Origin of the sequence: Salinicola sp. RZ23, from assembly GCF_003206675.1 — a bacterium.
In the GTDB taxonomy this organism is placed as follows: domain Bacteria; phylum Pseudomonadota; class Gammaproteobacteria; order Pseudomonadales; family Halomonadaceae; genus Salinicola; species Salinicola endophyticus.
The window spans coordinates 1-45517 of record NZ_PZJK01000021.1 but is presented as its reverse complement, the minus strand read 5'-3'; the positions used below and the strand labels follow the sequence as shown (position 1 = coordinate 45517).

Sequence of the window (45517 nt, the reverse complement as noted above, 5' to 3'; positions counted from 1 at the left end):
CTTTTTTTGCGCTGCTGTTCCCAATACTGCCCCGAATTCAGCGCTCTTCATGGGAACGGCTATCGGCCATTGACCGGGGCCATTCGCTCCGCCCTGTGCCAGAGACGCAAACGCCCCGACGGCATGGCCGTCGGGGCGCTCTGACTGCAGGATGGCGATCAGCGCGAAGCGTGACGCGACGTCATCGCCAGCAGCACGATGGCGAGCACACAGGCGCCGATCAGCAGCGCGAATCCCCCATCCCAGCCATAGGCATCCACGGTGTAGCCTACCAGCGCACTCGCGGCGACCGAGCCACCCAGATAGCCGAACAGGCCAGTAAACCCCGCCGCAGTGCCGGCCGCCTTCTTGGGCACCAGCTCGAGCGCATGGAGACCGATCAGCATCACCGGGCCGTAGATCAAGAAACCGATGGCGATCAGGCTGAACATGTCGAGCATGGCGTGTCCGGGTGGTGTCAGCCAGTAGAGCGCGGTGAACAGGGTCACCAGCACCATGAAGGTGATTCCGGTTGCCGCCCGATTGCCCTTGAACAGCCGATCGGAGAGCCAGCCGCACAGTAGCGTGCCCGGAATACCCGCCCACTCATAGAGGAAGTAAGCCCAGGAGGATTTATCGACGGTGAAGCCCTTCACCTCCTGCAGATAGGTGGGCGCCCAGTCGAGCACACCGTAGCGCAGCAGGTAGACGAAAACGTTGGCCAGCGCGATATACCACAGCAGACGGTTCTTGAGTACGTGCTCGACCAATATCTCGCGGGTGGAGAACTCCTTTTCATGAGAGTCATCGTAACCCTCGGGATAATCGTTCTTGTACGCCTCGATCGGTGGCAGCCCGCAGGTCTGGGGCGTATCGCGCATGGTCAGGAGAGCGAACACCGCCACCCCCACCGCCACCGCAGCGGGCACGTAGAACGCTGAGTGCCAATCGTTGTACCAGGCCATGCCCAGAATGAAGAGCGGCCCGATCAACCCACCGCCGACGTTATGGGCGATGTTCCAGGTCGACACGATGCGCCCGCGCTCTTTCTGCGACCACCAGTGCACCATGGTTCGACCACAGGGCGGCCAACCCATGCCCTGCACCCAGCCATTGAGGAACAGCAACACGAACATGATCGCCACACTGGATGTGGCCCAGTCGGTAAAGCCGAACAGGAACATGATCAGCGCTGAGAGCAAAAGCCCGGTCGGCAGAAAGAGGCGCGGATTGGAGCGGTCGGAGACCGCGCCCATCAGAAACTTCGAGATGCCGTAGGCCACCGAGACCCCGGCCAGCGCCACGCCGAGATCCCCACGCGAGTAGCCCTGCTCCACCAGATGCGGGATCGCCAGGGTGAAGTTCTTGCGCACCAGGTAGTAGCCCGCATAGCCAAAGAATATCCCGGCGAAGATCTGCCAGCGCAGCCGCCGATAGACCGGATCGATACGCGCCTCGGGCAGCCGCGCCGCCGCGCCGCCCGCCTTGAAGATGCCTAGCATGATTACCTCGTGAACACGGAATGAGTGCCGATACCCCACCAACCGACTCGCCGACCTTGCTGGCGAGCACGATGTTCACTTTCGAAAGCGAACGGACGCGAAAACTGTCATATTTCTGTCATATAAGCTGCTAGGCTTTAGTCTAATGGCGCGCGCGAGACCAGCCGGAAGGCACGAAAGGTCTAGCGTGCAGGGGGATGCGCTACACGAATGGAAGACGCGACGCTTCTGCCGCCGACGGACAGGCGCGAGGTCTGGTTTGAGGATACATTCTCGATCAGTGTGCAGAAATGAACATGGCGCAATGAGCCGGCAGAGTGTCGGAAAACGTCGCCACCAGTATGACCATCCCGGATGATCAGCACCGCCACTGGGGCCTGACTCGCGTGAGCGATAACCCGTTTTCGGATGCGATCAAGGAGGCGGGAATTCAGCTCCCCAAGGGGCAGCGAATGCACGTGTTACGCCACACCTTTGCCAGCCATTTCATGATGAATGGCGGCGACGTATTAACGCTGCAAAAGATACTGGGACATCAGACGATTACGATGACGATGCGCTACGCACACCTGTCCCCCGACCACCTCGCGGACGCGATCAAATTGTGGGTTAGCAGGAGATATGGCACCGGAGGGGGAAAGTGGGACTAGCTGCTCCAAAGTGGGATAACCCGAGCAGCCATGGGGCCTACAGCGTGATGCGATATCTAATGCAGTGCCAAAGCGATGCGAACATAAAAAAGGGCCGGTCCGGCATGGATCGGCCCTTTTTGCGTTCTGATTGGCACTGGTTCACAGCCAGCCGGCCGACCAGACGGCGCGGCCGATGATCTCCAGTTCGTGCAGCCGGTCACGCGGCACGATCACCTTATCGTAGATCGGATTCGCGCTGATGATGGCGACGCCATCGAACTGGCGCTGGAGCCGCTTGGCGTAGAGGTGGCCGTCGAGGCGCAGAACGTAGATGCCCTCTCCCTCAATCGTTGTACGCGTGTGGTCGATCAGCACCGTGTCGCCGCTGTGCAGCAGCGGTTCCATGGAATCCCCATCCACACGAATCGCCGACAGGTGCTCCGGCGTCAGGCCCTGATTACGCAGCGAGTACCGCGTGAAAGAAATATGTGTCAGCACCTGGCAGCCTTCGTTCCAGGCGCCGTCGCCAGCGCTGCACTGGGCATCGTAGAGCGGTACCAGCGCGTACTCGTCCAGCTCGGGCGGCGGAGTTCTTTTTTCCGCACCGAATGCAAGCCATTGAGCATCGACGCCCAGCGCCTGGGCTAGTAACGCAAGCCTGTCGAGCCCAGGAAAGGTGTCCCCGCTCAAATAGCTGCGAACAGCTCCTTCTGAAATGCCGCTGCGCTTAGCGAAGGCGCGCGGTTTTTCGCTTCCCATCGCCTCCTGAAGGCGCTCCCGGAAGCGTTCGATTCCCTCATCGGGAAAAGAACGTACATCGGCAGGCTTGTCACTTCCATTCTTTTCCGCGTAAGCCATTGATTTCAAAGGAGCGGTTTATTATTCCGCACCACCTCGCGCTAAAAACAGAAAGAAACGCTCGGAATAACGCTTGATGAGTGCGGAATTCCGAGATATGTTTACTCACAACGCAGGGTTAGACAGCCAGAAAAAACGCCACGGAGTGACGCTGTGAAACTGGACATCCCCACCAACCCCTCGGCCCGCTGGGAGTGGATCAAGTATCAGATCCGCTCGCGTGGATTGAGCTTCGCAGAGCTCTCACGGCGCCTGGGCGTCGAGCTTGGCACGCTGACCTCGGTCAAGCGGCAGCCCTATCCACGGATGGAGCGGGCTCTCGCCAGCACCATAGGCATCCCGCCGGAGGTCATCTGGCCGGAGCGGTGGAACACCGATGGAACACCGCACCGCCAGCGGCCCAATCGTGCCGAGTCGCGGAAAGCCGCGCGTGGGTCATGTGTTGCCAAGTGTTGCGCGGATTCTAACGCGCCATCTAACGCCGTGCATCGGCAAGTTGTTACGGGGGCGTGAACATGCGGCGTGTTCGAGATACTCAGACGCTAGACATCTTCGAAGTACCCACGCCGGTGGTGCCTTCGCCTGGCAGTGGCAACTACGGCGCCCAAGTCAGCGAGCTGGTCGGCGCGGTGCTGAAAGACTGCCCCATTGATCGGTATGAAGTGGCCTCGCAGATGAGCCGCCTCTCGGGGGATGACGTCAGCAAGAACATGCTCGACGCCTGGAGCTCACCGGCTCGTACCGATCACAACATTCCTTTTTATCGCGTGCCGCTGATCGAAGAGGTGTGCAGCAGTCACGCCTTTACCGATTGGCTTGTCCACCAGCGCGGCGGTCGAGTTGCCTATGGCCGCGAAGCGCTAGCCGCGGAATACGGACGCCGCCAGCAAATGATGGATCAGCTCAAGGCGGACATGCGCAAGCTGAAGCACCTGATGGGAGAAGAGACATGAGCCATCAGAACTCTCCCCTCACACGCGGCTGGTTCACCGCTAACGAGTTGGCCGGCCTACCTGGTGTTCCTGGCACACCGCAGAACGTGCGTGCATACGCAAAACGCCATGCATGGGAAGGTCAACGCCGCCTGGGTACCAAAGCGGTCGAATACGCCTTCGCGGTTCTGCCCGCCGAGACCCAGAACGCCCTGCTGATGCGCAGTGCCGCGGACGCAGAACCGGAACCGTTCACCGCGTCTGACGAGCCCGCCGAAGCCGAACGCCCCGAACAGCGCGCGCTGACCGAGAAACAGCGCCGGGTGATGGGTGCTCGCGTCGCATTCGTGCGCGAGATCCAGCGGATGACGCAGCACGTCACCCAGGCGCGAGCCATCCAAACGCTGCTGACGCTTGCCGAAACTGACGACCTCTCGCCGTATCTCGCCGAGCGCGTGGTGCTGGCCAACGACCGCAAGACCGCCACGCGGACGCTCAGCGAGCGAACGCTGAAGCGCTGGATCGCTGACTACAAAAAGCACGGCGAACGCGGTTTGGCACCGAAGCGGCAGAAAGCCGATATGAGCGTTCCGGCATGGGCCGGCGACTTCCTAAAGCGTTACCAGCGCCCGCAGAAGCCCACCGTCGAAGCCGCCTATCAGCAGCTCGTCGAGCAGACCGAGTGGCAGCCGAGTATCCATCAAGTGCGCCGGTGGCTGGCGAAGCTCTCGCCGGAAGCCCGCGAGCGCGGCCGCATGGGTGCCCATGAACTCAAGACATTGCAGCCGTTCAAGCGCCGCAAGGCAGACACTCTGTGGCCCAACGACTGCTGGGTCGCCGACGGTCACACCTTCGACGCCGAAGTGATCAACCCGCTGACCGGGCAAGCGTTCCGGCCAGAGATCACCCTGGTGATCGACTGGGGCACCCGTCGCATCGTCGGCTTCGCGCTGAACCTTGCCGAGTCGACCCTCGCGACGCTGGATGCCCTGCGCGACGCGGTCAGCCGTGCCGGCATGTTCAACCTGTTCTATGTCGATAACGGCAGCGGCTTTGACAACACCACTGTTTACGAAGTGGTCGATCGTTTGGGCGGCACGATTACGCACTCGCTGCCTTATAACTCGCAAGCACGCGGCGTTATCGAACGCGCCCACCGCTCGATCCTGGTTCAACTCGCTAAAACCCTGCCGAGTTATATCGGCGCGGATATGGATAAAGAGGCGGGCAATCGCGCGCATCGTTTATCACGTCGCGACATTGCCGCCGGTTTGAAGCCCAAGCAGATCCCGACATTCCAAGCGTTCTACGACAGCCTTTGCAGCGCGATCGATCAGTACAACCACCGCCCGCATCGCGGCCTGCCGAAAATCCGCGATCTGGATACCGGCAATCTGCGTCATCGCTCACCGATGGAAGCCTGGAAGTCGGCCGAGGCCGAAGGGTTTGAAGCGCTGACCGCTCCCGCCGATGTGGTCGCCTCACTGATGCGCCCGCAAGAGACCCGCAAGACGCACCGCGGCGAAGTGAAGATCAACGGTGGCATCTACTTCCTGGATGCGCTGCGCGACCTCCACGGCGAAGAGATCCGCGTCGCCTGGGATTACCGCGATACCGGCGCCGTGGGCATCTACAGCCTTGATGGGGAGTGGATTGGCGAAGCGATCCTCGACGGAAACGCCACCCCGGCGATGCCCCAGTCGATGATCGAGCGCGCGGCCGAGAAGCGTGAGAAGGGTCAGCTCAACCGTCTAGTGCGCAAAGCGAAGACGCTGACCGGTGGCGACGTCGAACTGCGTCGCGTCGAGCCCGATCGCCCGGAGAGCAACGCCCGCCGCGTCGAGGAGGCGCGGGAACATGCCAAACAGCTCGCCAATGACGAGCCGCGCTTTGAAATACCGCAAGGGAAGGTCGAGCGCTATCGGCTCTGGAATCGACTCGATGCGCAGCTGCAGGCGGGAGAGGAGCTTTCTGAGGCCGCGCAGCGCTGGCATGCGAGCTACGCGAATCATGGCGATTACAAGTCGATCGCCAAAGTAATGGATGCGGACGGGCTGCAACCCGCCCGCACCCGGCGGGCCGTCTGAACCACGGCCCATGACACCCGCAGCAATAAGGAACTGATATGAGCGTCAACGCGATTGTACCACTCACCAACGTCGCTCTCCTGGCCAATGCCATCGAGCGCGCCGCGAGCCGCCCGACGGGCCTGCCGGGGCTGGTGGTGATGTACGGCCCCAGCGGCTACGGCAAATCACTCGCCGCCTCATTCTCTGCCAACCAGCACCGCGCCTACTACGTCGAGTGCCGCGAGTCGTGGACCAAGAAGGCGTTTTTGCTCGCGATCCTGCGCGAGATCGGCGTAATTCCCGCGAAGACGATCTCGGAGATGGTCGACCAGATCGCCGAGCAGCTCTCCCGCTCGGGCCGGCCGCTCATCGTCGACGACGTCCAGTACGTCATCGACAAGGCAGCCGCCAACGTGCTGACCGACATCTACAACGCCTCCGAAGGCACGATCATTTTGATCGGCGAAGAGCGGGTGCCCGCCTCCATGGGTCGCCTAGAGCGACTACACAACCGCGTGCTCGAATGGGTGCCCGCCGAGCCCGCGAGTCTGGAGGATGTCAGCGCCCTTGCCTTGCGCAGCTACCCCGATATCGAGATCGCCGACGACCTGCTAGCCCTGGTCAACGACCGCGTGCGCGGCTGTCTTCGCCGGGTCGCCGTCAACCTCTACCAGATCCACCAGGAAGCGCTGGCCAACGGCTGGGATCGCGTCGACGCCAACGCTTGGGGCGAGCGTGAGATCCACACCGGCCAGCCGCCGGCGCGGAGGGGGTGAGCATGGCCAAGCGTAAACCGCAATCGACACTCGCCGGCGACGTGCCCAGCCGCCAGCGGATCTGGGAAGGCATCCGATTGATCGCACACAGCGGTCGGCCGGTGACCATGGCCCGGCTCGACACCTTCGTGCCCGACATGCCCCGGACACGCGTTGTCGACTACCTACGCGGCCTGATCGCCGCCGGCTACCTCGAGCGCATCAACCCCACCAAGGGCATCGGCGATGTCGCCGAGTACCGGCTGATCCGCGATATCGGCGTCGAAGCGCCGCGGGTACGCCGCGACGGCAGCGAGCCGCCGGTACCGGGCCGCGAGCAGCTCTGGCGCACGATCAAGATCATCGGCGAGTTCACTGCCGCGCAACTGGCCGAGGCAGCGACCACGCCCCGCCGCGCCGTCGCCGAAACCACCGCCCAGGAGTACTGCCAGTTTCTGGCCCTGGCGGGGTATCTGCACATCACCCGCGCCGGCGGCGCCAATCTGCCGGCGCGGTATCGCCTCGCCAGCGGGCGCTGGACCGGCCCAATGGCCCCGCAGATCCGCCGCACCAAGGAGCTCTACGACCCCAACACGCAAGAGGTCGTCTACACCCGCGTCACGCGAATCGAAGGGGGACAGCCATGAGCGGGGTGAAAACAGCCATGAGCGGGGTGAAAACAGACATGAGCGCCGTTCGTAAATCCATCGACCTCTCCGTCTGGGGCGCCGAGCCACCGCGCTGGGTGCGCCTGCTCGCCGCCGAGGTCGAGGCCACCAACATGACCCGCGCCGCCGAGCGCATCGGCATGTCGCGTTCGGCGGTCTCTTTGGCACTCGCCAACCGCTATCCGAGCCCGAACACCACCGGTGTCGAACAGCGGGTGATCGAGGCGCTGGACCGGATGACCTGCCCGGCCCAGGGCACGGAGATCGACAGCCAGCAGTGCCGGCGCTACCGCGAACGTGAGGCACCGACCCACAACCCGATGGCGATGCGTGCCTGGCGCGCCTGCCAGCAGTGCCCGCACCACCCTGACAACGGGGGCGACTCATGATCCGCATCGACGATGAGCAGCTCGACTACTACGCCTACCGCTTCGTGCGGCTGCGGCTCGACCGCCACGGCTGGACGCTGGCGCGCTACCTGGCCAACCCGGAAGCCGGCGAAGACCAGGCGCTGGAGCCGGAGCCTCTGCTCCCTGCGCAGCAGGCCGCGGCGCTGCGACTGTGGCAGCAGCAGGACACCGGCGTGCTGCCGCGGCAGCACGCCGCGCCGACCCACGGGCCTTGGATCGACCCCGCTGACATCGTCGATATCGGCGAGCTGCTCGCCGGGCTGCGTGCCGAGGTCGAGGCCACAGAGCAGATGCCGCGTCATAACGGCGCCGCCATCGAGCCCATGCGCCACCACCGCAAGCACCCCAACCACCGCAATGCCAGCGCCAACTTCAACAAGCGCCGAGGAGCCTGAGATGACCACACCCAACGCCATTCTACGGCTGATCGACACCGACGAGATCGGCGGCGCCAGTGTCAGCCAGTTGCTGCACGACATGGGCGCCGAGCGCTCATCCACCGTCGCGGTGGCCATCACCCGCCGGCACCAGTTCGAGCCTTTCGCGGCACTGGTCTGCCTGCATGGGAAGCACACCGCCCGCTACATGGCCGCCATCGAAGCGGTCAGCCAAGACATCCAACGTGAAGAGCAACCCGGGAGCCACCAATGAACGCACCGCACATGAAACAAGAGCAGCAGATCCCCGCCGGGTTCCGTCAGGACGGTAAGGGCCGGCTGATCCCCGAATCCCAGATCAAGCCGATCGACCAGATGCGCGACGAGCTGGTGCTGTCGCTGGTCGATCGCGCCAACCAGCTCCGCGACGAGCTGCGCGACTACAAGAGTGACGCCTTCAGCGAAATCGAGCAGTTCGTCGAGACCTCCGCCAGCGAGTACGACGTCCAGATCGGCGGCAAGAAAGGCAACGTCCAGCTCGTGTCATTCGATGGGCGCTATAAGGTGGTCCGCGCCATTCAGGAGTCGATCAGCTTCGACGAGCGACTGCAGGCCGCCAAGGGATTGATCGACGAGTGCCTGCGCGAGTGGACCAAAGACGCCCGGCCCGAGATCGCCACCATCGTGCAGGACGCCTTCCGCGTCGACCAGGCCGGCAACATCCGCACCGGGCAAGTGCTGGGCCTACGTCGGCTCGATATCGACGACAAGCGCTGGCAGCGCGCCATGGACGCCATCAGTGACGCCGTCCAGGTCACCGGCTCCAAGAGCTACATCCGCCTCTACGAGCGGGTCGGCGACAGCGACCAGTACCGCCCCATCAGCCTCGATATCGCGGGGGTATGAGATGAAATCCGCCACCATCCGCGTCCGCGACGCCATCGGCGGCTATGCCGCCACGCTCCAGGGTCAGCGTGCCACCTGCGCCTGGAGCCACGAAGAGGCAGCTCGACGAGTCGCCCAGAAGGTCTACGGCGACACCGTAGGCGTCGTGAATGACTACCTGCGCGATAGCGATGTCGCCGCCGGCGTCCGCTACCGCTACCACGTCACGCACGCCACAGATCAATCGGAGGTGAACTGATATGCGTACTCGCTACCGCGCCTACTGCTACGCCAGCGGCGAGATTCACATTGGCACCACAACGCCCACCGGCGCCGTCGAGCTGGCCACCGGCCCGCATCGTGCCCTGACCGAAGAAGTCGACGTACTCGCCCGGCACGGCTACCGCGGCGAACGCTTCGTACCGGGCGTGCCCGAGACGTTCTCACTCGCAGAGAAGCGTGACGCAGTGGCGCGCTTCGTCGACTGGGTCCGCGGTGGGTCGCGGGCCGCTATCTGGCGCACCGGTGAGCAGGTCCGCGCCGATATCGATGCGCTGCAGGAGATCGAGGCATGAGCCAACAAGCCAAGAGCCGTACCTGCACGATCACCATCACCGAGATGGAGGACGGTGTCGCGGTCGATGCCGGCTTCTCTATCACCAACCTGCGTGACGCCACGATCTCGCAGACCCTCGCCATGGTCGGCGTCACGGCCATTCACGAAAAGATGATCGAGTACCGCGAGAAAGCCGCGGCCGAAACGACTCACTAAGCGAAACGCCCCTGCTCTCGTGAGGAGCCGGGGCGTCTGCCGGGCGTGGTGGCCCGGCACTGATGAGCAGCCGACGAGGTACCCATGGACAAATTCAAAGAGCTGGAAGCGCAACTGCAAGGAGTTTTCGGCAGCGCGAAGATCCGGGTCAACGGGCGTGAAGTCACGTTCCAGAAGCGGCTGGACCGGGAAAAGCTCGTTATTCAGGTCGGTGTCGATGGCTGGATCAAGGGCGAGTGGAGCCTCGTCGACATCCAAGGCGAGCCGAAGCACCCGGAAGGGCTTTTCTATCGCCCGATGCGTTCGCGGGTATGGCCGCTCAAGCAATACAAGTCGCTCCGAAAGATTTTCGGCAAACGAGAGGCCGACAAGATGACCGCGCTTCGTATCGTCGCCGTCAGTCCCTATTGGAACAGCCCGCGCTCGCTGATCAGCCATCTGCGTAAGCATTTTCCCGATCTCGAACTGGTTGGAGAGGTGTCGTCATGAGCCGGTGGTCAAAGTTCACGCAGCTTGGTCGCGAGCGGCGTTGCAGCAAATGCGATGAATGGTGGCCAGACGACGCCGAGTTCTACTACCGGAGCAACGGCAAGAGCCGTCAGCCGTGCAAAGCGTGCTATGCCCAGTTGCCCTCGGTGATCGCGAAGGAAGAGCGCCGCAAGGCAGCGTTGGGGAGGTCGTCATGATCCATCGCGGCAAGCTCGCCCAGATCCATATCGCTAAGGTGCAGCTCGGTCTCTCCGACGACGAGTACCGCGCGCTGCTCGGCCGCGTGGCCGGCGTCAGCAGTGCCAAAGACCTCACCAATCGCAATGTCAGCGCGGTAATCAATGAACTCCAGCGCCTGGGCTGGCAGCCCAAGCCCGCCAACAAGGCAGGCCGAAAAGCGCCGAGGCCGCCGCGCACCCGCGCCACCGTGATGCGCAAGGTCGAGGCGCTGCTGGCAGACGCCGGCCGCCCCTGGGCCTACGCCGATGGCATGGCGCAGCGCATGTTCAGCGTAGAGCGCGTCGACTGGCTGGACGATGACCAGTTGATCCGCCTGATGCAGGGCCTGGTGATCGACGCCAAACGGAGAGGCCAATGAAAGAGATCCGCTGCCCCGCGTGCCACACGCACCTCACGCTCGAGCAGATCTGCGAGGACGAGTCTCTGCGCGAGCTGATGGGCGTGCTGGCCGACCTGCCGCGCGAGGTCTCGCGGCCGCTGGTCGCCTACCTTGGCCTGTTTCGCGGCAAGAGCCGCAGTACCGCCTATGAGCGCCAGCTCCGGCTGGCCCGCGAGGCGTTGGCGCTGGCTGCCGATACCGGGCTAGTGGGCACGGCGCTCTCCGAGACGGTAGAGGCGATCCGCGCCAAGCGCGACAGCGGCGAGAACAGGCCGCTCACCAATCACAACTATTTGAAGCGCGTCCTCGAGAGTCTGGGTGCCCGCGCCGTGGCCAGTAGTGCGCTGCCGGCATCTACGGCGCCGCGCCCGGCCAAAGGCGTCGCCCGCGCATTGGCCGCACTGGACGCAGGGAGGCAGCAGTCTTGAACGAACAGAGAGCGAACCAACCTGCGCAGTGGTTCCGCGATGAGATCGCCCAGGGGCTCGCCCGGCTGGTAGTACTCCGCCTGCAGAACGCCCCTTGGGAGGACGATATCGCCTACACCCAGCAGGCGTGGGTCGACACGCTCTGGGCGCGGCCGGTCGGCTGGGATGCCGAGCTGGATACCGCCCGCCTGCGCACCGCCTTCCAGCGCCTGGCGGGGAGCATCAATCGTTGGCCCGCGCCGCGGGCGCTGCTCGAGGTTATGCCGGAGCGGCCACGACAGCCCCGGCTCGCGCGGCCCAAGCTCTCCGCCGCGGAAGCTGCCGAGAACCGCGCCAAGCTACGCCAGATGATCCAAGAGACCGGCATCGGAGGAGCCTCTCGTGAGCAATAACCATGACATGTTCCCCGAGATCCCCGACGACGCCCTGGAACGGATGACCGACCCGGAGATCCTCAAGAAGTGGCCACAAGGGCTGACCGACATTCTGCTCGTGATCGAAGCGGTCTATCGTCGCCACGGCGATAACGAGGAGATAGCGCGAGCGCGGGCTTTCCGCGCCGTGCGCGCCTTGGCACACTTCCATGGTGGGCATTCGTTCTACCTGCCCAAGGGCGACAGGCTGGAGATTGCGCTTAGGGATCGCGAAATTTTCGAGCGCCACAACGGTGCCAACGTGACGCAGCTCGCGCGGGAGCATCGGCTGACAGAGGTTCAGGTCTACTCGATACTGGCCGAACAACGAAAACTGGCCCGAAATCGGCTTCAGCCGGGCCTGTTCTAATAACGAAGACGCAAGGGAGAATAGAATGAAACCAGTAGCGACCATTATGGCGCTGACCGCGATCGCCGTAGCCGGCGCCGCTAACGCCAACGAAGAATGTGCTGGCATCAGTGACGATCAAAGTCGCTTGGCCTGCTATGACTCCGAGTATCGGCCTGCAACAAGCACGTCACAGAAATCTGCGTGGAGTGTGAACACCTCAACCTCGCCGATCGACGATTCCAAAACGGTGGTATTGATGACCGACTCGACGCAGCCCGTGAGAAGCAGGTTCGGGCGGCCGGAAAGCGCGACGCTAATCGCTCGCTGCTCCGAAAACACAACGTCGATGTACCTAATCTTTGCTGGCAACCACATGACCGATATTCAGTCGTACGGTCAGGTCACGACTCGAGTCGATGATTTGAAGGCCAGAACGATCAATATGGACAGCTCGACTGACAATAAGGCTCTCGGGCTATGGCGAGGAGGCAATTCCATTCCTTTCCTGGAGAGTATGTTCGGGCACGACATGCTGACAGTCAGAGCAACGCCGTTCAATGAATCGCCGATTACTGCACAATTCCCGGTCACTGGACTTGAAGAAGCCATTCAACCGCTTCGCGATGCTTGCCACTGGTAGGAGAAAACCATGAAGTACGCCTCACTTCTCCTAGCCTCGGTAGCGATCTGCCTCTCGCTCTCGGGTTGCAGCAAAGACCCGATTAGCATGGAAGAGTCGCTCGACATCGCTGAGCTCTCTCAAGACGCCGACACCTACAAAAACGAGTTTGCCCTGGCCATCCAAGATCTCAGCACCAAGGATGGTTGTCAGGCAGAAGTTATGCGCGAAGGCGGTGGCTTCTCTCGCGTGACGGGAGATAGCTTCTATTTCCTCTACTGCGGAAAGCCAATCAACACATCGAGCCGATGGTATTACGACCCAGCCAACGGCAAGCTCAGCCAGGATAAGAGCGAGCTTCGAGGATAGCTTTACACCATCACCGCACCAGCGATAATGCTCTCAGAACGCCAGAGCGCCTTTTCTCGAAAGACCCAACGCCCACCACCTGGTGGGCGTTTTTCGTAAACCGCTTGAATCCCGCCTCGACCGCTCCCGCCGGTAACGTCAGAACTCACGCCACACGCATCGATTCTGACCCGAAACCGACGGAGACGGCACCGTGTTCCAGACCCTGTTTGAAAAACTCAAAGGCGCCACCCGGCTGTGGCCCTGCCTGCTGCTGGCCATCGTCACCACGACTGCGGTGGGTGCCGTCTACCCACAGCAGGTGGGGCTGCTGCTGTGGTCGCTGACCAAGGTGTTCTGGGCGATTTATCTCGCCTACTGGCTCGACCGCTGGGTGTTCTGGTACGCCCGCCCTGGCGATTACCAATCACGCTCGACTGCTGGCAATAGCCTGATCACCTACATGATGTTGCGACGCGTCATCCTGATGGCCGCCGTGGCCATCGCTGTCGGGCTGGGCGTGTGATGAACGGCCAGCATCGCAAGATCCTGGCGGCGGTCCACGCCGAGCAGCGCGAACGACGCGGCCCGGTCCCGCCGGCCCTGGTTTCCATCGCGCTCAATGTCGCTTCGACGGCGGGTCGCGAGCGCGTGGATCGGCACATCACCGAGCTGCTGGGGTCTGGCTGCCTCGAGGCGGTCGAGGACGCTCACCGGGGCAACGGCCTGGTCGTGACGGTTGCCGGCCGGCGCGAACTGGATAGCCAGCCGCCGGCACCAGTTGGCCCAGTTTCCAGCGGCACAGATGGAGCCGAGCCATCTGACCCGCAAGCCGTCGAATCTCAGGCGCCGGCGACTGGCTCAACGAACGATGCCGACCTCGCCGCCGAGGGCTGGTCGATCATGACCGGGCTGGCCGAGATCGCGATCGGCAAGCTACGAACTCTGCCCGCGAATGACGTCACAGAACGCGCCCGGCTCTATGCCGTGCTGCGTCGCTACCAGCGCCATACCGACGCGCTACTGGCGCGCTACGGGGGCGAAGCGTGATCCGCCTCTGCCTCTTTCTAACCTTGCTGCTGGTCGGCTGCCAGCCGGCCACTGCCTGGCAGCCGCCGGCCAACGCCGAGCGATATCAACGCGAGCTGACCCGCATCGTCCAGCAGACCTGGGGGCTGGAGGGCTCCGTCGCTGTTCATGCCGCGCAGATCCAACAGGAAAGCGCCTGGCGTCCGGATGTCGATAGCCCCGTCGGCGCCCAGGGGCTGGCGCAGTTCATGCCAAGCACCAGCGCCTGGATCGTCGAAATCTACCCGGACCTGGAGCCAGTGGCGCCGTACTCGCCCGGCTGGGCGATGCGGGCGATGGCGCGCTACGACCGCTGGATCTGGCAGCGCCTCGACGCCGCCGATGCCTGCCAGCGCTGGGCAATGACGCTTTCCGGCTACAACGGTGGGCTGGGCTGGGTCTGGCGTGACCAGAAACTGGCCGACGACGCCGGCGATAACCCCGCCGTGTGGTTCGGCTCGGTAGCGAACTACACCGCTCGCGCGGACTGGGCAAAACGAGAAAACCGCGACTACGTGGATCGCATCCTGCTGCGCTATACACCGCGCTACGTCAGCGCCTGGGGCGGGAGGTCACCGTGCTATCACTTCTGAGCCGCCTCGGCGGCCTGTTCAAGATCGTGCCGCCAACCCTGTGGGTGGCGCTGGCGACCGGCGCGCTGGTGATCGGCTGCCTGCTCTACCAGCAACACACCATCGACGGGCTGCGCGACGATTTGGTCGATGCCAAACAGGCTTTGATAACCGCCGAATGCGATCGCGACGCGTGGCTAAACGTGGCCTTCCAGCGCTCTCGCGAATTGGCGACCGAACGCGAGGAGCGTGCGGCCGGTGAGACCGCCACCCGTGAGCTGAACAACCAACTCGACACGCTCGACGAGCGTTATCGGCCCTCAGCCGAGCGTATCCGCCAGGCGCCGACGGCGGACGATGCGCCGGTGGCGCCGGTATTGCGTCAGGCGATCGAGGATCTGCCATGAAACTCATCGGTATCGTTGTCTCCACCGCAATGCTTACCGCCTGCGAGAGCATGCCGGCACCGCCGCCGATGATCGACAACGAACCACCGGTGGTGATCTGCGCGATCCCCGCCGGGATGACCGAGCGCGAAGCCGAACCGGCCAAACCGCTCGGCGACTATACCCAACGCGATGTCGGCAGCTACATCACCGCCCTGCATCGCTGGGGCTCTCGAGGCTGGCTGAGACTGGCCCGAGTCGATCAACGGAGCCAGGCGTGCCAAGCGCGAGCGCTGGCTCCGGCAAAACCATAACGCGTAACGCAGAGGAAACGATGGGACCACTCAACTGGGATGCCATCCGTGTCGTCTGGGATTTCCTGCAGGCGATCTCGGTATTGCTCTTCTCCGCCGGCATCTGGTGGATCAACCGGACACGAGCCAGCGAGACAGCGATCCGTCGGGTGGATTCCCGCATCGACGAAGTGGAGCGCCACATGACCTCTCTCGAACACCAGGTGCATTCGCTGCCCAGCCGCGATGACATCGACCACCTACGTGCCGAACAGGCCAAGACCAACCGGCTACTGGCCGAGATATCCGCGACACAACGCGCCCAGGGGCAGCTCACGGATCGCATCCACACCTACCTGTTCAATGAGCGAGGGAACCGATGAACTATCCAGACTTCGAGACCGAGGGCCGGCGCCTTTCGATCCTGCGCATCCTGGCGCGGCGCAATCAGTACACCACCAACGAATACTCGCTCAACGACGAGCTGGTCGGTGCCTACGCCCATCGCGTCAGTCGTGATCGGCTGCATGGCGACCTGGCGTGGCTCGAAGAGCAGCAGCTCGTGATCACCCAATCGCCGCGTGCCGGCATAATCGTCACGCTGACAGCTCGTGGCCATGATGCTGCCACTGGCCTCGCCAACGTTCCCGGCGTCGCCAAGCCGCTGCCGGAGGCCTGAACCAATGCCACCGCGCTCCAAGGTGTTTGATCTACCGCCGGAGATCCGCGACGAGCTGAATCAGAAGCTCGTAAGCTCTGGCTTTGCCGACTACACCGGGCTGGCCGAGTGGCTCGAATCCAACGGCTACAAGCTCAGCCGCTCGAGCGTCGCCCGCTACGGCGCCGACCTCCAGCAGGAGTTCGAGGAAGCCATGGGCGACGTGCGCAAGACGACGGAACTCGCCCGCGCCCTGACCGCCGAGCAAGAGGACGAATCCGGCGCGCTGCTGGATGCCACCGCCCGCATCGTGCAGGACCAACTGCTGCGGATCTCCATCGCCATGCGCAAGGCCGAGGAAGATCCGGCCAAAGCCGCCAAGCAGCTAGGCAGCGTGACCAAGGCGCTGGCCGATATCGGCCGCGTCAGCTTGAGCCAGAAGAAGTGGGCGCGGGAGCTGCGTGTCGAAGTCGCCGCCGAGGCAGCGGCGGCGGCCGAGGGCGCGATGGCCAGCCAGGGCATGAGCCGCGATGCCATCGACGCGATCAAGCGCGACATCCTGGGGATCGCCTGATGGATGAACTCACCATTGCTCAGGCTATCGTCGATGCTGGCGACTCCCTTGGCTTCGCCATCGTGGTCGCCGCATTGATTCGGGGGGTCCTCAACAAATGATCGCCATGCCCAAGTCGGTGCTGCTGCCCTACCAGCAGACGTGGATCGAGGATGAATCCGATCTCAAGATAGCCGAGAAGTCGCGCCGAACCGGTATCACTTGGGGCGAAGCGGCGGACGCCGTGCTGAGCGCCAGTGCGGCGAAGTCCGCCGGCGGCACCAACCACTTCTACGTGGGCTCGAACCGTGAGATGGCAATCGAGTTCATCGACGCGGCCGCCATGTGGGCCAAGGCGTTCAACAAGGCAGCGAGCGCGATCGAGGAAGAGATCATCCAGGATGAGGACAAGGACATCCTCACCTTCAATATTCGCTTCTCCAGTGGCTTCAAGATCCAGGCGCTATCCAGCCGGCCGAGCAATCTTCGCGGCCGCCAGGGCAACGTCACCATCGACGAGGCCGCCTTCCATGGCGAGCTAGCCGAAGTGCTCAAGGCAGCGCTGGCACTCACCATGTGGGGCGCCAAGGTGCGTCTGATCTCGACCCACAACGGCGTCGACAACCTCTTCAACGAACTGGTGCAGGACAGCCGCGCCGGCAAGAAGCGCTATTCGGTCCACCGCATCACGCTCGACGACGCCTGCGAACAGGGGCTCTACAAGCGCATCTGCCAGGTGCGCGGCAAGACGTGGACCCAAGCGGCCGAGGATCAGTGGAAGGCGAACCTGCTCGCCGATACTGCGACCCGCGAGGACGCACTCGAGGAGTACTACTGCGTTCCCAAGTCGGGCGGTGGCGCCTACCTCTCCCGTGCCCTGATCGAGTCACGCATGGTCGATGCCCCGGTGCTGCGCTTCGAGGGCTCGGCGACATTCAACGCGCTGCCGGAAGCCCTGCGCGCGGTCGAGATGGCGCAATGGTGCCAGGAAGAACTGCTGCCGCTGCTGATGCAACTCGATCCGCAACATACCCACTGTTTCGGGGAAGACTTCGCCCGCTCCGGCGACCTGACCGTCATCGCCCCCATGGCAATCGATCAACAGCTCAAGCGCCTGGTGCCGTTCCTGGTCGAGCTGCGCAACGTGCCGTTCAAACAGCAGGAGCAAGTGCTGTTCTACATCGTCGATCGACTGCCGCGCCTTCAGGCTGGCGCCTTGGACGCACGCGGTAACGGTCAGTACCTCGCCGAGCAGGCGGTGGACCAGTACGGCAGCGGCCGTATCGAGGCGGTGATGCTTTCCCAGGGCTGGTACCTGGAGGCGATGCCCAAGTTCAAAGCCGCGTTCGAGGATGACGAGATTGCGATTCCCCGCGACCGCGACGTGGCCGACGACCTGCGCGCTCTGCAGGTGATCAAGGGGATACCCAAGCTGCCGGATGGCAAGACCGGTGATGCCAAGGCGCGCCACGGCGACGCCGCGATCGCCTTGGCATTGGCCTATTACGCCAGCCTGATGGAAGCCATCGAGATCGACTTTATCGCCGTGCCCAAGGCCGGCAGTACCCATTACGCCGATGACGATGACGTCGGTGATCTCTACGACGGTTTAGGAGGCGGCTGGTGAGCCTGACACAACGTTTACGCGCACTCTTTGGCACCGGCCGCGATGAGCAGTCCCGCGCTCTGGATGAACAGCAGACAGATGCCGACGACCGCTCGACGGTCGGCAACCTCAAACGCGAATTCGCCGAGCATCCGAGCAAGGGTCTGACCCCGGCGAAACTCCACCAGATCCTGGAGGCCGCCGAGCAAGGCGACCTCAAAGGCCAATCCGAACTGTTCGACGACATGGAGGAAAAGGACAGCCAGATCGGCGCGGACCTGGGCAAACGCCGTCAACTCGCCGCTGAGTTGGAATGGCAGATCGTGCCGCCGGACAACGCCAGCGCCGCTGAAAAGCGCGCGGCGGATTTCTGCGCCGAGGTGTTCGACGGGATCGAGGTCGAGGATCTGATACTCGATATGGGGACCGGCGTCGGCCACGGCTGGGCCAATCTGGAACTCGCCTGGTCGCGTGATGGCGCCCAGCGCTTTATCGAGCAGCCGCAGCTGCGCCCGCACTCCTGGTTCCGCCTACACGGCGAGGATCAAAACCGCATTACGCTACGCGACAGCTCCAACAACGGCGCCGATCTGTGGGCGCTGGGCTGGGTGCAGCACCGCCACCGCGCCAAGCCGGGTTATCTCGCTCGCATGGGCCTCGGTCGGATGCTGGCCTGGCCCTATCTGTTCCAGAACTACGCCCTCGGCGATCTCGCCCAACTGCTCGAGATCTACGGGCTGCCGGCGCGGGTCGGCAAGTACCCCAAGAATGCGACCCAGCAGGAGAAAGCGACGCTCTTGCGGGCCGTGGTCTCCATGGGCAAGGACGCCGCCGGCATCATCCCCGAAGGGATGGCAATCGAGTTCATGGAAGCCGCCGGCGGCCGTGCCGATATGTTCGAGTCGATGATCCACTGGTGCGAACGCGCCAAGGCGAAAGCCATTCTCGGCGGCACGCTGACCAGCGGTACCGGCGAAGGTACCAACACCAACGCCCTGGGCAACGTCCACGAGCGTGGCCAGGCGTCGCTGATCCGCTCGGATATTCGCCAGTACGGCGGTACGGTCCAGCGCGACATCCTCTGGCCGCTTGCGGCGCTCAACTACGGTATCGATAACCGCCGCCGCGCGCCGCGCTTCATCCTCGATATGGGCGAGACCGAGGACTATCAGACGCTCGCCAGCACGCTACCGACGCTGGTCGATATGGGGGCACGGATTCCGCGGTGGTGGCTGCACGAGAAGACCGGCATCCCCGAAGCGACAGACCAGGACGAGATCCTGACGCCACGCGCTCAGCTGCAGCCGTTTGGCCAGGCCGTGCTGAGGTCTACCGTACAGCCGCCGGGCCTAGCTGCGCTGCGCCAGGCACCGGCGGTTCCGACGCCTGCCCAGCCCGAGCACTACCGCGAGCCAGCCTCCAGCGTGCTCGAGCGCGAGGCGCAACCGGTCGTTGACGGCTGGATCGATCAGATCCAAGCGATCGTCGACGAAGCCGATTCGTTCGAGCAGTTGCAGTCACGCATCCTGGAGGCGTTCAGCGATCTGGACGAAGAACAGCTTGCCGAGGTGATGGGCCAAGCCTTCCTCGCCGCCAACCTCGCGGGGCGTTCGACCGTCAGCGATGAAGCCGAGGCAACCGATGCCAACGGTTAGCGCCATGTTCCGGCGGCCGTTCAAGGAACAGGTCGCCTACTTCCGCCAGAAGCAGAGCCTGCCCACCAACCGCTGGGACGACCTGTGGCGGGACGAACACGACAAGGCATTCGTCGTCGCCAGCGCAACCAAGGCGGATCTGCTCGCCGACCTGCGCGCGGCCGTTGATGACTCGATCGCCAACGGTCAGAGCCTAGGCGAGTTCCGAAAGCAGTTCCGGGAGATCGTTGCCCGGCAGGGCTGGACGGGCTGGGCCGGCGAAGGCCCGAAAGCCGGCGCCGCCTGGCGTACCCGCGTCATCTACAAGACCAACATGGATACGTCCTACATGGCCGGCCGCTGGCAGCAGATGACCGATCCGGACGTGGTCCGCGTGCGGCCGTACTGGCGCTACGTCCACAACACCGTCGAGAACCCGCGCATCCAGCATCAGCGGTGGGACGGCCTGGTGCTGGCCGCTGGCGACTCGTGGTTTCACACCCACTGGCCACCCAACGGCTGGGGCTGCAACTGTGGCGTCGAAACCATGAGCCGGCGACAGCTCGAGCGCAGCGGCCGCACCGGGCCGGACACCGCACCCAGCGATGGCACCGCCGAGCACGTCAACGACCGCACCGGCGAAGTGACGGAAGTGCCAAATGGCGTGCAACCGGGCTGGGATTACGCCCCCGGCAAGGGCGCAGCGGAGACAGCGATCGCCGCCCGGCTCAACCGACTAGATACGCTCGAGGCCAACATGGCCAGACTCAACGTCAAAGACCTGGTCGAGAGCGACCTGTTCGGGCGCTTCTTCGCCGGCGACGTCCAAGGCGAGTTCCCCATCGCCGTGGTGCCACCGGTGGAACGCGAGATCCTCGGCGCTGAATCGCCCACGGTGCTGCTCTCCCAGGCGAGCCTGACGGCGCATATCGAGCGTCACCCAGAGATCGGCCTGGCCGACTATCGGCGCGTACAGACGCTGCTGGACCGGGGCGAGGTCTATCGGCGCGCGGGCGAGGATGGCCGGCTGATCTATCTGACGGTGGATGGCGTGACTTACCGCGCCGCGCTCAAGCGAACGCAGGACGGCAGGCGCAACTACTTCCTGACGCTGTTCAAGGTCAAGGAGTCGGCAGCGGAGCGCAACGTGAGAAACAAGATGGAACGGCTGAGATAGGACTGCGGTAGGAAGAGAGCGAGGCTGGTTCGTCATCCCCAGATACCTCATCAGCGCGATGCGCTGGGTACGCCAGACGAATTTTGGCCTCTCGCACTCGTAGGTCCAGTTTGAGCCGATCCGGGGGCGTGATCAAGCCCATCTCCCAGGAGAGAGCATGTCCATCACCATCGATGACGACCAGGTACTGAAGGCACTCAACGCCATGCAGCAGCGCTCGATTCGGCTGCAGCCGGCGTTCAAGGCGATCGGCGAAGCGATGGTGGCAAGCACCCACGAGCGCTTCCAGGAGAAGGAAGCGCCGGACGGCACGCCCTGGACGCCACTCTCCGAGACTACCATCGAGCGTAAGGGGCATGATCGCATCCTGGAAGGCGAAAGCGGTCAGCTCGCTCGACAGATCCACTACGAGACCAACGACGACGAGCTGCTCTGGGGCAGCTCAATGATCTACGCCGCCATGCAGCACTTCGGTGGCGACCAGGCCGAGTTCCCGCATCTGTGGGGCGACATCCCCGGGCGACCGTTCCTGGGGGTCTCCGATGAGGACCGCGACGAGGTACTGGATACCCTCTCGCTTTACCTCGAAGGCGGATTGTGGCCGGCCGCCTGTGAGGCGCTGTGAGGCGTTCGGAGCGGCTGGGCGCTACGCTGGCCCGAGAAAATGCGGCGAGAGGCGTTAGAGGGGCGTTAGATTGGCGATTTAACAGTATTGGCGAGGGTGCTATACGATAGAGTGAAACAGAATCGATCATCTGGCCCATTTACACGCTGGTGCATAACCATGAGCAAGATACCGCCTCCGGTCATAGCGATCCTCACCGACAATCTTCCAGATTTCACTACGCACCCCAAACTCAACAGCCTATTCATGTATGCGGATGCACCAGGCGATCCGCCAGATGGCAGCAAGGCGGAAAAAACGCTGGAGTGGCTACGTAGAATCAACGATACCTCTGATCGCCCGCTCGAAGTGTTGGGTAAATTGATCGAGGGTTTTATGGAGATCGAGGAAGATGAGGCTGTAGATACAAGCCTTTTTGGAGTCCAGCTCGAGTCACCTGCAAAAAAATTCAAGGACAGAATCGAGGCAGCGCTTAAGCGATACAACCTTCGCTACATGCAAGGAGGCCACATTTCTGATGGCTCTAGCGCCCCTAGCCGCAGTCTCGCGCAGCTGATCCAGGGACGGGATCTACCCGCTATAGAGATAGAGTTCAATCGCGCACTTGAGAATGTCCACACCAACCCTAGAGAGGCCGTTTCTGCGGCGTGCAACATCCTGGAGTCCATTTTCAAGTTTTATATCGCTGACGAAGAACTGGAGCGGCCAACCAAGCAGGACCTACAGGGGCTTTGGAAAGTCGTCCGCGCTGACCTCGGGTTCGATCCCAGTAGCTTGGAAGACGATGACTTGAGAAAAATCGTCTCGGGTATCTTTTCGGTGGTCGACGGCATCGGTGCCTTTCGCACTCACGCGAGCTCCGCTCATGGGCAGGGACGCAAGATGTACATCATCCAGCCACGACACGCACGGCTGGCGATTCACTCGGCGCACAGCGTGGCGCTCTACGTGATGGAGTCTTGGGACCATAAGAAAGCGACGCGAAACGCTTAAATCTCTGACAGATCATCCTAACGGGGAACGTAATGAAATCAGTCAAAGAAGCCAGGCGCGAGATGGAAACCCAGATCGGCCGATTGGTTGTCACCGTTAGCGAGTTGGATGAGATGATTAGTGCCTGTAAGCCCCTGATCATCGGAGAGGAATTCTCAGATACATGGAATAAAAAACCACTTGCTAAGCGCATCACGGCTGTTCGGCACCATATTGTCAGTTTGGAGAGAGAAAGGGGCTGCGACCACCTGAAGGAGCTGAAGAAAATACTCGATGAAGTAGAGACACTGGTTGTTATTCGAAACACGGTAGCCCACAGCCCGATTCACTTCAGGTGTGCAAGGCTCGACTTCTCCCATGGAGAATTCTATTTTTGGCAACCAGAACCAAATCGTGAATGGCTAGCGGACAACATAAGAACAACAGCGGATGAAGGCCGAGAATTACTAAATCGTCTGTTTGACTGTCTAGCCGCGCATAGAGAATGTGCAGAGGATAATTATCCTGAAGATATCGAGGAGGCTCTAACTCCTCCATGATCTGTTAGAGCTAATAAATTCCCAAAACGCTTTAATCCCCCGCCTCATCCTGCGCCCGCCACCATGGGCGCATGGATACGACATTCGCACTTCGCCACCCCATCGCCGCATGCTCGGCGCCGACCGCCAACCCCGTTGCGGTCTGTTCGCTGCGTGTCTCCGCCAGCGATGACCTGACCCGGCTGATTCCCGCCGGCACCTTTACGGCGCCGCGCGGATCGCTCGAGGGTCAGGGCCCGTGGCATCTTCTTGAGTCCCACGCCCGCTCGATCATCGAGCGCGCGGCGGCTCGCTCCACCGATATCGTCATCGACTACGAGCACCAGACGCTGCTCGCCGAGCGTAACGGCCTGCCTGCGCCTGCCGCCGGCTGGGTCGACCCGCGCTCGCTCGAATGGCGCACTGATGGTCTTTATGGCCGTGTGAAATGGACCGCTGCCGCCAAGGCGGCGATCGACGACGACTCGTATCGCTATCTCTCCCCCGTTTTCCCCTACGACGCGCAGTCGGGCGATGTACTCGACCTGCTGCACGTTGGCCTGACCAACACCCCCGCGATCGACACCACGCCGGTCGCAGAGATCGCTGCGGCCCGTATGGGTCGAAGCGCCCCCGATGATCAATCGACCGAGGAAAACACCGTGGACCGCGAAAAGCTGATTGCCGCGCTCGGACTGAAAGCCGACGCCACCGACGAACAGATCGACCAGAAACTCGCCGCACTGAGAGCCGGCTCGGAAGACGCAGCAGCCCTGCGCCAGGCGCTGGGTGCCAAGGACGACGCGAAACCCGCCGACGCCGTGGCCGCACTGAAAGCCAGCGTTCAGCCGGATATGAGCGGGTCCGTACCGCGCGGTGTGTATGACGAATTGCAGACCGCGTACGCCGCCCTCAGCGCCGGCAGCCAGATCGCCGAGCGGGATCGGCTGATCGAAGAAGGCCTCGCGGATGGCCGCATCGCGGGCCAAGCGACCGCCGAGTGGCTGAAGACCCAGCACCTCGCCGCGTTGAGAGCGCATCTCCAGGACGCCCCGCCGATCGCCGCACTGCGCGGTAGCTCGCAGACCCAGGGCAAGCCACCGGCTGATGACAAGCCGGACGCGCCTTCGGAGATCGAGCTGGCCATCTGCCGCAACGCAGGCATCACGGTCGAGGACTACCGCAAGGCCAACCCGGCGCCGGCGTCCACGAAGTAACAACCGCCCGGCTCTCGCTGAATTCGTTAACGAGGATCACCCCCGATGAACCGCAATACCGCCTCCCGCGCTGGCCTGCGCCGCGCCCATCTCGTGCTCGCCGGCGCCGTCTGCTACGCCGGCACGCTGGCCATGATCGATACAGACGGCTACGTCCAGCCCGCCCGCGAGGCCACTGGCCTGACCGCTGTCGGCGTGTTCGACAAGCTGATCGACAACACCGGCGGCCTCTCCGGTGACGCCCATGCCGAGGTCAATCGTGGCTATTTCAAGCTGGCCGGCGCTACCGGTGCGGATGAGATCGCCGCCGGTGATATCGGCAAGCCCTGCTACGCCGTCGACGCCCAGACCGTGGCGCTGACCGATGGCAGCGGCACGCGCTCGGTCGCCGGGATCATCGACGGCGTCGATGGCGATGGCGGCGTGTGGGTCTACGTCGACCCGACCAGCGGCGTGGCGCTGGGCTAAGCCCCAAGCCGAGCCCCGCCCACCACTCCGATCATCAATCTCGAGGACGACCGACGATGGATCTCACATCCGCCAATCTCCAGGTGCTGTTCCGCGCCTACAACGCCAACTTCCAGCAGGGCTTCAACTCACTCGGCGACAACGGCTCGCAGTACGAGCAGTTCTGCACCGTGGTGCCCTCGACGACCGCCGTCGAGGTCTACCCCTGGCTCAAGACGCTGCCGCGCATGCGCGAATGGCTCGGCGACCGCGTCATCCACGGCCTGGACGGTGCGCAGTTCGCCATCCGCAACCGCAAGTTCGAACTGACCGCCGGCGTGCCCCGCGATGCGATCGAGGACGACACCTACGGCCTCTACGGCCCCACGTTCCAGGAGTTCGGCCGTTCCAGCCGCGAGCACCCCAACGAGCTTGCCGTCGAGGTCCTGGGCAAGAACCCACTCTGCTACGACGGCCAGCAACTGTTCGACAGCGACCACCCGGTGCTCGATGCCCAGGGCAAGGAGACCTCGGTGTCGAACGATCTCGGTGGCAGCGGCCCGGCCTGGTATGTGGCGGATCTCTCCCGCGCGATCAAGCCGATGATCTTCCAGCGCCGTCGGGACTACTCGTTCCGCGCCCTGACCGATCTCAATAGCGATCGCGTCTTCATGACCGATGACTTCATGTTCGGCACGGATGCGCGCGTCAACGCCGGCCCGGGCCTGTGGCAACTGATCGTGCGCTGCCAGGAAGCGTTCACGCCGGAGACCTACGAAGCCGCGCGCAAGCGTCTGCAGGAACTCAAGGGCGATCACGGCCGGCCGCTGGCGCTGCGTCATACCCACACCATGGTGCCGAGCAACATGGAAGGCGCTGCGCGGCGTGTGCTCAACAACGGCCAAGCGGCCAATGGTGCCACCAACGAGTGGGCCAACACCTCGCAACTGATCATGAACCCCTGGCTGCCGAACGCGTAAGCGCAGGGCCCCATTTATCTGAGAGGAACGCGACATGGCCACCACCAACCGTAAGCGCTCGACCAGTGCCAAATCCGACGCGAAGGCCACCGAGACCCAGGCCGAACAATCTGCCGTCGAGGAATCGAAGGCAACGCCGGAAGCCGGGGAATCGTCGGCAACACCGGCAGCGACCGTCGAATCCGCCGCCGAGCCGGGGGATACGCCGGACAGCGGCCCGATCGAGATCGTGACGGGCGACGCAACCTCGCAGGACGGGGAAACGGTCACCGGCGACGAGCCAGCGGGCACCGCGGGCGATGAGCAGGTCGAGATCCCCGCGCTGTTCATCCGCACGCGCAAGACGATCCTCAAGCGCCGGCGCTGCGGCCACGTGTTCACGCCCGAGGGGCACGGCATCGCACTCGCCGCGCTGAGCGCCGACCAGATCCACGCGCTCGAGAGCGACCCGACGCTGATCGTCGAAGAGTGCACGTTACCGGCTGCTGCCGAGGACGCTCAGTGATGGCCTACGTCGATCAGGCGGCGCTGGTGGAGCGTTTCGGCGATGACGAGCTGCGGGCACTGGCGCCGGACGGCAACGGCGGCATCGACGCCGGCACCGTACAGCGCGCCTGCGATGACGCCGCCGGAGAGATCGACGGCCGCCTCGCCGCCGCTGGCATCGAGACGCCGATGGCGCCGGTACCGGGGGCAGTCAGCGCGATCGCCGCCGACATCGCCCGCTATCGGCTCTACGACGACCAGGTCAGCGATGCCGTAAAGGGACGCTACGACGACGCCAGGCGCTTTCTGCTCGGCGTCTCGCGGGGCGACATCAAGCTCGGTCGCGCTGCCACTGAGGCGCCCAGCAGCGCCGGCGACGTTCAGTTCAACGACAGCCGCCGGGTGTTCACCGGCGGTGGTTTCTAGGGCGCGGCGATGCTGACCCTGGAACCGTGGCTGGAGCGGCTGAACGCCACCGACCTGGGCGTGCAGGCCAGTCTGGCGGCGGACGTCAGCGCGGCGCAGCAGGTCAAGGCGCTACCGAGCCTGACGCTGATCAGCGGGCGTGAGCGGGTCACGCACCAGGAGCGCCACCCGCATACCCGGCACAAGGTAACCACCGAGGTGATGGTCGTCACCGGTGTCGCGCGCTTCGGTAGCGCCCGCTTTGGCACCGCCAAGGATCAGCTCGCCGCGCTGCGCCAGCCGGTGCTCTCGCAGCTCATCTACTGGCAGCCGCCCGGCGCGGAGCTGCCGATACGCTGGAACGGCGGGCAACTGCTAGCGCTGACCGGCAGCGCCCTGTTCTGGGTCGATGTGGTCTCGACCGATTACTGGTGGAACGATCAACCGCAGGAGATAACCCCGTGAGTAACCAACGAACCAACCGCCGCGCCCTGCGCTTCGGTCTCGAGGCCAGCTATAACGCGGACGCCGCGCCGGCCGACATGGCGGCGGTGCTGCTCAACTCGATCGACGTCACGCCGCTTTCCGGCAACGACATCGACCGCAGCTATATCCGGCCCCACTACGGCAATAGCCCGCAGGCGCCCGGCGAAAAGCATATGCAGGTGCAGCTCGGCTGCGAGCTGACCACCTCCGGCACGCCCGGCACACCGCCGCCCTGGGGGACGCTGCTGCAGGCGTGCGGGTTCGCCGAAACGGTGGAAGCCGCCGTCGAGGCAGACCCAGACAACGGCGTCGAAGCACGCTCTGCGCGCGTGGTCTACACCCCGATTTCCGACCAGGAGGAGTCTGGGCGGCTCTACTGCCACGTCGACAAGACGCTGCACGAAGGCCGCGGCGCCCGGGGCACGGTACAGATCGCGCTCAACGCGGAGAGCATCCCGACGCTCTCGATGACGATGATGGCGCTGCTGCGCCCGATCGTCGATGCCGCGCTGCCGACGGTCGATCTCTCGCCGTGGCGCCCGGCGCCGGCGGTGAACACCCAGAACACCGGCCCGCTGACCGTGTTCGGTCTGGCGACGCCGTTCAACCAGTTCAGTCTCGATATGGCGGTGCAGACCCGCCACCGCACCGTGGTCGACGCCAACGATATCGCCATCACCGGGCGCCAGCCTTCCGGCTCGATGCAGATCGACGACCCCGGCGTGGCCACCGTCAACTACTTCCAGCGCGCCCAGGGCGTGGAGGCGGGTGAGATCCGCATCGTCCACGGCACCGAGCCGGGCTTGATCGTCGAGATCGTCATGCCGCGCTGCACCATCCAGTCGCCGAGCTACGTCGACGACGAAGGCGTACAGATGCTGACCATCCCCTACACGCCGGAGCCGCTCAACGGCAACGACGAGATCCAGATCATCTGCCGCTGAGGCTTTCTATTCAGCCCGACGCCGCTGGTGCGATTCATCCAGCCCGACGCCGCTGGTGCGATTCATCCAGCCCGACGCCGCTGGTATCAGCGGCTCTCTTCCCCGATTCAGGAGTCATGCCGTGTTCAAGGTCAACCGTACCCGTAGCTATCAATACCCCGTCACCGCCACCGTCTACGACGCCGACGGCAAGGAGCAGACCGGCAAGTTCAAGGCGACGTTCAAGGTGCTGCCCCACGACCAGGCCAAGGAGCTGCCGGAGGACACCTCGCTGCTGGATGCCGTGCTGAACGACGTCAGCGAGATCGAGATTGCCGGCGACGATGGCCAGCCGCTGGTTGGTGATGCCCTGCTCGACGCCATCAAGAACGACCCGGCGCTGTCGGTCGCCACCGTCAGTGCCTACCACGAGTCGATCGCAAAAAAGAACCGGCCCAGGAGCTGATCGACGCCGGGCGCTTTTGGGCGACCGGCGGCGGTGGCCAGCGCGACCAGGCTGCGCTGGCCACCGAGTGCGCCGACCTCGGCATCCGTCTGCCCGACGATTTCCATGACGACACGCCAGACGAATTCGAGGTGCTGCCCGAAAACTGGGCCGCCCTCGAGCTGTTTCTGGACTGCGCGACACAGTGGCGCCAGGCGCCGATGGGTGGCCCGACCGGGCTCGACTACGCGGCGCTGCGCACGGTGATGGAGTTCCACGCCGTGCCCACCGGCGAGATCCGGGAACGCTTTCACCAGGTCCGACTGCTCGAGCGCGGCGCGCTCACTGAGATGAACAAGGCGAACCGCTAGATGGCTGACAATCTCACTCTCAAAGTCACGCTGCGCGGAGATGGACGCCATCTCTCCGGCACCCTGCGTGACGCGTCCGGTGAGGTGCGCGAGTTCGGCTCGACCTCCGATCGCTCTGGCCGTCAGTCATCCGCGGCGTTCGAGCGCACAGGCCGCAGTGTGCGCGGCGTCAATCGCGACGTCGCAGACCTCAACCGGGTCAGCGACCTGGCCCGTAACTCGCTGCTCGCCCTCGGCGGCGCGTTTTCCGTGCGAGAGGTGATCAACTATTCGGATGCCTGGACCAATACCACCAACCAGATCCGCACCGTCTCGGACAGCAACGAACGTCTGATCGCGAGTCAGCAGCGGCTGATGGCGATCGCCAACGACACCCGGACTTCCTACGAATCAACCGCCAATCTCTATGCCCGTCTGAGCCGCGCCACGACCGGGCTCAATCTCGGCTACGAGCGCACCTATCGTCTTGTCGAGACCATCAACAAATCGTTCGCGGTCAGTGGTGCGACGGCTGAGGAGGCCTCGGCCGCCATCGTGCAGCTCTCCCAGGGGCTTGCCGCCGGGGCCCTTCGCGGCGATGAATTCAATTCTGTCTCGGAACAAGCCCCGGCGATCATGTACGCGATCGCGGACTCGCTGAACATGACGCTCGGTGAGCTGCGCGCGTTTGCGTCATCCGGCGGTATCACTGCCGAGATCGTGGTCAACGCGCTGGAGAAAGCCGCCGCCGGTATCGATAAGACGTTTGGTGGTGCGATCGCGTCGTTCGGCCAGAAGATGACCGTAGCGCGCAACGAGATGATCGAGTGGGTGGGTACCAGCCAGCAGGTCAGCGACGCTGTCGGTCTGACCGGTGATGCGATTCTTGGCCTAACCGGCCATATGGATGAGCTAGTCACGATCGGCGCGGTTCTGGCCACGGTCTACGGCGGGCGTGTCGCGGGTGCACTGGCGGCATCGGCGGCGGGTTATGCGGCGCGCACCGTGGCAACGATTCGAGACACGCAGGCGCAGCGCGAAGCGGCGGCGGCAGAAGCCGGCCGACAGTTGGCACTGGCCCGAACCTCGGCAGCGGAGAAGACGGCGGAGGCCAATAACGCGTCATTGGCAGCTCGCCGCGCGCTGACTGCGCGTCAGGACGCGGCCAATCATGCGGCGAGCCTGCAGCAGGTAGGGGCATCGCTGGTCGCCGAACGCGAGCTGGAAGCGCAGCGGTTGAAGGCACAGATCTCGGCGACGGGACGCCAGCAGTCCGTCGTACGAATGGCGGAGCTGCGCCGATCCGAAACCACTGTCACCAACCAGCTCGCCGCGGCCAACGCCAAGCTGGCTCAAGCCGAGGCCGGCGTGACATCGGCCAGCCGTGCAGCAACGCTCGCCTCGGCTGAGCAAGCCGCCGCCACGCGCGCGGCGACAACCGCACAAATCGCCTACACCGGCGCCATGCGCGCATCCACAGCGGCTGCCGGTGCAATGGCCACGGCGGCCCGCGGTGCATCGGCGGCATTGGCGCTGCTCGGCGGGCCAGTGGGCGCTGCGTTGGTCGCGGTGGGGGCACTGTATGCCTTCCGGGAGGAGCTGGGGCTGGTCAGTGCCAAAGCCAATGCCACGCGCAACAAGGTCGACGAGCTGACCGGCAGCCTGGATGGCCTCACCGATGCCCAGATCCGCAATAAGCGCGCGTCACTGGTGCGTGATCTTGTCGAAGCGCGTATCGAAGCCGAGAAGCTGGAGAAGCAGTTTTCAGCGCTCGAGAAGCAGAACCGCGATCAGATGGTCACCAACCAGGGGCGGCCCGGTTCTGCGTGGTTTCAGCAGCAGGAGTTGAGTCCCAAGCTGGAAGAGGCGAAAGCCGTCGCCGCCACGTTAGAAAAGGGCCTGGACACCTTCGATGAGAAAGTGGACCGGCTGCGTCAGTCCGCGACATCCGGCGTGAAGATCTTCAAGACGCTCGATCAGTGGATGTTCAACACCGGCGATGCGGCCGACAAGGCAGGCAAGTCGTTGAGCAAGGCGGCGAAGGCTCACGAGAACGCGCTGCGGGGCCTCCTCGACAAGCTGGACCCCGTCGCGGCGTCCCAGCGCGACTTCCTCGCCGACCAGATCACCCTGCAGACGGCCTGGGCCGGCGGCAAGCTGACGCTCGACCAGTATCTGACCGCTGTCGGGCAGTTGCCAACGCTCTACCAGAACGCCGGCGATGCCGCCCAGGTCTACGAACTCGACGGTAGCAAGGCCGCCAAGACAGTCAGCCGTGAGATGACGGCAACCGAGACCATCATCAAGCGCAGCCTTGAACGAACCGACGACGCGTTCGTCGACTTCTGGGAGAACGTGATCAGCAGCAGCAAGAACACGTTCGATGCGTTCAAGCAGGTCGCAATCTCGACGCTCGCCGAGATCATCCACGCCTACACCACCCGCAAGATCACCGCCTCTCTGGGGCTGTCGCTGGCCAGTACCGGCTCGGCCGCCGCGGGAGGTACCGGCGCCGGAGGCATGGGCGGCTTCGGCGGTGGCGGCATGGATCTCACCAGCCTGGGCAAGACGATCTACCAGGGCATCACCGACGGCTTCGGGGCGATCAACTGGACCGGGGCGCCGACCGGCGCGACAGCCTACACCAGCGGCTTTGGTTCCCAGGTGGCGACCGGCGGTGGCATGTTCGACGGCAGTCTTCAGAACTTCAGCGGCTTCAACGGCCTGGCGAGCCTTGGCGCGGGGTACGTCGGCAGCCAGCTCGGCACCCGTGTGGGGTCATCGCTGTTCGGCAAGCAGGCGAATTCGAGTTGGGGCGCGACCGCGGGTGGCGCGATAGGCACCTATTTCGGTGGGCCGATTGGTGCGTTCGCGGGTTCCACCCTTGGCGGCATGGTTGACTCTCTGTTCGGCTCGGGGCGTAAGGCAAAGGTCAAAGGCTGGCAAGGCGGGCTGGGCTCCAACGGCGACAACGAGTATCGCGATTACCACGCGGATACGGCATTTGGCACATTCACGATCCTCGACAAGGTCAAGACCGAGCCCGAGGACATTCTCAACATGCTCGACGCGTTCGAGCAGATCGATGGCGTGCTGTCGGACGCGATGACCAAGGTGCAGCGCAAGGCCGTCACCGACGACTTCGCCTCCGGCTGGAAGATCAACGAGTCGAACGTCGGCGAGGTGTTCGCAAAGCGCTATGAGCGGCTGTTACGCACGCTGGATGGCCAAGCATCCGACGGCGTCGAGAAAGCGCTGCTCGAGCGCGTGCCGGAACTCACGAATGACAATACCGAGGAGTGGTCGACCGCACTGGCCGGCGCATTGCAGCTCAACAAGCTGATCGATGGGCTGTCGGGGAACGTTCGTGCCTATGCCTCGCAAGTCGTCGAAGATACGAACCTCTCCATCGACGACGCGCTCTCCCAGATTACCGCCGGCGTCTCGGCCCACGCCGCCGTCTCCGCGATCGCGGATGAGCTCAACCTGACCTTCGACAAGATGGGCGATCAGGCCGTCGAGGCGTCGCTGGATCTCGCTCAGCTCACGGGCGGACTGGAGAACCTGCAAAGCCAGGCTCAAACCTACTATCAAAATTTCTTCACCGATGCCGAGCGCCAGCAACGTACGATCGAGCAGCTAACCCCGGTGCTCCAGACCGTGGGGCTCTCCGCCGCCTCGACCCGCGAACAGTTCCGCGATGTCGTGGAATCGCTCGACCTCAATACCGAAGCTGGCCGCGAGACCTACGCCGAGTTGATGAGCGTCGCCGGCGCCTTCGCCGAGATCTCCGGTCCGATCCAGGAGACGACACAGTCGCTCGAGGATCTGCAGGCTGCCGCCAAGTCGCAGGTCGAGAGTGCCAAAGACGCCGTGCGCCAGGCGTATGAGGCGTTTGCCAGTCAGGCCTTCGATCAGCAGGTCACGCTCTTACAGCTCGCCGGCCGCGACCAGGAGGCACTGAACCTGCAGCGCCAGCAGGAGCTGGAAACGATCGACGAGAGCCTGCGACCGATCCAGGAGCGCATCTGGGCATTGCAAGACGAGCAGTCCGCGCTCCAGGACGCCCGCCAGGCCAGCGCCGATTATCGCTCCGCGCTCGAGCAAGCCTCGAGCCAGCTCGACGGCACCTTGGGCAATATCAGCGCCTGGATCGACCAGCAGACCGCCACCGGCGGCTCACCAAGCGTCAATCTGCAGGAAGCGCAGGCCCAATTCGCGCGCCAATTGGCACTCGCCGAGAATGGCGACCGAGACGCGCTGAACTCGATTACGCAGTACGCCGACCGCTACCAGCAGGCCGGCGAGTCCTACTACGGCTCGGGCTCCGGCTATCAACGCATTCGCGATGAGGTGCTGGATGCCCTGGGTGAGCTACCCGACCAGGTGTCTGCCGAGGAGTACATTGCCGACGAGATCAAGCAGGCGCTGATCGAGCAAACCGACGGCATCACGACGAAGCTCGCCGATGTGCTGCGTGGGGATAACCCGGCCTCCATCGGTGCCGAGCTGGCTGGCTACTTCGCGACCCTGGCCGGCGGCATCGACGGCGTGCTGACCCGCGACCAGCTCAAGCTGGTGATGAACGGCAAGGCCACCGATCGCCAGCTCGATGCGATGATCCGGGCGCTGGATCTCAACGGTGACGACATTGTCTCCGGGCTGGAATCCGTCATCGTTTCCGGCATGCCCACGGACGCGACCCTAGCCAACGTGCTCGGCTCCCAGCTGCGCGCCAACGGCAACAAGGCGCTGACGGAGCGCCAGGTACGTTCCGCGCTCTCTCCGATCGCGACCGATGCCGAGATCCAGGCGCTGATCCGCGCCACCGACACCAACGGCGACGGCCTGCTGGATGCGCAGGAAGTCGCCAACGCCCGGCTCGGCGGGCTCGCGCGCGGCATCGGCGGCGCCCTCGATCCGATGTTCGACAAGATCGACTCGTCGCTGGACGGGCTGATCGATTACGGAGAATTCGGGAAGTACTTCAAAGGGCTGGCCAGCGATTCGCAGCTGAAGCAGATCTTTCGTCAGCTCGACACGGACGGTGATGGCCAGATATCGGCGCTGGAGGCGGTGAAGGCATCGACCGACAAGGTGGGCAACAACACCGGGTCGATCGAAGAGCGCTCGCTGGAGCAGCTCGAGCGGCTCAATGGCCTTGCATCCGAGTTCACTCGCACAACGGACCAGTTCATCGGACTGAACGCCAACATGGTCTCGTTGAGAGAGTCGATCAATGCGCTGGGCGTAGCCCAGGAAGAAGCCGCCAGGATCGAGCGAGAGCGCGCCAATGCGCTGGCACGTGAACAAGAGAAAGTCACAGTTTCGCGTCAGATCTCCGCGGTTGAAGCCTCAATTGACAGCTACCAGTCCGAAGCCGATATGCGAATGGGACGCCGGCAGTTCTTCATTGATGCCACCAAGGACCACGCCAGCGATGTGTCGGGTCTGATCCAGCAGCGGGTGCTCGACTACATCCATACGAATACCGACGCCAACGACATGACATCTGACCAGCGCGATCAGATGCATGCATGGATGGTCAGAGAGTTCGGGCAAGGCACGGACAATTACCTCTACGCGCTATCCCGAATGGGGGCTTTCCGCAACGAAGCATTGGCTCGCGAAGCCCAGCGGGCTGCGGCGGCGGCATCAGAGACTCTCGCAGATCTCCAGGCGGAGCTTGATCGCCTGGATGGCAGCCACGCCAATGGGTTGTCGTACGTGCCATGGGATGGGTACCGCGCGGAGCTGCACCAAGGCGAGCACGTCTCGACCGCCAAGGAAGCCCCCGCGGTGCGTGCGTTCCTGAGCGGGCGTCTGTCGCCGCCGCCAATGGCGCCAGCAATCGACAACCGGCGGATGGAGCGGCTGCTCGATCGACTAGCCCAGCTCACACAAGAGAACACCGAGCTGCTGCGCCGGATCGAGGCCCACGAGGGCGCCGGGGTGCGGGTGGCCCAGGCCGGGCATCAGCGCTCGATCGATCAGCTCACGCGTATCGCCGAGAGCAACCAGGCGCTGGATGACCGCGCCCGACTGGAGGCGCTGGCATGACCTGGCTGCTCACCATCGAGGCCCGCGACCCGGACAATCAGCCCTGCGTGCTGCGCTTCTCCGATGGTGCCTACGACGCCCCGGACGACACCCTCTATCTGCCGCGCATCCAGCAGCCGGGGCTCTATCAGGCCGGGCTCTACGCCGGCGAGATCGTCAGTGTCGACCGCTCGGGCTTCGGCGAGACCACGCTGATAAACACCGATGGCGGCCTGGATTATCTGGTCGACTACGCCGTGGACGGCCGCGCCGTGGTGCTGTCACTGGCAACCGCCGAGGGCGTCACCGAGATCCTCCGCGGTACGGCCGCCGGTCTCACGTATCAGCGCGGCGAGATCTCGCTCAAGTTGCGCGCGCCCCAGGCGCTGCTGCAACGCCCGCATCCCTGCCAGACCTACGCCGGCAGCAACACGCTGCCCGAAGGGGTCGAGGGCACCGCAGACGATATTCAGGGCCAGCCCAAGCCGCGGCTCTACGGCGACGTGCGCAACGCCCAGCCGGTGCTGGTCAACAGCGCCAGGCTGATCTATCAGGTCAGCAGCCGCGACGACTGCCAGGTCGATGCCGTCTACGACCAGGGCGCCGCGCTGACCCGCGGTGCCGCCTATGACTCCCTCGCCGCGCTCCAGGCCAGCGCGCCGGCCGCCGGCGAGTGGCGGGCGTATCGCGGCTATCTGCGCCTGGGCGCGCCCCCGGTGGGCACGCTGACCTGCGACGCCCAGACCGCCGAGACCAACGTGGCGGCGGTGATCGCCGCGCTCTGCGCCGAGGTAGCGCAGCCCTGCGACGCCACGGCGCTGGCCGGGCTGGGCCGGGTCGGGCTCTACGTGACCGACAGCGCCACCACCGCCGATCTGCTCGACCGCCTGGTCACCGCCGGCGGCTGGTGGCGGCTCGACGCCGAAGGCACGCTGCGCGCCGCCCGGCTCGAGCCCCCACTCACGCAGACCGGCGACGCGCCGACGACGATCCACGACCACGAGATCGTCAGCCTCGAGCGCAAGGCCACCGGCGCCAGCAGCGACGGCCTGCCGATCTGGCGGGTGACGCTGCGCGCCGACCGGCTCGAGACCACCCAGACCGACCTCGCCGGGGTGGTCGACGACAGCCGCCGGGCGCGTCTCGGGCGCCAGTACCGCGAGGCGATCGCCGAGCGCCCCGAGGTGCTCGAGCGCCATCCGCTGGCCGGTGAGCTGACCATCGATACCTGCCTGCGCGATCTCGCCGATGCCCAGGCGGCGGCCGAGGCGATCCTCGACCTGGTCAGCGTGCGCCGCGATCGGGTCACGCTCGAGGGCCGTGTGGTGAGGCATCGTCTCGAGATCGGCGCCAGCGTCAAGATCGTCACCCCGCGTCAGGGCTACGCCACCGGCCGCACGATGCTGGTGCTTGGCCAGCAGATCAACGCCCGCAGCGGGCGACTCACACTGGAGCTTTGGGGCTGATGGCATTGAATCCCGACACGATCACCCTGTGCTGGCCCAACCTGGTCGAGCGCGCCACGCTCTCCGGCGGCGCCTGGCTCGATAGCCTGCCGCTGACGCTGGCCCAGGACCCGACACTCGCCGTGCGCTGCAAGAGCCAGAATGCCGACCCGGCCTCGACCTGGTTCGACATCACCCTGGACAAGCCGCGGCCGATCCAGTGCCTGGCGATCGCCGCGCACTCCTTCTCCGCCCCGGCGCGCTACCGGGTGCGGATCTACGGCGATATCGACCGGCAGTTCCTGCTCTGGGACAGCGCCTGGCAGACCGTCTGGCCGCAGCTCTTCGCCACCGCGGAGCTGGAGTGGGAGTACGACAACTACTGGCTCGGCACCATCGCCGAGGATGACCGCGCCCTCTATACCCCACTGCTGACGGTATTCGCCGATGACGTCCAGCTCGCGCAGAGCGTGCGGGTCGAGATCGACGACGCCGGCAACCCGGAAGGCGCGGTGCGCTTCGGTCGTATCTTCCTGGCCGATGCCTGGCAGCCAGCGACCAACGTCTCCTACGGCATCCAGCACGGTTTCGATAACGCCACCGAGTTCGCCGAGGCCGGCGATCGCACCGAGTACGCCGACGTAAAGCGCCAGCGACGCACCGCGACGTTCAGCCTGGAGTGGCTCTCCGAAGAGGAGGCCTACCAGCGGCTTTATTCGCTGCAGCGGGTGCTCGGCACCCATGGTGAGCTGGTCTACGCCTTCAACCTCGCCGCGCGCCCGGAGAACTTCGCCCGCACCTTTCTCGCACGGCAGCAGCAGCTCGACGCGCTGGCCCAGCCCTACGCCTTCACCCACACCAACGCCATGAAACTGCTGGAGATCCTCTGATGGCAGAAGTCACCTTCCCCAACGATCTGGGCGGCGACGGCCTCGTCGTCACTGATGACGCCAACCCGGATACCGGCCTCGCCGCCGGTGGCCACCGCCTGCGCTTCGTGCCGGCGCTCAGCAACAGCGTCGCCATGGCGCGTACTGCTACCGATAAAGCAGCACTGGCCCAGCAGCTTGCCGACCAGACCGCCGCGGACCGCGTACAGACCGGACAGGACCGCGACGCCATCGCTGGCGCCAAGGAGGCTACGGCCGCCGATCGCGTGCAGACCGGCAAGGACGCCACCGCCGCCAGCGCCAGCAAGACCGCCGCGGCCAATAGCCAGGCGGCAGCGAAGGCCAGCGAAACTGCTGCCGCGAACAGCGCCTCAGCGGCCGCGAGCAGCGAGTCTGGCGCTGCTACAGCCCGGCAGTCCGCGACCAACGCGGCCTCCGCCGCTGCGGGCAGTGCCTCCGCGGCCAAGGACAGCGAGACAGCGGCGGCCAACAGCGCCTCATCAGCCAGCAGCAGCAAGACCGCCGCCGCCAACAGCGCCTCATCGGCCAGCAGCAGCAAGACCGCCGCGGCCAACAGCGCCGCAGCGGCGGCGAATAGCGCAGCCAGCGTGGATGCCGGCCAGATCATGCACAAGCGCGGCTCGGGGCTCCCCAATACCGTCGGTACAGCAGCGACGCGGGATGTGGGTCTCGGTAGCGGTGAACTGATGGAAGTGGGGGCATTTGGCATCGGGCCAGCCCAGAATCTGCCCGATGAGTTCGGTGGCGACGTCAACACTCCGGTCAATAAATTCCATATTTTCTATAGCAATCAAGGTCTTCAGAACGGCCCGCCGGGCAACGGCACGATCATCAATATACCTAACACCCTGGGGCGTGTTCGTCAGGTCTATTACCGCACCAACGATATTTCCAGTCCTGATAGCTACTCGACCTACGAGCGCTACTACCTGCCTGCTGAGGGATGGACGAGGTTCGCCAAGCAGTTCACCACCGCCAATTGTGTTGGAGCCGTATACGACACGAACGGCATGGCTAGTGGCGCCATCATAGAGAGCGGCACGGGGCCGACAGGTCATTACATCAAGTGGGCAGACGGCACGTTGATGTGCTGGGGAACTGTCACGCTGACATATGACGACGAGAATGGAGATAGCAGCACCCTAGCCAAGGTATGGATCTTTCCCGTGAACTTCCCCACAGCCCCTCTCGGGCTGCAGGGCTCTCACGCGTATCACACGCAGTCCAATGTCAGCGTCGACGTGAGGAATATCGGCCCCGTTGGCTTCTTCCTCTACAACAGTTCGACCTCTGTCGGCGTCAGGGTCTACAAACCGACCACCGTCAGCCAGAGCTTTGCAAAAGGGGATACGTTTACCGTCCGCGTATTCGCCACTGGGCGTTGGAGATAACGATGATCAAGCTCAAAACTTACCCACAGCATAGCGATAGGTTTTCCGTTTCCTATGGTGCGGTGGGCTCCGTGCTCAAGGTTACCGTCGATGGCATTACCGATGAGTTCGACTTTGCTGGCATTGTCGATGGGGTAGTAAGTGATTTCGCATCTGATGCGCTGCCTGTGATGCCGCTCGTGACTGCCAAGGCCACCGAGGGAACTGTGCTGGTCACTGCCGTCGAGTTCATTCCCGGCAGGCCGGTGCGCGGCACTGAAGAATCGAAAGAGGGCTATCAGGCGCGCCTGGATAGCTGGATCGCGTCCCAACAGGTCAAGGAGGTCACTCTCTAATGGGCACCTTCACCCACACCACGGCCGCTACCGACGCCGAGCGCTTGGCCGACGCCCGGGCTACGGCACTACAGCGCCTTAACCAGGGCTACGAAGCGGCCGCGCGCCCCCTACTGCGCGAGTACCCGGAGATCGAGCGCTTGAGCTGGGGCACCCAACAGGCTGAGGCCAATGCCTATCGAGCGTGGCAGGACGCCGGCAAGCAGGGCGACGCGCCCCATACGCCGGCACTGGAGGCAATACTCGCCGGGCGCAACGGCAACACCGGCACCGAAACTCTCGAGCAGCTCGTCGCCGCGGTGCTCGCCCGCGCCGAGGCGTTCATCGCCTGGCAGACCTACACGGGCGTCAGGCAACGCGGCGAATGGGCGATCAACGAGGCCACCACGACGGAAGCCGCACTCGCGGTGACCTGGGAGAGTTTGACGGCCTGAGAGGCCGAGAACGGGAAAGAGGAGCGATCGCTGGTGGTGCGGACACACCACCGGCGATCCCAACTCGCAGCCATAGCCTGCAAGCCGGCAAGGCTCCCCGCCCCTGCAGAGGCGGAGCAAGTCTGGCCGATTTCTAACGCGTTAGAAAGGCTTGTTCATGGCATTGATAGAGATCCGCTGCTGCGCCTGCAGCAAGATGCTGGCAAAAGCCAGCGAGTTCGACACCATCGAGATCAAATGCCCACGCTGTGGGCGATTCAACATCACTCAGAGAGCCACGAGCTCCAGACCCCAGGAGACCCCTCGTGGCTCAACCGATAATCCCGTGGATGGGCGGCAAGCGCAGGCTCGCAGATCGCATCTTCCCCCTGATGCCGCCCCATGAATGCTACGTCGAACCCTTCGCCGGTGGCGCGGCCCTCTACTTCCTGCGCGGGCAACCCGCGCAGGTCGAAGTGCTCAACGATATCAACGGCGATCTGGTAAACCTCTACCGGGTCGTCCAGAACCATCTCGAGGAGTTCGTCAGGCAGTTCAAGTGGGCGCTCAGCTCACGCCAGGTATTCGAGTGGCTCAAGATGACCCGTGTCGAGACGCTCACCGACATCCAGCGCGCCGCGCGCTTCTACTACCTCCAGCAGAACGCCTTCGGCGCCAGGATCGAGGGTCAGACGTTCGGCACGGCCACCACCACGCCACCCGGCCTCAACCTGCTACGACTGGAAGAATCGCTCTCAGCCGCCCATCTCCGCCTGGCCAGCACCTACATCGAGCGACTGCCGTGGCAGGAGTGCATCGCCCGATACGATCGCGCCCACACGCTGTTCTACCTCGACCCGCCTTACTGGCAGACTGAGGGCTACGGGGTGCCGTTCGGCATCGAAGAGTACGAGCAGATGGCCGACATCCTCGGTAAGCTCAAAGGCAAGGCGATCATCTCACTGAATGACCATCCCGACATCCGCCGCGTGTTCGCGAGCTACCACATCGAGGCTACCGACATCAGGTACACGGTGGGCGGCGGCAAGGGCCAGGAGGCCCGCGAGGTGCTCATCTTCAGTTGGGACGTTGAGGCCGAGCCGGCGGGGTTATTCTGAATAGGAGGAATCATGGACCAGTCTCAGTTCGCGACACTGATGTCTCAACTAGGCGAAATCAGAGCGTCAGTGGGCGGCGTTAGCGCTGCATGGGCTGCAGTTCTCGCGTCGCTTATCACTGGGTCGCTGACCTTTGCGGGCGCGGTGGTTGCTCCGATCTACGCTGACAGGGGCAGAAGGCGAAGAGAGGCTCTCGCCTTTCGGGCGGCACTGGTTGCGGACATCACTACTTACATCGAAATCATGGAAAGCCGAGGGTATCTCGATGACCTGCGAACAGGCCCAACGCCGGATGGCCCTGGCCTTGAGGTGCGGATGCCTCCCGATCTGTTTTTCGTCTTTAAATCCAACTCGAGCAAGATCGGCCTGCTAGCTTCTGATGACGCCACCGACGTCGTGCTTTTCTACCACCTATTGGAAGGCGTTGCTCTGGATGTGAGCCCTGGTGGCATTTTGAGTATGGCCGCTCGAGGTGAGATCAAAGGACCTCAGGTCGAACGCACTTTCCAGCAAGACGCCGTCTCGTTGGAGCAAGCAATGGCTGCGGGTCGTCGGTTCATCGAAAGATAGCGATATGAGTCATTACAGTTTGTAGCGTGACTGGGTCCCCTAAACAGCGGCACGGAGGAAAAGAGATTGACGGGTATTGGTGAAGCTATATCAGCCATTACAGCTGCCTGGCGGGTAGCTGGAGCGGCGAAGGACATCACTGACAAGGCGAAGCTCGACGCAGCCGTAAGCGACGTGTACGACAAGCTGGGCACTGCCCAAGCAGCCCTACTCGAACTCCAGCAACAGCATATGGAGTTGATGAATCGCAATCGAGAGCTACAGGAGGAGCTGTCCCAGGCCGCGCGTTTTGATCGTTACCGTTTGGAAGCTACACCCCTCGGAGGCTACGTCCTGAGGTTGATTCCAGAGCTGGCTCGTCAGGAAGAGCCTGATCATGCGATATGCCCTAGGTGCAAAGAGGACGGGAAGCTCTCAGTGATGACCACCGGTCAGATCATTCATTACTGTCAGACTTGTGGGTACAAGGCTCAGTTTGAGAGGGCAAAGCCGGTATCTCGATCTAGGACAGTGAAGCCCAACATCTAATGCCAAATAAGCCGCTAATTACTTGGTAAGGGCAACACGGTTGGCGAGGCCAAACAAATCGCAAGCAGGTGCCAAATCCGGAGCGACGCTACACAAATACGCCCCGAAAATCGGTTGACACTGCGTTGACACATCGAGAAAAAAGCAGGAATCAAGCGGAGGCAAAAACGCTATAAGTGCTTGATTTGCATGGTGCCGGCGGTCGGACTCGAACCGACACACTGTTTCCAGCGGCGGATTTTGAACGCGAGGGATTCCGGCTTGTTCTGGCTGGTTTCCCTCGAACTCAAGCGCTTAGCGATGCCAATGGGCTGGCTACAGCTCGTTCTGGACAGTGGCGGTGGACACAATGTGGTCACACCTGCCGCGAGGCTATCCATTCGCAATGGAATATTCTTCACCACAATCAGAAGACCTCTTAGCATTTACAATATCATCAGCACTCATATGTTCGCCTTCTGACAAGTGCTTGAGCTCCAAGTTTAATTTCTCATTCAAGAAATTATGTTTCAGCTCAAAATCATTAAATATCTCACTCCATGTGAATGCATATGCCTTATAGTCACCGACGAATATCAGGCCTGGCTCCCCATGTGAACGAAGTGCATTTTGAAGATCCTTAATATACCCACTATCGTCAAATTTATTCCCTATGAGATAAAACTTCCAATCCACATTTCCTGCGTTAAACTCAGGCGTTTTTTTAACGGCCTGAAAGTAATCATACAGCTGATCAACTTCTTTTTTTCCCAACCTCACGTTCACCGGATGCTTCAACTCTAATACAACATTTTCTATTTTACTTCTATTTTTACCTTGCCTTACCAAGAAAAGATCCATCTCCTTATGCCTGTAGGACTCATCAAGCATTGTTTTTCTGTCCTCTCCACGGAGCAAATGCACATAGCGCCTCAACGCCTCTTCAAAATCTGGCTCGGCTGCCGTTAAAAGTCGGTACTGCTCACCGATAAGCCAGTAATTACGCTCCATCATTTTTTGTATATGCGGCACTTCACCTGCATACATGCTTGGATCAAAAACCAGCTTCTTAAATTCTTCAACTGAACGGAAACGGTCGCTTATGAGCTGGATAGTACTCACAACCGATGACATTTTTGTAGACTTCAATTGTTTCGCAAAAACTTCTCGCTCTTCTGAGCTGAGATCAACAACACCTTGCAATATAGCAAAAAAGTCCTCAACCTCTCCATTGTCCAGCATAATAGAAAGCATTCCCACGAACGTTTTCTTTTGAACCTTACTTAACTTGTGGAAAACTCTTGGCTCGACTATATAAAGCTCTTTGACAGTTTTCTTCAAGTCTTCATATCTGACAATTTCCCAAGCATTTTTATCATTGTGCCTGGGGAAAATACCCTCCTTTTCATAAGACTCAACCAGAGCATTAGCGGACTCGACCATAAAAGGTTTTCTTTTGTCCGCTAAGAAATGGTTCAGCTTTGCAACTAAATCTCGGAATGTGTCTGCCCCTGGGTTTTCCGAATCGATAAGATCATCAGTAGAGCTATCTCCGGTAGCTACAAAGCCATCAAAATATTTATCGGCGACAATGATACTGTGATAAAAACCATCACCCTTATAGTTCAGCCGAGTAGTTATTGAGTACTTAAGAACACCATCTGAGCCAAGGAAATAGTGCCTTGAGGACGTTCGATTTAGCTTTTTCTTCCATCTGACATAAGTTGCCTTAAAGGCATAATCTCCGGCATTCACCAAAAACTCTTCTTTGCCTTTTACTAGGCATTCGTAGCTTAATGGCTCCCCGTTTATTTGAATACAAAAACCACGCTGCTCATTGAGCATCAAAAACCATGCAAACTCTTTCCTCAAATAATCCGTAATCTCTCCGCTGAAAGAGTATTCACTCACCCCTACAATGTTTTTAAATGATACTACCGTACCCGTTTCTTTGCTTGTTGGCTGAGGCTGACCGTTATTATAGTTCGCCACACTGCTCGAATGTATGCTTACATAATACCAATAAGCCTGCCCACCTTCCCTGTATATTGTGTCCCATGTCGCCGACTCACAGAACTTATGAAAAGTTAAGCGGCCCAAACCGTTTTTACCATGTGTCAACGAATAAACAACACCACCATCATTTAAATCTCTTTTTTCTGAAGACAAAACTGGAATGAATTTGTTATCAAGCTCTTTAAAATCTATACCGCTCCCATTGTCAGTGATAGATAAAGAACTTAGCCCTCCGAGATCATTGACATCGAAATCAACACAAACAGTATTTGCGCCCGCATCAAACCCATTCCATATATATTCAGCAATAGCATTAAAAGGCTTGACTGCTTTGAGCCTGTTCTTAATACCTTTCGCATTAACTTCCACATGTTTCAAAGCGCACCCCCGATTCCCTGCCTTCACCCGGTTACCAAACAACTAAAACCATTACAACTTATCAACCTCTAAGGATCCAACGCGCTCTCTCCTTCCGCCCGCCCATCACTGATTCCCTGTTCCCCGGTACCAGCGCGCCGCTACCCGTCTCGCGACTCGGTATCCGTGCCCGTCTTCTTGAGCGTCTGGCGCGCTCTCTCTATCTCTGGGCTTATCTGCCCTGCTGCTTCATCCACCTGATCAGTCATCAGCCACAGCGTGTACTTCGGCCACTGCCTGCATATGGCTTCCAGCATTTCGCCTTTGGGGGCTCTCCCCGTTAGCTCAATGTTCTCAAGGGTTTTCTTAGGAATTCCAATCAGTTGCGAGAACTCTCCTCTCCCTGACGTTTCCGCTTCTCTGATTTCGCGGATTTTCTCTGTTAGACGGCTTGACATATCCCGACTTCCCGGTACCCTGACTTTAGGTGATATCCCGACTTATCGGGAGCCATGCGGTCGCTTATCAGCCTCTCCTGATTCGCGATGAATGGCAGCGCTTCGAACATACCACAGCGAGCCAAAACGAGCTGATACCCCCATGGAAAAGAACGACGCCCCCCAGGTCCCGGCCACCGTGCCCGTCATGACCATCGAGCGATTCTCCGAGCTTTCTGGCCTTTCCTATGACGCCATCAAGGGCCAGCTCCAATTGGGCAATCTGCCGCTGTTCAAGATCGGCCGCCGTCGCATGGTCAATGTGGCGCTGCTCAACGCCGAATGCCTCCAGGCGGATAACTGGTCATGATCCAGGTCACGTTCGCCCACCTCGCCGCCGACGACCCTGCCCAGGGCACGGCCTTTTACCTCGACGGCGAGTTCGCGGGTGTCATCCGTAAGCACACCGCCCCCACGGCAGCCCACGCCGTCGACTTCCATCGCGCGTTCTGGCGCCCTACTCGTCTTCGCGAGGCTCGCGGCTATGTCCCCGTCGCTGATCGATCCGCTGCCCTACGTCTTGTGTCTCGGCTTGCTCTACGTCTGGCTTACCGCCAACTGAGGTCTCGCGCTCGGGCTATCGTCAACTCGCCCTGCGCCAGCACCTTCTATCAGCGTGTTCTGGCCGACATCGCCTTTCAGCGTCCGCTGGCTCGCGTGCTGATCGACCAGCGCAGCTGGAATGACCCCAGCCAGGGCAACGGCTCTCGCGATCTCGCGTTCACTCCTGAATGCGCATCGCTCGAGCCCGTGCCCGCTGCGCGTCCCGCCAAGCGCGTCTTCAACGTCTACCCGGCGTTGACCTACAACCTTTTGCACTACACCGACGGCACCTATCGCCGCGTCACTGCCGCTGACATCCAGGCCGGGGCTGATCCACGCCCCGCCAATACCGCGTTCCCCTTCGCCCAGGTCACCGGTGGCTCGCTCCCCCCGTCGCCTGCCTCTGCCGGTACCCGGGCGCTTTTTATTCACCCGACCGTGGTGCC

The 45517-nt window shown here is 62.7% G+C and carries 55 protein-coding genes, 1 other RNA gene and 1 pseudogene; 53 read left to right on the top strand and 4 right to left on the bottom strand.

The window, feature by feature from the left end; genetic code table 11:
* Positions 1-158: 158 nt before the first annotated feature.
* Positions 159-1481: a glycerol-3-phosphate transporter gene (gene glpT, locus DOM67_RS18990; RefSeq protein WP_110678786.1), complete on the bottom strand. Its 1323-nt coding sequence runs from the start codon at positions 1479-1481 to the stop codon at positions 159-161.
* A 401-nt stretch (positions 1482-1882) separates the two neighbouring features.
* Between glpT and DOM67_RS18985 the strand changes: the two are divergent.
* Positions 1883-2131 (top strand): annotated as a pseudogene (locus tag DOM67_RS18985) (tyrosine-type recombinase/integrase); the annotation flags it as partial.
* A 141-nt stretch (positions 2132-2272) separates the two neighbouring features.
* Here DOM67_RS18985 and DOM67_RS18980 read toward each other — a convergent pair.
* A complete protein-coding gene (locus DOM67_RS18980) occupies positions 2273-2971 on the bottom strand; it encodes an XRE family transcriptional regulator (protein WP_110678785.1) in 699 nt (232 codons plus the stop codon).
* A 515-nt stretch (positions 2972-3486) separates the two neighbouring features.
* Here DOM67_RS18980 and DOM67_RS18970 point away from each other — a divergent pair.
* The 50 genes from DOM67_RS18970 to DOM67_RS18725 all read left to right on the top strand — a co-directional run bounded on the left by DOM67_RS18970 (position 3487) and on the right by DOM67_RS18725 (position 41151).
* Positions 3487-3924, top strand: a complete 438-nt coding sequence (locus DOM67_RS18970; protein ID WP_110678781.1) for a hypothetical protein — start codon at positions 3487-3489, stop codon at positions 3922-3924.
* Positions 3921-5990, top strand: a complete 2070-nt coding sequence (locus tag DOM67_RS18965) for a DNA-binding protein (protein WP_110678779.1) — start codon at positions 3921-3923, stop codon at positions 5988-5990. Before DOM67_RS18970 ends, DOM67_RS18965 begins: the two co-directional genes overlap by 4 nt.
* 38 nt (positions 5991-6028) lie before the next feature.
* Positions 6029-6748, top strand: a complete 720-nt coding sequence (locus DOM67_RS18960; RefSeq protein WP_110678777.1) for an ATP-binding protein — start codon at positions 6029-6031, stop codon at positions 6746-6748.
* 2 nt (positions 6749-6750) lie between these two features.
* Positions 6751-7374 carry a hypothetical protein gene (locus DOM67_RS18955; RefSeq protein ID WP_110678776.1) on the top strand — a complete coding sequence of 208 codons (624 nt, stop codon included), beginning with the start codon at positions 6751-6753 and terminating at the stop codon, positions 7372-7374.
* Between the two features lie 38 nt (positions 7375-7412).
* Complete coding sequence (locus DOM67_RS18950; protein WP_110678774.1) at positions 7413-7784, top strand: LysR family transcriptional regulator; 372 nt, start codon at positions 7413-7415, stop codon at positions 7782-7784.
* Complete coding sequence (locus DOM67_RS18945) at positions 7781-8200, top strand: hypothetical protein (protein WP_110678772.1); 420 nt, start codon at positions 7781-7783, stop codon at positions 8198-8200. The genes DOM67_RS18950 and DOM67_RS18945 overlap by 4 nt, the downstream gene beginning before the upstream one ends.
* Before the next feature lies 1 nt (position 8201).
* A complete protein-coding gene (locus tag DOM67_RS18940; RefSeq protein ID WP_110678770.1) occupies positions 8202-8456 on the top strand; it encodes a hypothetical protein in 255 nt (84 codons plus the stop codon).
* Positions 8453-9088, top strand: a complete 636-nt coding sequence (locus tag DOM67_RS18935) for a DUF3164 family protein (RefSeq protein ID WP_110678769.1) — start codon at positions 8453-8455, stop codon at positions 9086-9088. Before DOM67_RS18940 ends, DOM67_RS18935 begins: the two co-directional genes overlap by 4 nt.
* A 1-nt stretch (position 9089) precedes the next feature.
* On the top strand, positions 9090-9326 hold the full coding sequence (locus DOM67_RS18930) for a hypothetical protein (RefSeq protein WP_110678768.1): 237 nt from the start codon (positions 9090-9092) through the stop codon (positions 9324-9326).
* Between the two features lies 1 nt (position 9327).
* Positions 9328-9642 carry a host nuclease inhibitor protein gene (locus DOM67_RS18925; protein WP_110678767.1) on the top strand — a complete coding sequence of 105 codons (315 nt, stop codon included), beginning with the start codon at positions 9328-9330 and terminating at the stop codon, positions 9640-9642.
* Positions 9639-9839 carry a hypothetical protein gene (locus DOM67_RS18920; protein WP_110678765.1) on the top strand — a complete coding sequence of 67 codons (201 nt, stop codon included), beginning with the start codon at positions 9639-9641 and terminating at the stop codon, positions 9837-9839. Before DOM67_RS18925 ends, DOM67_RS18920 begins: the two co-directional genes overlap by 4 nt.
* An RNA gene (locus tag DOM67_RS18915) (hammerhead ribozyme type II) lies at positions 9838-9915 on the top strand. The genes DOM67_RS18920 and DOM67_RS18915 overlap by 2 nt, the downstream gene beginning before the upstream one ends.
* A gap of 8 nt (positions 9916-9923) precedes the next feature.
* Positions 9924-10328 carry a hypothetical protein gene (locus DOM67_RS18910; protein ID WP_110678763.1) on the top strand — a complete coding sequence of 135 codons (405 nt, stop codon included), beginning with the start codon at positions 9924-9926 and terminating at the stop codon, positions 10326-10328.
* Positions 10329-10521: 193 nt separating this feature from the next.
* Positions 10522-10926, top strand: coding sequence for a regulatory protein GemA (locus DOM67_RS18900; protein WP_110678760.1), 405 nt, complete (start codon positions 10522-10524; stop codon positions 10924-10926).
* Positions 10923-11375 carry a hypothetical protein gene (locus DOM67_RS18895; protein ID WP_110678759.1) on the top strand — a complete coding sequence of 151 codons (453 nt, stop codon included), beginning with the start codon at positions 10923-10925 and terminating at the stop codon, positions 11373-11375. Before DOM67_RS18900 ends, DOM67_RS18895 begins: the two co-directional genes overlap by 4 nt.
* Positions 11372-11767: a hypothetical protein gene (locus DOM67_RS18890; RefSeq protein ID WP_110678757.1), complete on the top strand. Its 396-nt coding sequence runs from the start codon at positions 11372-11374 to the stop codon at positions 11765-11767. The genes DOM67_RS18895 and DOM67_RS18890 overlap by 4 nt, the downstream gene beginning before the upstream one ends.
* The gene (locus DOM67_RS18885) at positions 11757-12158 is read left to right on the top strand and encodes a Mor transcription activator family protein (RefSeq protein ID WP_157958915.1); all 402 of its coding nucleotides are present in this window, start codon (positions 11757-11759) and stop codon (positions 12156-12158) included. Before DOM67_RS18890 ends, DOM67_RS18885 begins: the two co-directional genes overlap by 11 nt.
* A 25-nt stretch (positions 12159-12183) precedes the next feature.
* Positions 12184-12780, top strand: coding sequence for a type VI secretion system-associated protein TagO (locus tag DOM67_RS18880; RefSeq protein WP_110678754.1), 597 nt, complete (start codon positions 12184-12186; stop codon positions 12778-12780).
* Between the two features lie 9 nt (positions 12781-12789).
* Positions 12790-13128 carry a hypothetical protein gene (locus DOM67_RS18875; protein WP_110678753.1) on the top strand — a complete coding sequence of 113 codons (339 nt, stop codon included), beginning with the start codon at positions 12790-12792 and terminating at the stop codon, positions 13126-13128.
* Positions 13129-13321: 193 nt separating this feature from the next.
* Complete coding sequence (locus DOM67_RS18870) at positions 13322-13633, top strand: putative holin (RefSeq protein ID WP_110678752.1); 312 nt, start codon at positions 13322-13324, stop codon at positions 13631-13633.
* The gene (locus DOM67_RS18865) at positions 13633-14157 is read left to right on the top strand and encodes a hypothetical protein (protein WP_110678750.1); all 525 of its coding nucleotides are present in this window, start codon (positions 13633-13635) and stop codon (positions 14155-14157) included. Before DOM67_RS18870 ends, DOM67_RS18865 begins: the two co-directional genes overlap by 1 nt.
* Positions 14154-14768, top strand: coding sequence for a transglycosylase SLT domain-containing protein (locus tag DOM67_RS18860; RefSeq protein ID WP_110678748.1), 615 nt, complete (start codon positions 14154-14156; stop codon positions 14766-14768). The genes DOM67_RS18865 and DOM67_RS18860 overlap by 4 nt, the downstream gene beginning before the upstream one ends.
* Positions 14753-15154, top strand: coding sequence for a hypothetical protein (locus tag DOM67_RS18855; protein ID WP_110678746.1), 402 nt, complete (start codon positions 14753-14755; stop codon positions 15152-15154). Before DOM67_RS18860 ends, DOM67_RS18855 begins: the two co-directional genes overlap by 16 nt.
* Positions 15151-15447: a hypothetical protein gene (locus tag DOM67_RS19905; protein WP_157958914.1), complete on the top strand. Its 297-nt coding sequence runs from the start codon at positions 15151-15153 to the stop codon at positions 15445-15447. The genes DOM67_RS18855 and DOM67_RS19905 overlap by 4 nt, the downstream gene beginning before the upstream one ends.
* A gap of 20 nt (positions 15448-15467) precedes the next feature.
* Entirely contained in the window at positions 15468-15809 is a 342-nt protein-coding gene (locus DOM67_RS19900) for a DUF2730 family protein (protein ID WP_157958913.1), read from the top strand.
* Complete coding sequence (locus DOM67_RS18845; protein WP_110678743.1) at positions 15806-16105, top strand: hypothetical protein; 300 nt, start codon at positions 15806-15808, stop codon at positions 16103-16105. Before DOM67_RS19900 ends, DOM67_RS18845 begins: the two co-directional genes overlap by 4 nt.
* A 4-nt stretch (positions 16106-16109) precedes the next feature.
* Complete coding sequence (locus DOM67_RS18840; protein ID WP_110678741.1) at positions 16110-16658, top strand: DUF3486 family protein; 549 nt, start codon at positions 16110-16112, stop codon at positions 16656-16658.
* Positions 16659-16755: 97 nt separating this feature from the next.
* Positions 16756-18264, top strand: coding sequence for a hypothetical protein (locus tag DOM67_RS18835; RefSeq protein WP_110678740.1), 1509 nt, complete (start codon positions 16756-16758; stop codon positions 18262-18264).
* Entirely contained in the window at positions 18261-19898 is a 1638-nt protein-coding gene (locus DOM67_RS18830; RefSeq protein WP_157958912.1) for a DUF935 domain-containing protein, read from the top strand. The genes DOM67_RS18835 and DOM67_RS18830 overlap by 4 nt, the downstream gene beginning before the upstream one ends.
* Positions 19885-21054: a phage minor head protein gene (locus tag DOM67_RS18825; protein WP_157958911.1), complete on the top strand. Its 1170-nt coding sequence runs from the start codon at positions 19885-19887 to the stop codon at positions 21052-21054. The genes DOM67_RS18830 and DOM67_RS18825 overlap by 14 nt, the downstream gene beginning before the upstream one ends.
* Positions 21055-21211: 157 nt before the next feature.
* On the top strand, positions 21212-21679 hold the full coding sequence (locus DOM67_RS18820) for a phage virion morphogenesis protein (protein ID WP_110678736.1): 468 nt from the start codon (positions 21212-21214) through the stop codon (positions 21677-21679).
* Positions 21680-21838: 159 nt separating this feature from the next.
* Positions 21839-22672, top strand: a complete 834-nt coding sequence (locus DOM67_RS18815) for an abortive infection family protein (protein WP_110678734.1) — start codon at positions 21839-21841, stop codon at positions 22670-22672.
* A 32-nt stretch (positions 22673-22704) separates the two neighbouring features.
* Positions 22705-23211: a hypothetical protein gene (locus tag DOM67_RS19895; protein WP_157958910.1), complete on the top strand. Its 507-nt coding sequence runs from the start codon at positions 22705-22707 to the stop codon at positions 23209-23211.
* A 71-nt stretch (positions 23212-23282) separates the two neighbouring features.
* Entirely contained in the window at positions 23283-24407 is a 1125-nt protein-coding gene (locus tag DOM67_RS18810) for a phage protease (RefSeq protein ID WP_110678732.1), read from the top strand.
* Between the two features lie 45 nt (positions 24408-24452).
* Positions 24453-24875, top strand: coding sequence for a hypothetical protein (locus DOM67_RS18805; protein WP_110678730.1), 423 nt, complete (start codon positions 24453-24455; stop codon positions 24873-24875).
* Between the two features lie 56 nt (positions 24876-24931).
* Positions 24932-25834 carry a Mu-like prophage major head subunit gpT family protein gene (locus tag DOM67_RS18800; protein ID WP_110678728.1) on the top strand — a complete coding sequence of 301 codons (903 nt, stop codon included), beginning with the start codon at positions 24932-24934 and terminating at the stop codon, positions 25832-25834.
* Positions 25835-25868: 34 nt separating this feature from the next.
* Positions 25869-26339, top strand: coding sequence for a hypothetical protein (locus DOM67_RS20030; protein WP_198651874.1), 471 nt, complete (start codon positions 25869-25871; stop codon positions 26337-26339).
* Positions 26339-26746: a DUF1320 domain-containing protein gene (locus tag DOM67_RS18790; protein WP_110678726.1), complete on the top strand. Its 408-nt coding sequence runs from the start codon at positions 26339-26341 to the stop codon at positions 26744-26746. Before DOM67_RS20030 ends, DOM67_RS18790 begins: the two co-directional genes overlap by 1 nt.
* 9 nt (positions 26747-26755) lie before the next feature.
* Positions 26756-27190: a hypothetical protein gene (locus DOM67_RS18785; RefSeq protein ID WP_110678724.1), complete on the top strand. Its 435-nt coding sequence runs from the start codon at positions 26756-26758 to the stop codon at positions 27188-27190.
* Positions 27187-28155, top strand: a complete 969-nt coding sequence (locus DOM67_RS18780; protein ID WP_110678722.1) for a phage tail tube protein — start codon at positions 27187-27189, stop codon at positions 28153-28155. The genes DOM67_RS18785 and DOM67_RS18780 overlap by 4 nt, the downstream gene beginning before the upstream one ends.
* 121 nt (positions 28156-28276) lie before the next feature.
* Complete coding sequence (locus DOM67_RS18775; protein ID WP_110678720.1) at positions 28277-28600, top strand: hypothetical protein; 324 nt, start codon at positions 28277-28279, stop codon at positions 28598-28600.
* Positions 28597-28950 (top strand): DUF1799 domain-containing protein, encoded by a 354-nt coding sequence (locus DOM67_RS19890; protein WP_110678718.1) that lies wholly within the window; start codon positions 28597-28599, stop codon positions 28948-28950. The genes DOM67_RS18775 and DOM67_RS19890 overlap by 4 nt, the downstream gene beginning before the upstream one ends.
* Entirely contained in the window at positions 28951-34989 is a 6039-nt protein-coding gene (locus tag DOM67_RS18765; protein WP_110678716.1) for a tape measure protein, read from the top strand.
* Positions 34986-36434 carry a hypothetical protein gene (locus DOM67_RS18760; protein ID WP_110678714.1) on the top strand — a complete coding sequence of 483 codons (1449 nt, stop codon included), beginning with the start codon at positions 34986-34988 and terminating at the stop codon, positions 36432-36434. The genes DOM67_RS18765 and DOM67_RS18760 overlap by 4 nt, the downstream gene beginning before the upstream one ends.
* Entirely contained in the window at positions 36434-37303 is an 870-nt protein-coding gene (locus DOM67_RS18755) for a hypothetical protein (protein ID WP_110678712.1), read from the top strand. Before DOM67_RS18760 ends, DOM67_RS18755 begins: the two co-directional genes overlap by 1 nt.
* The gene (locus DOM67_RS18750) at positions 37303-38715 is read left to right on the top strand and encodes a hypothetical protein (protein ID WP_110678710.1); all 1413 of its coding nucleotides are present in this window, start codon (positions 37303-37305) and stop codon (positions 38713-38715) included. The genes DOM67_RS18755 and DOM67_RS18750 overlap by 1 nt, the downstream gene beginning before the upstream one ends.
* A 2-nt stretch (positions 38716-38717) precedes the next feature.
* On the top strand, positions 38718-39050 hold the full coding sequence (locus tag DOM67_RS18745; RefSeq protein WP_110678708.1) for a hypothetical protein: 333 nt from the start codon (positions 38718-38720) through the stop codon (positions 39048-39050).
* On the top strand, positions 39050-39484 hold the full coding sequence (locus DOM67_RS18740) for a hypothetical protein (protein ID WP_110678706.1): 435 nt from the start codon (positions 39050-39052) through the stop codon (positions 39482-39484). The genes DOM67_RS18745 and DOM67_RS18740 overlap by 1 nt, the downstream gene beginning before the upstream one ends.
* Before the next feature lie 305 nt (positions 39485-39789).
* Positions 39790-40581, top strand: a complete 792-nt coding sequence (locus tag DOM67_RS18730) for a DNA adenine methylase (protein WP_110678704.1) — start codon at positions 39790-39792, stop codon at positions 40579-40581.
* A gap of 12 nt (positions 40582-40593) precedes the next feature.
* Complete coding sequence (locus tag DOM67_RS18725; protein ID WP_110678702.1) at positions 40594-41151, top strand: hypothetical protein; 558 nt, start codon at positions 40594-40596, stop codon at positions 41149-41151.
* A 900-nt stretch (positions 41152-42051) separates the two neighbouring features.
* Here the strand turns inward: DOM67_RS18725 and DOM67_RS18715 are convergent.
* The gene (locus tag DOM67_RS18715) at positions 42052-44043 is read right to left on the bottom strand and encodes an ATP-binding protein (RefSeq protein WP_232825320.1); all 1992 of its coding nucleotides are present in this window, start codon (positions 44041-44043) and stop codon (positions 42052-42054) included.
* Between the two features lie 149 nt (positions 44044-44192).
* Positions 44193-44489 (bottom strand): helix-turn-helix transcriptional regulator, encoded by a 297-nt coding sequence (locus DOM67_RS19885; protein WP_157958907.1) that lies wholly within the window; start codon positions 44487-44489, stop codon positions 44193-44195.
* A gap of 142 nt (positions 44490-44631) precedes the next feature.
* On the opposite strand from DOM67_RS19885, the gene DOM67_RS18705 reads away from it, so the two are divergent.
* The gene (locus DOM67_RS18705; protein WP_232825319.1) at positions 44632-44838 is read left to right on the top strand and encodes a DNA-binding protein; all 207 of its coding nucleotides are present in this window, start codon (positions 44632-44634) and stop codon (positions 44836-44838) included.
* A partial coding sequence (locus tag DOM67_RS18700; RefSeq protein WP_157958906.1) for a hypothetical protein occupies positions 44835-45517 on the top strand: 683 nt, incomplete at its 3' end. The genes DOM67_RS18705 and DOM67_RS18700, both read left to right, overlap by 4 nt.

What these genes read in the sequence shown, in the direction of transcription:
- glpT (WP_110678786.1), bottom strand. Translation starts at nt 1,481, where the DNA reads ATGCTAGGCATCTTCAAGGCGGGCGGCGCGGCGGCGCGGCTGCCCGAG.
- DOM67_RS18980 (WP_110678785.1), bottom strand. Translation starts at nt 2,971, where the DNA reads ATGGCTTACGCGGAAAAGAATGGAAGTGACAAGCCTGCCGATGTACGT.
- DOM67_RS18970 (WP_110678781.1), top strand. Translation starts at nt 3,487, where the DNA reads ATGCGGCGTGTTCGAGATACTCAGACGCTAGACATCTTCGAAGTACCC.
- DOM67_RS18965 (WP_110678779.1), top strand. Translation starts at nt 3,921, where the DNA reads ATGAGCCATCAGAACTCTCCCCTCACACGCGGCTGGTTCACCGCTAAC.
- DOM67_RS18960 (WP_110678777.1), top strand. Translation starts at nt 6,029, where the DNA reads ATGAGCGTCAACGCGATTGTACCACTCACCAACGTCGCTCTCCTGGCC.
- DOM67_RS18955 (WP_110678776.1), top strand. Translation starts at nt 6,751, where the DNA reads ATGGCCAAGCGTAAACCGCAATCGACACTCGCCGGCGACGTGCCCAGC.
- DOM67_RS18950 (WP_110678774.1), top strand. Translation starts at nt 7,413, where the DNA reads ATGAGCGCCGTTCGTAAATCCATCGACCTCTCCGTCTGGGGCGCCGAG.
- DOM67_RS18945 (WP_110678772.1), top strand. Translation starts at nt 7,781, where the DNA reads ATGATCCGCATCGACGATGAGCAGCTCGACTACTACGCCTACCGCTTC.
- DOM67_RS18940 (WP_110678770.1), top strand. Translation starts at nt 8,202, where the DNA reads ATGACCACACCCAACGCCATTCTACGGCTGATCGACACCGACGAGATC.
- DOM67_RS18935 (WP_110678769.1), top strand. Translation starts at nt 8,453, where the DNA reads ATGAACGCACCGCACATGAAACAAGAGCAGCAGATCCCCGCCGGGTTC.
- DOM67_RS18930 (WP_110678768.1), top strand. Translation starts at nt 9,090, where the DNA reads ATGAAATCCGCCACCATCCGCGTCCGCGACGCCATCGGCGGCTATGCC.
- DOM67_RS18925 (WP_110678767.1), top strand. Translation starts at nt 9,328, where the DNA reads ATGCGTACTCGCTACCGCGCCTACTGCTACGCCAGCGGCGAGATTCAC.
- DOM67_RS18920 (WP_110678765.1), top strand. Translation starts at nt 9,639, where the DNA reads ATGAGCCAACAAGCCAAGAGCCGTACCTGCACGATCACCATCACCGAG.
- DOM67_RS18910 (WP_110678763.1), top strand. Translation starts at nt 9,924, where the DNA reads ATGGACAAATTCAAAGAGCTGGAAGCGCAACTGCAAGGAGTTTTCGGC.
- DOM67_RS18900 (WP_110678760.1), top strand. Translation starts at nt 10,522, where the DNA reads ATGATCCATCGCGGCAAGCTCGCCCAGATCCATATCGCTAAGGTGCAG.
- DOM67_RS18895 (WP_110678759.1), top strand. Translation starts at nt 10,923, where the DNA reads ATGAAAGAGATCCGCTGCCCCGCGTGCCACACGCACCTCACGCTCGAG.
- DOM67_RS18880 (WP_110678754.1), top strand. Translation starts at nt 12,184, where the DNA reads ATGAAACCAGTAGCGACCATTATGGCGCTGACCGCGATCGCCGTAGCC.
- DOM67_RS18875 (WP_110678753.1), top strand. Translation starts at nt 12,790, where the DNA reads ATGAAGTACGCCTCACTTCTCCTAGCCTCGGTAGCGATCTGCCTCTCG.
- DOM67_RS18865 (WP_110678750.1), top strand. Translation starts at nt 13,633, where the DNA reads ATGAACGGCCAGCATCGCAAGATCCTGGCGGCGGTCCACGCCGAGCAG.
- DOM67_RS19905 (WP_157958914.1), top strand. Translation starts at nt 15,151, where the DNA reads ATGAAACTCATCGGTATCGTTGTCTCCACCGCAATGCTTACCGCCTGC.
- DOM67_RS19900 (WP_157958913.1), top strand. Translation starts at nt 15,468, where the DNA reads ATGGGACCACTCAACTGGGATGCCATCCGTGTCGTCTGGGATTTCCTG.
- DOM67_RS18845 (WP_110678743.1), top strand. Translation starts at nt 15,806, where the DNA reads ATGAACTATCCAGACTTCGAGACCGAGGGCCGGCGCCTTTCGATCCTG.
- DOM67_RS18840 (WP_110678741.1), top strand. Translation starts at nt 16,110, where the DNA reads ATGCCACCGCGCTCCAAGGTGTTTGATCTACCGCCGGAGATCCGCGAC.
- DOM67_RS18835 (WP_110678740.1), top strand. Translation starts at nt 16,756, where the DNA reads ATGATCGCCATGCCCAAGTCGGTGCTGCTGCCCTACCAGCAGACGTGG.
- DOM67_RS18825 (WP_157958911.1), top strand. Translation starts at nt 19,885, where the DNA reads ATGCCAACGGTTAGCGCCATGTTCCGGCGGCCGTTCAAGGAACAGGTC.
- DOM67_RS18820 (WP_110678736.1), top strand. Translation starts at nt 21,212, where the DNA reads ATGTCCATCACCATCGATGACGACCAGGTACTGAAGGCACTCAACGCC.
- DOM67_RS18815 (WP_110678734.1), top strand. Translation starts at nt 21,839, where the DNA reads ATGAGCAAGATACCGCCTCCGGTCATAGCGATCCTCACCGACAATCTT.
- DOM67_RS19895 (WP_157958910.1), top strand. Translation starts at nt 22,705, where the DNA reads ATGAAATCAGTCAAAGAAGCCAGGCGCGAGATGGAAACCCAGATCGGC.
- DOM67_RS18810 (WP_110678732.1), top strand. Translation starts at nt 23,283, where the DNA reads ATGGATACGACATTCGCACTTCGCCACCCCATCGCCGCATGCTCGGCG.
- DOM67_RS18805 (WP_110678730.1), top strand. Translation starts at nt 24,453, where the DNA reads ATGAACCGCAATACCGCCTCCCGCGCTGGCCTGCGCCGCGCCCATCTC.
- DOM67_RS18800 (WP_110678728.1), top strand. Translation starts at nt 24,932, where the DNA reads ATGGATCTCACATCCGCCAATCTCCAGGTGCTGTTCCGCGCCTACAAC.
- DOM67_RS20030 (WP_198651874.1), top strand. Translation starts at nt 25,869, where the DNA reads ATGGCCACCACCAACCGTAAGCGCTCGACCAGTGCCAAATCCGACGCG.
- DOM67_RS18790 (WP_110678726.1), top strand. Translation starts at nt 26,339, where the DNA reads ATGGCCTACGTCGATCAGGCGGCGCTGGTGGAGCGTTTCGGCGATGAC.
- DOM67_RS18785 (WP_110678724.1), top strand. Translation starts at nt 26,756, where the DNA reads ATGCTGACCCTGGAACCGTGGCTGGAGCGGCTGAACGCCACCGACCTG.
- DOM67_RS18765 (WP_110678716.1), top strand. Translation starts at nt 28,951, where the DNA reads ATGGCTGACAATCTCACTCTCAAAGTCACGCTGCGCGGAGATGGACGC.
- DOM67_RS18760 (WP_110678714.1), top strand. Translation starts at nt 34,986, where the DNA reads ATGACCTGGCTGCTCACCATCGAGGCCCGCGACCCGGACAATCAGCCC.
- DOM67_RS18755 (WP_110678712.1), top strand. Translation starts at nt 36,434, where the DNA reads ATGGCATTGAATCCCGACACGATCACCCTGTGCTGGCCCAACCTGGTC.
- DOM67_RS18750 (WP_110678710.1), top strand. Translation starts at nt 37,303, where the DNA reads ATGGCAGAAGTCACCTTCCCCAACGATCTGGGCGGCGACGGCCTCGTC.
- DOM67_RS18745 (WP_110678708.1), top strand. Translation starts at nt 38,718, where the DNA reads ATGATCAAGCTCAAAACTTACCCACAGCATAGCGATAGGTTTTCCGTT.
- DOM67_RS18740 (WP_110678706.1), top strand. Translation starts at nt 39,050, where the DNA reads ATGGGCACCTTCACCCACACCACGGCCGCTACCGACGCCGAGCGCTTG.
- DOM67_RS18725 (WP_110678702.1), top strand. Translation starts at nt 40,594, where the DNA reads ATGGACCAGTCTCAGTTCGCGACACTGATGTCTCAACTAGGCGAAATC.
- DOM67_RS19885 (WP_157958907.1), bottom strand. Translation starts at nt 44,489, where the DNA reads ATGTCAAGCCGTCTAACAGAGAAAATCCGCGAAATCAGAGAAGCGGAA.
- DOM67_RS18705 (WP_232825319.1), top strand. Translation starts at nt 44,632, where the DNA reads ATGGAAAAGAACGACGCCCCCCAGGTCCCGGCCACCGTGCCCGTCATG.